Genomic DNA, 56,615 nt, shown 5'->3' with positions numbered 1-56,615 from the left:
GTCACCGGGTTCCTCGGCGGCATGGGCGGCTGCGCCATGATCGGCCAGACGATGATCAACGTGAAGGTGTCCGGTGCGCGGACCCGGCTGTCCACCTTCCTCGCCGGCTCGTTCCTGATGGTGCTGTGCATCGTCTTCGGCCCGGTGGTCTCCGACATTCCCATGGCGGCGCTGGTCGCCGTGATGGTGATGGTGTCGTTCACGACCTTCGACTGGCACTCCGTCGCGCCGAGGACCCTCCGGCGCATGCCCGCCGGGGAGATCACCGTCATGGTGGTCACCGTGGTGGTCGTGGTCGCCACGCACAACCTCGCCATCGGTGTCGTCACCGGTTCCGTCACCGCCATGGTCGTCTTCGCCCGGCGGGTCGCCCACCTGGCCGAGGTCACCTCCGTCACGGACCCCGACGGCACCACGGCGGTCTACCGGGTCACGGGCGAGCTGTTCTTCGCCTCCTCCAACGGCCTCGTCCACCGCTTCGACTACGCCGGCGACCCCGGCCGGATCGTCGTCGACCTGTCCGCCGCGCACGTCTGGGACGCCTCCTCGGTCGCCGCGCTGGACGCGATCACCACCAAGTACGCGCAGCGCGGCAAGACCGTCGAGATCACCGGGCTGAACGAGTCCAGCGCCCACCTCCACGGCAGGCTCAGCGGTGAACTCGCCGGCGGTCACTGACCGGCCGGCCCGACGCACCCCGGCCGCTCGCACCACCTGCCCGAATAGCCGGTAGCCCGCGCGGATTCACCGCCGCCGGTATTCCCTGGTGGAGGGGGACGGCACCGCCCGCGCGCCGCGGCGGTCCCGCCCGTCGACACCATCGAACGAGCCGAGCGAAGGGTCACCGCCCATGAGCCACCACCTGAAGGCGATCACGCGCGAGGAGCACCTGCGCTTCGTCGCGACCCGGCCTTCCGTGAGCCATCTGCAGCTCCCCTCGTGGGGAGAGGTGAAGCCGGACTGGCAGGCGGAGAGCCTGGGCTGGTTCGACGACGGCGGCGACATGGTGGGGGCCGCGCTGGTGCTGCTGCGCCCGCTGCCGAGGCTGCGGCGCTGCCTGGCCTACCTTCCCGAGGGCCCGGTGATCGACTGGAACGCGGCGGAGCTGGACCGGTGGCTGGAGCCGATGCTCGCCCATCTGAAGGAGCGGGGCGCCTTCTCCGTGAGGATGGGCCCGCCCGTGGTCGCCCGGCGCTGGAGCGCCGAGACGGTCAAGGCGGCGATCGCCGATCCGCGGGCCCGGCGGCTGCGGGACGTGGAGGCCACGGTGGAGGAGCCGGGCGCCCGCGAGATCGCCGAGCGGCTGCGCCGGTCGGGCTGGCGGCGGGCCGAGTCCGGGGGCGAGGACGGTTTCGCCGCCGGGCAGCCGCGCCACGTGTGCCAGGTGCCGCTCGCCGGGCGGTCGCTGGAACAGATCCAGAACGGCCTCAACCAGCAGTGGCGCCGCAACATCAAGAAGGCGGAGAAGGCCGGCGTCAAGGTCGTCCAGGGCGACTACGACGACCTGCGCGCCTTCCACGAGCTCTACGTCGAGACCGCCGAGCGGGACAGGTTCGTCCCGCGCCCGCTCGCCTACTTCCAGCGGATGTGGACCGCCCTGACGGCCGAGGACCCCGACCGGATGCGTCTCTACCTCGCCCACCACGACGGTGAGGTGCTCGCCGCGGCCACGATGCTGACGGTCGGCGACCACGTCTGGTACTCCTACGGCGCCTCCACCGCCCGCCGGCGCGAGGCCCAGCCCAGCACCGCCCTCCAGTGGCGCATGATGTGCGACGCCCACGAACGCGGGGCTCGGGTGTACGACTTCCGCGGCATCACCGACACCCTGGACGAGGACGACCACCTGCTGGGTCTGCTCCGGTTCAAGGTCGGTGCCGGCGGTGAGGCCGTCGAGTACCTCGGGGAGTGGGACCACCCGCTCAACAAGGTGCTGCACAAGGCGCTCCAGCTGTACCTGTCCCGGCGCTGACGGACCGGCCCGGGGCGGGCGGCCGGCTTCTCCCGGACCGGGACGTGCCGGCGGCTCTCACGGGTGAAGGGTGCCCGGCACCCGGGTCGTCGTGAAGGCGCCGACGGTGACCCCGACGGCCTCACCACCCGGCTCGGCGCGCAGCCGGGCGGTCGTGGCGCGGGACATGCCGATGCCGTGGACCGAATCGCCCGGCGGGCCGGCGGCAGGGCGATCCTGCCGGTGCCGACGTCCGGTTCGAGCGCGCTCCCCTCCCCCGCCGGCCCGGCCGGCAGGTCGACCGCGGGGCCGGCCGCGTCCGGCCGGAACACGTCCGCCGACGACTCCTCGTACCGTGCGGCGGCGTCCTCCCCGACGTACCCGTCCTCGTCCGGCACGCCGGGACCGTGCCTCCGGTCAGGCCGCGGGCGTCCGTGATCTTCCGCCGCGCGCCAGGAGGGCGTAGAGCAGTGCGGCGACGGCCATGCCGGCGGGAAGGGCGAGGTCGATGCCGCCGAGGGCTCGGGCGATCGGTCCGGTGTAGAGGGTGTTGACGCACAGGGCGGACACGGCGACGCCTCCCACCAGGGCCGAGGCACCCGCCGGACGCACTCCGGCGGTGTACCAGAAGGGACCGCCCGCCGACTCGTCCATCAGGGCGGGGCCGTCGTAGCGGTTGCGGCGCAGCAGGATGTCGGTGGCGTAGACGGCCATGGCGGGGCCGAGGAGGACGACGGTGAGCTGGAGGACGTTGCTGACGGTGTCGAGGAAGTCGGAGACCAACAGGCCGTACAGGGTGAGGGAGACGGCGGCCGTGCCGTCCGCGAGGACGCTGCGGGTGCGGGGGATGCGGAGGCCGACGGCCTGGAGGGCGAGGCCCGCGCTGTAGGCGGTCAGGGCGTTGATGGCGATGGTGCCGAGGACGAGGGCGAGCAGGAAGACCGGCTCGAACCAGCCGGGCAGGATGGTGCCGAGCCCGGCCTGCGGGTCGGTCATGTCGACGGCGGTCGCGGCGAAGGCGCCGAGGGAGCAGACGACGATGCTGGGCAGGATGCCGCCGAGTGCGGTCCAGCCGATGATCGAGCCGGCGGACGTCGTCCGGGGCAGGTAGCGGGAGAAGTCGGCGCTGGTGGTGTAGGAGAGCGGGCCGGAGCCGACGAGGGTGACCCCGGCGACGAGCACCGTCCACAGGTCCATGCCGGTGAGCGGCTCGGCCGGTACGTAGGAGAAGTCGGTGTCCCCGAACACGTAGAACGCGACGACGGCGAACACCGCGGTGAGCGCCAGCGTGATCGGGAGGTACAGCTTCATGATCATGGCGTGGCCGTAGACGCCGATGACCAGGGTGAGCGCGGCGATGACGACGATGACGGCGGCCTTGACGCCGGTGCCGGCCGTGACACCGGTCTTCTCCACGAGGGCGAAGGCGGCGGTCGCGGCGGCGGCCAGGTTGAGGGCGAAGTAGCAGACGGAGATCAGCCAGCCGACGACGGCGTTGTTCACGCGGTTGCCGCGCACGCCGTACATCGCCCTTGTGATCACCTCGCTCGGCGCGCCGGCGGCCGGGCCGGATATCGAGAGCAGGCCGGTGAAGAGCCAGAACAGGTTGCCCACCACGATGACCGCGAGGGCCTGCCACAGGGTCAGGCCCATGAGGATCAGGGCGCCGCCGATCACGAGGCTCAGGTAGTTGACGTTCGCTGCGGCCCAGACGGAGAACAACTGCCGCGGGTGGCCGTGGCGTTCGCTGTCGGGGATGTGGTCGATGCCGTGGGCCTCGACACGGACGGCCCGCTCCGACCCGGGCGCCCCCTCCTTCCGGCGCGGGGCGGGAGTGCCGGACTTCGGGTCGGGAATCGTGGACGCCATAGGGCTCCTCCGGGTGCTGGTAACCCACCTGCTTGATTGTTGGTCGCACACTCAATAGCATCGATTCCATGCCGTCAAGCGTCCCGAACAAGCGAATCCGCAAAACTCCTGCCGCCAGACGTGCGGAAATCGTTGCAGCAGCCGCCGATGTCGCTCTGACCGAAGGACTTGAGTGCATCACCCTGCGGCGGATCGCCGAGGAGCTCGACGTCCGCCCGGGACTGATCAGCCACTACTTCCCGGCGGTGGAGGATCTGGTGGCCGAGGCCTACGGCGACGCCGCCGGCGGCGAGCTCGACGCACTTCTCCCGGCCGACCGGGCCGGCGCCACACCGACGCGGCACCTGGCGCGCTTCTTCGCCCGGACGGACGGGGAGGCGTTCGACGACATCAGCCGGCTCTGGCTCAACGCCCGGCACCTCAGCCGCTACCGGCCCGCGCTGCGCGCCCGGGTCGCCGTCCAGGAGGCGGCCTGGCGGGACCGGCTCGAGGCGCTCATCCGCGACGGCGTCGAGCTGGGCGAGTTCCGCACCGAGGACCCCGCGGTGACCGCCGCCCAGATCCTGGTCGTCCTCGACGGCCTCGGCATGCTCGTCAACAGCGCCGACACCGGCGACGACCCGCCCGCGGTGCGGCGCATGCCCGTCACCACCGCTGAACGCGAACTCGGTCTTCCCACCGGCACGTTGGCACCCGCCGACGTCCACTGACCCGCCCCGACCAAGGAGCCTTCGTGCGCACCTCCCTCATCCTGCTCTCGGCCCGTCTGCTGGACCCGGTCACCGGCGGGTTCCTGCCGCAGACCGCGCTGGCCGCCGCCGGCGGGCGCATCACCGCCCTCGGTGACGACCGGGAGGTCCGCGCCCTCGCGGACGCCTCGACCACGGTGATCGACCTCAAGGGCGCCGTCGTCACACCGGGCCTGGTCGACGGGCACATCCACCCCGTCAGCGGCGCCGAGACGACCCACGGCCTCGACCTGTCCGGCTGCACCGACCTGGAGCAGGTGCGCGAGGCGCTGGCCGGCGCGGTGCGGGACCTCGCCCCCGGCGCGTGGCTCCAGGGCTGGGGGCTCGACCCCAACGTCTTCGCGGAGCACCCGGTCGACACGGCTCCCTTCGACGCCGTGCTCGACGGTGTGCCCGCGTTCCTGCTGCTGTTCGACGCGCACTCCGCGCTGGCCAGCCGGCGCGCGCTGGAGCTCGCCGGGGTGGACGGACCGCGCGGCTTCGCGCAGGCCACCGCCGAGGTGGTGTGCGACGCGGACGGCAGGCCCACCGGGCTGCTCCTGGAGGACGCCGCCTGCGAGCTCGTGGAGCGCCTGCTGCCCCGGCCCACGCGCGAGGAGCGTCGCGACCGGCTCGCCGCCGCCCTGCGCGCCATGGCCGCCACCGGCCTGACCGGCGGCCACGTCATGGACGCCAACGGCGACAGCCTCGCGCTCTTCGCCGAGCTCGACGCGGCCGGGCACCTGCCGGTGCGGCTGCGGGTGGCGCCCTGGTGCCAGCCCGGCACCGACGCCGACGGGGTGCGCGCGCTCGTCGAGGGACAGGGCGCGGGCGGCAGGCTCTGGCGGACCGCGGGCGTCAAGATCTTCATGGACGGCACCGTGGACAACGGCACCGCCTGGCTGGAGCAGCCGGACTGCCACGGCGAGTCCCGGCACGCGTTCTGGCCGGACCCGCAGGAGTACACCCGCGTCGTCGGCGAGCTGCACCGGGCCGGGGTGCCCACGGCCACCCACGCCATCGGTGACGCGGCCGTGCGCCATGTCCTCGACGCCGTCGAGAAGGCCCGGGCGGGCGGCGGGCACGGGGTACGGCACCGGGTCGAGCACATCGAGACCGTCCCCGACGACACCGTGCGCCGGTTCGCCGAGCTCGGTGTGGTCGCCTCCATGCAGCCCACCCACTGCTGCGACTTCACCCGGGCCGACCACACCGACAACTGGTCGCGCCGCCTGGGCGAGGAGCGGGCCTCGCGCGCGTGGCGCTGCCGGGACCTGCACGACGCCGGCGCCGTCGTCGTCCTCGGCTCCGACTGGCCCATCGCCCCCTACCCGCCGCTGGGTGTGATGGCGGGCGCCCGCCACCGCCGGCCCACCCGCGACCTGACCGGGGCGCCGCACAATCCCGAGCAGGCGCTCACCGCGCTGGAGGCGCTGCGGGGCATGACCGTCAACGCGGCCTACGCGGCGGGCGAGGAGCACGAGGCCGGGGGGATCGCCGTCGGCCACCGCGCCGACCTGACCGTCCTGGCCGCCGATCCGCTGACCGTCGCGGCCACCGAACTGGCCGACGTGCCGGTGCTGCTGACCGTCCTCGACGGCCACCCGACCCACCGCGCCGCGATTCTGTGACGCCGTCCGGGGTTGGGCCCCGGCGCGGTGCGGGCAGGGGTTCGTCGTCCGGGTGGGGTGAACAGGAGGTGGGCGGTTGTCACGGCTGCTGGTGGTGCAGAACGCCCGGAGCGGCGGGCCGGGCCGGTTCGGTGACTGGCTGACCGCGGAGGGGCTGGCTCTGGACGTGGTGCACGCGTACGCCGGGGCACCGCTCCCCCGGCGTCCGGAGCACTCGGGTGTCGTGGTCCTGGGCGGCGGTCTCCTGCCCGACGACGACCTGCGCGCCCCCTGGCTGGCGTCCACGCGCGCGCTGGTCGCCGAGGCACTGGAGCGGAACGTCCCCGTGTTCGGGATCTGTCTCGGCGGGCAGCTGCTCGCGCACGTCGCGGGCGGCACGGTGCGGGGGCACCACGGCGAGCCGGAGTTCGGCAGCACGGCGCTGCGTCTGCGCCCCGAGGCCGGGGGCGATCCGCTGTTCCGCGGGCTGCCGGACCGGGTGAGCGCGATCGAGCACCATGTGGACGCCGTCACCGCCCTGCCGCCGGGGGCGTCCTGGCTGATGGAGAGCGAGCGGTGCCCGTACCAGGCGTTCCGGGTCGGCGACCGGGCGTGGGGAGTGCAGTTCCACCCGGAGGCGGACGCGGACCGGGTGCGGTCGTGGGACCCGGAGCGGATCCGGGCCCTGGGTCTGGACCCCGCGGACCTGTACCGCCGGGCCGGACACGACGAACCGGCGGCCACGACGGTCTGGCACGAGGTCGCCCGGCGCTTCGCCGCGGTCGTCGGGGAGTGAGACGGGGCCCTCGGGCACGGGACGCGGCGAAGAACCCCCGCAGCACGGTCGCCGACGCCGGTGCCCCCGTTCCGGGCGCAGCACACGCGTCACGCCCCCGCGTCCCGCTCCGGAGCCCCACCCGCGAGGGCCACGAGCGCGACGGCCTCCGGGAGGAACGCGAGCGCTCCGTCGGCGGCGCACCAGCCCCGCACGGCGGCCGCGGAGCAGCAACTGCGGGAGAAACAGCGGGAGTCGAAGCGGACCTGGCGGGAACGGCGCGGGGGCCGGCCGACTGCCCGCGCCGGTGGTCCGGCCGCACCGCCCGGGGCCGGGGTGCGGGGCGCCGGGTGTCTGCGTTCCGAACACCCGCGCGACGTACCGGTGTCGGACCAGGCGTCCCGCGAGCCACTGAAGGAGTCGATGTGCCGATGACGCGTATCACGGTGCCCGTCCGACGTGGTATACCGGCCCGGCAGCAAACAGGCGAACAACAGGCGCCGTCGTCCGTACCATTTGGGTGTCGACGCAGCCGTCAGCATCACCGGGCACCCCGCTGCCCGGAGCCGAACGGACATGGGCCCCCATGTCCCACGACTGATGTCCCGTAGTCCTCCCGTGCCTTCACGGCCGCGAATCGAGGAGAGTCAACACCATGTCCGAAAACACACCGCAGACCGCCACCGAACTCGCGTCGCAGTACAGCGTTCAGGTGACGAGCGACCTGGAGCGCAACGTCAAGGAGCAGGAGCGCATCAGCGGGGAGATCGCCGACCTCCAGCAGCAGCTCGCCGCACTGCAGCACGACCACGCGCTGCTGCTGAACGTGCAGCAGGCGCTCGGCATCACCACGCCACCGGCCCGGCCGGCCACCGACACGGCGCCGGTGCCCGCTCCCCGTGACAGTTCCGCCACCGAGACGGCCGCCGCGGGCAAGCGCGCGGGGAGCGGGAAGGCCGCCGCGCCCAAGCGCGCGGCCACGAGGCCCGCCACCAAGTCGGCCTCCAAGCCGGCCTCGAAGTCACCCGCGAAGGCGGGCACCAAGTCGCCCGCGAAGGCGGCCAGGAAGCCGGTGGCGAAGAAGTCGCCGGACCGGGCCGCCCCGTCCCCGGCCGCCACCTCGTCCGGGTCGCCCTCCGCGCCTTCGAAGCCCGCCCAGCCCACCCTGGTCGAGCTGGTCCGCAAGCACCTGAGCGAGCAGAAGGAGCCGCGCTCCGCCGCCGAGGTCACCACGGCGCTCGGCCAGGCCCACTCCGACCGCACCTTCAAGACCACGGTCGTGCGCACCACGCTCGAGGGGCTGGTCGCCAAGAACCAGGCCCAGCGCACCAAGCAGGGCACCTCCGTCTACTACACCGTCTCCGACGCGCCGGGGCCGGAGCAGGGTGACGCCGGGGCGCAGCCGCGGTCCGACCGGGCCGGCGACTGACCCGGTTCCCGGGCGCCGCGGCCGCGCCGGAGCGCCGTTCCTCCCGGGCGGGCCGGGCACCCCCGGCGCCCGCTCCGGCGGTGCCGCGGCGCGCGGCCGGGGCGAAACGGGGCGAGGATCGGTGGATGGGTGTTGTCCTGCCGGTGCTCTTCGCACTCGTCGCCGCGTTCAGCAACGCGCTGGCCACCGTGTTGCAACGGCGGGCCGCGCTGAGCGTGCCGCAGTCCCAGGGGTTCCGTCCGAGCCTCGTCGTCGACCTGTTGCGGCGGCCGGTGTGGCTCGGCGGCATGCTGGCCGTCGTCGTCGCCGGTGTGGGGCAGGCGGCCGCCCTGGCGACCGGGCCGATGTCGCTCGTCCAGCCGTTGTTCGTGCTGGAACTCCCGCTGGCGCTGCTGCTGGCCTCGCTGCTCACCCGCCACCGCCTGCCCGGCGTCCTGTGGCTCGCCGTGGGCGGCGTGGTCGTCGGCCTGGGGCTGGCGCTGGCGTCGGCAGCGCCGGGCGGCGGCAGCGACGACGTCTCCATGGATCGCTGGGCGCCCGCGCTGGGGGCCTGCGCCGGTGCGGCCCTCCTGCTGGCCGCGGCCGGGCTCAGGCGGCCCGTCGGCAAGGCCCGCGCCGGCTGCCTCGGCGCGGCCACCGCGGTCTGCTACGCCCTGACCGCCGGGCTGATGAAGGACTCCATGCGCGTCCTGGGCACGGACGGCGTGGCCGGTTTCCTGACCGTGTGGCAGACGTACGCGTTCGCCGCGGCCGGTGTGTGCGCCGTGCTCCTGCTGGAGCACGCCATGCAGGGCGGCCCCCTGGTCGCCTCCCAGCCGGCCCTCACCCTGGGGGACGCGACGGTGAGCCTTCTGCTCGGCGTCGTCCTGTACCGGGAGGACGTGCGCACCGGCTGGTGGGTGCTGCCCCAGCTGGCCGGCGTCGCCCTGATCGTCGCCGGCGTCCTCGTCCTGGCCCGGCGCGGGGTGGACCTGCGGACCGGGCGGTGAGTCACGGCCCGGCGCCGGCGGCCTCGGATCACCGGCAGAACCCGTAGGGCCGTTCCAGCCGGCGGCACAATACCACGTGCACGCTGCCGGGGAGCTCGCTGAGCCGTTCGACGGCCGCCCGGTCACCGGCGGAGGGCGCGATGCCCGCCGCGGTCAGGAGGGCGAGCAGGTCCGGGCGGCGGAGGTCGACGGGGTCGATGCGGCAGGGGACGCGTTCGGCGGGGCCGGGCGGCTAGGGCAGGAAGTCGCCCCCGGTCTCGCGGGAGCGTGTCAGGCCGGCGGCAGTCGGGGCGGTCGTCGTGTGCATGCCGTGATCCTCCACTCGACGGGGCGCCGTTCCCGACGGCATGAGACCCCCCGGGCGGCGACGTCGGTCGCGGGCCGCCGCGACGACCGCACGGTGGATGCGACCGGCCTCTCGTCGCACGAACCGGCCCGCCGGGGCTCGCCGGCCGCCGGGCGCTGCTCCGTACGAGTGGTGCGTTCGCGGACGCGGTCGTACGGTCGGTACGGGGAAGGCGGAGGCAAGCGACCCCCCGAGACGGCCGGGAGCAGACATGGGCAGGAACCCGACGAGGGCAGCGGTCACGCTCTGTGCCGCCGCCGCGCTCGCAGTACCCCTGGGCGCCGCTTCGGCCGCCCCGCCGGCGGAGCAGGCCGTGAAGCGGCAGGCCCAGGACCCCGTGCTGGTCGACTGCTCGATGCGGGGCGACGTGCGGCCCGCGGCGTTCGTGCTGGCCTGCGGGGACGGCAACAGCCGTCTGACGTCGCTGCACTGGGCCCGCTGGGGCGCGGCCTCGGCGGCCGGGCGGGGGTACAACGCGGTCAACGACTGCAAGCCCTACTGCGCGGTCGGCACGTTCCGCTCGTATCCGGTGACCGTGCGGCTCGACCGGCCGCAGGCCCGGGAGCAGGACTCGGGTGAGCAGCACTACACCCGGATCACCCTGACCTACACCGACGGCAGGCCGGACGGGTTCCCGCGCGTGGTGACCTACCCCCTGCCGGGCTGACGGGAGGAGTCAGTCCGGGAGCACGAGCCGGCAGGTGTCGCCCGGCCGGAGCTGAAGGGTCCGGTCCGGCAGCCGGACGTCGATCGGCTGCCGGTCGGAGTCCGGGACGGCGATCTCCAGGTGGCCGTGCTCCAGCCGGAGCCGTACGCCCCAGTGGCCCTGGTAGCGGATGGAGAATCCGTACGACGACAGCTCCGGCAGGGGTACCGGGTCCAGCCAGAGGGCGCCGTCGCGGGTCTCCAGTCCGGTCAGGCAGCGCTGGACCAGGTCGAGGGTGCCCGCCATGGCACCGAGGTGGATTCCCTCGCCGGTGGTGCCGCCCTGCAGGTCGGCGACATCGCCCTTGAGCGCCTCCTGGCAGAAGGCCCACGCCTCGGCGCGGCGGGCGCGGGCCAGGATCCAGCCGTGGACGAGTCCGCTGAGGGTGGAGCCGTGGCTGGTGCGGGCCAGGTAGTGGTCGACGGTGCGCCGCCAGGTGTCGTCCTCCAGGCCGTAGCCCAGCCGGTCGAAGAGCGCGTGGAGCTCGGCCGGGGAGAAGAGGTAGCCGAGCATCAGGACGTCGGCCTGTTTCGACGCCCGGTAGTTGTTGACGCTGTCGTCCTCGGCCTCCAGGATGCGGTCCAGCCGCCGGATGTCGTCGTAGCGCTCGCGGTAGCCCGCCCAGTCGAGTTCGGCGAGTTCGCCGTAGCCCTCGAACTGGCTGACGACCCCCTCGTGGAAGGGCACGTGGAGGGTGCGGGAGACGTCCTCCCACCGGTCGAGTTCGCCGCCCTCCAGGCCGGTGCGCTCCACGAGTTCGCGCCGGCGGGGCTCGGGCAGGGAGCGCACCGTCTCCAGGGCGCGGGCGAGCACCCAGGAGGCGGTGACGTTGGTGTAGGTGTTGTCGTCGAGGCCCGGTTCCACGGCGCCGGGGTAGGCGTCGTGGTATTCGTCGGGGCCGACGACGCCCCGGATGCGGTGCCGCCCCAGGTGGTCGTCCCAGGTGGCGGAGTCCGCCCAGAAGCGCGCGATCTGCAGCAGCATCTCGGCGCCCTCGGTGTGCAGGAACTCGGCGTCGCCGGTGGCCTCGCAGTACCGCCACACGTTGTACGCGATCGCCGAGCCCACGTGGTGCTGGAGGTGCGAGTGGTCCGGCAGCCAGCGGCCCGAGCGGGGGTTGAGGTGCAGTCGCTGGGTCTCCTCGCGGCCGTCGCTGCCGCTCTGCCACGGGTAGAGGGCGCCGCGCCTGCCGATGGCGCGGGCCGCCGTGCGGGCGCGCTCCAGACGGCGGTGCCGGTACTGCAGCAGAGCGCGGGACACCTCGGGGAAGTGCAGGTCGAGGTAGGGCAGGATGAACAGCTCGTCCCAGAAGACGTGCCCCCGGTAGGCCTCCCCGTGCAGCCCGCGGGCGGGTACGCCCACGTCGAGGCCGGCGGTGTGCGGGGAGAGGGTCTGCAGTACGTGGAAGAGGTGCAGCCGCAGGATGGCGCCCGCCTCGCCGGGGACCTCGAGCTGGGCGCGGCGCCACAGCCGGCCCCAGGCCGTGCGGTGGCCGGCCAGCAGCTCGTCGAAGCCGGGGGCGTCGGCCACCCGGTCCACGGCGGCCCGCACGGGGTCGCTGATTGCGGGGTCGCGCGAGGTGTGCAGGGCCACGACCTTGTCGACGGTGGCGGTGCGGCCCGGCTCCAGGCGCAGGGTGGTGCGCTGGGTGACCCGCAGGTGCTCCCGGCCCGGGGTGACCGGCGTGCCGGCCGACGTCCGGGCGGCCATGCCGATCCGGATGTCCGAGGTCCGGGTACGGCAGCGCAGCCACACGGTGCCGTCGTCGGCGCCGCCGGTGTGGACGTGGGTCAGGTGACGGCCGTCGAGGTCCCGGTAGCGCGGGACGCCCGAGTTGGTGACGTCGCCGTCGAGGGCCGATTCCACGTCGAGGTCCGTGCCGGCGCCCTCCACCGTGAACTCCGTGCGCAGGGCGGCGAGGTGGGGGTCGGCCATGTGCACCAGACGCAGCTGGCGCACGGTCAGCACGCGTCCGTCGCCGAGTGCGAAGCGGGTGCGGCGCTCCAGCACCCCGGAGTCCAGGTGCACGGTCTGCCGGTGGTCCTGCACCGGGGCGGTGTCCGGCGTGAGCCAGCCCCCTCCGGCGGCCCGGAAGGACAGGGGCAGCCAGTTGGGGAGGTTGACCATGTCCTCGTTCTCCACCGTGCGTCCGGCGACGGTGGAGGTGAGCCGGTTGTAGCAGCCGGCCGCGTAGGTGCCCGGATAGTGCACGTCGTCCGCGGCGCACTCGGGCAGGGCGCCGCGGGTGGCGAAGTAGCCGTTGCCCAGCGTGCACAGGGACTCCCGCAGCCGTTCCTCGGCAGGGTCGTAGTGGACGTAGTCCCAGGTGGAGGCGGTCGCGGTCACGGGTTTCCCTTCGCTGGGCGGTGCGGTGCGGCGGGTCAGCCGTCCCAGGACCAGTCGGCGACCTCGGGCAGGTCGACGCCGTGTTCCCGGATCCAGTCGTGGTGGCGCAGCCGGGTGTCCTCCATGTGCTGCCGCACGGCCGCCGCGCGCACGGCGAGGCCGGGGACCCGGTCGATGACGTCCATGACCAGGCGGTAGCGGTCCATGTCGTTGCCGAGGACCATGTCGAAGGGCGTGGTGGTGGTGCCGATCTCCTTGTAGCCGCGCACGTGCAGGTGCGCGTGGCCGGTGCGGCGGTAGGCGAGGCGGTGGATGAGCCAGGGGTACCCGTGGTACGCGAAGATCACGGGCTTGTCGGCGGTGAACAGGCCGTCGTACTCGAAGTCGCTCATGCCGTGCGGGTGTTCCTCGCTCGGCAGCAGTCGGGCGATGTCGACGACGTTGACCACGCGCACCGCGAGGTCGGGCAGATGGCGGCGGATGAGCTGGGCGGCGGCCAGGACCTCCTGGGTGGGCACGTCGCCGGCGCAGGCGAGCACCACGTCCGGTTCGCGGGTGCCGTCCTCGGTGCCGGCCCAGTCCCAGATGCCGGCGCCGCGCGCGCAGTGGACGCGGGCCTGGTCCATGGTCAGCCAGTCGAAGCAGGGCTGTTTGCCGGCGACGACGACGTTGACGTAGTCCCTGCTGCGCAGGGCGTGGTCGGCGACGGACAGCAGGGTGTTGGCGTCCGGCGGCAGGTAGACCCGTACGGCTTCGGGGCTCTTGTTGAGGATGTGGTCGACGAAGCCGGGGTCCTGGTGGGAGAAGCCGTTGTGGTCCTGGCGCCACACGTGGGAGGTGAGCAGGTAGTTGAGGGAGGCGATGGGGGCGCGCCAGGGCAGGCGGCGGGTGACGCGCAGCCATTTGACGTGCTGGTTGACCATCGAGTCGACGATGTGGACGAACGCCTCGTAGCAGGAGAACAGTCCGTGCCGGCCGGTGAGGAGGTAGCCCTCCAGCCAGCCCTGGCAGGTGTGTTCGGACAGGATCTCCATCACCCGGCCGTGCCGGTCGAGGTCCTCGTCGACGGGCAGGGTCCGTTCCTGCCATGCCTTGCCGCTGGCGGTGTAGACGGCCTGGAGGCGGTTGGAGGCGGTCTCGTCGGGGCCGACGAGGCGGAAGTCGCGCCGGTCGGCGGTGGCGGCCATGACGTCCGCGAGCAGGTCGCCGAGGACCCGGGTCGGCTCGTGCATGCTCGCGCCGGGCTTGTCGACGGCGACGGCGTACGTCTCCAGGGGCGGCAGGGGCAGGTCGCGCAGCAGCAGTCCGCCGTTGGCGTAGGGCGTGGCGCCCAGGCGGCGCGGGCCCTCGGGGACGGCGGCCAGGACGGCGGGGCGCGGGGCCCCGTGCTCGTCGAACAGTTCCTCGGGCCGGTAGGAGCGCAGCCACCGCTCCAGTTGGCGCAGGTGCTCCGGGTCCGTGCGGACGGCGGACAGCGGGACCTGGTGGGCGCGCCAGGTGTTCTCCACGGGCAGGCCGTCGACCTCGGCGGGGCCGGTCCAGCCCTTGGGGGTGCGCAGGACGATCACCGGCCAGCGGGGGCGGCCGCCGGCGCCGTCCTCGCGGGCGGCGCGCTGGATCGCGGCGATGCGGTCGAGGCAGGTGTCCATGGCGTGGGCCATCGCCCGGTGGACGGCGGCGGGGTCGTCGCCGGTGACGTGGACGGGGTCGTGACCGTAGCCGCGCAGGAGTTCGTCGAGTTCGGCCTCGGGGAGGCGGGCCAGGACCGTCGGATTGGCGATCTTGTAGCCGTTGAGGTGGAGGATCGGCAGGACGGCGCCGTCGTTCACCGGGTCGAGGAACTTGTTGGAGTGCCAGGACGTCGCCAGCGGTCCCGTCTCCGCCTCGCCGTCGCCGATGACGCAGGCGACCACCAGGCCGGGGTGGTCGAAGGCGGCGCCGTAGGCGTGTGCGAGCGAGTAGCCGAGCTCGCCGCCCTCGTGGATGGAGCCCGGGGTCTCGGGGGCGACGTGGCTCGGCACACCGCCGGGGAACGAGAACTGCTTGAAGAGCCGGGCCATGCCGTCCGCGTCCCGGGTGACGTCCGGATAGGTCTCGGTGTACGACCCCTCCAGCCAGGAGTTGGCGAGGACCGCGGGTCCGCCGTGGCCGGGTCCCCAGACGCACAGGGCGTCCAGACCGCGGGCCTTGATCACCCGGTTGAGGTGGGTGTGGACGAGGTTGAGGCCCGGTGAGGTGCCCCAGTGGCCGAGCAGGCGCGGCTTGACGTGCTCCGGGCGCAGCGGCTCGGTCAGCAACGGGTTCGCCATCAAGTAGATCTGACCGACGGTGAGGTAGTTCGCGGCGCGCCAGTGGGCGTCCAGGGCGGCGAGTTCCTCGTCCGGGAGCGTGGGGGGCGCCTGCTGCGTGTCGGCGGACATCTGGGGTCCTTTCCGTGTCGGGACAGCGGTCGGGCCGGGGCGGGTGCGGTTCCGGGCGGCGCGGTGGTGTCCTGCAATCCCAACCCCGTGCGGACCGGGTGGGTACCCGACAGGGCCGTTCGGGTCACATCGGGTTCCCGAACGGGGGCGGACGGCACGAGGGGCGCGGGGACCGGCGCGGGTGGCGCCGGCCGACTGCGGTGGGGCACCGCGCCCGGGTCCCCGGCACGCGGACGCCCGGTGAACGCAGGGCGCGGCGCGTGGCGCGCACAGCGCGGCCGCCACCGGCGCCGACTCCGGTGGCGGCCGCGCTTCCGCGTCGTTTACCCCGGCTTCACGCCCGCACGCCGGGGGTGTGCGCGGGGGCTCCGGGAGCTGAGGGCGGGCGCGGAGCACCGGGGAGGCGCGCGACCGCTCACCCCCGGCGTGAATTTTGCATGCCGTGCATCTTTGCATACCATGCAACTTATGTCGGAGAAGGGTGCCGCGAGGGGCGGTCTGCGGGAGCGGAAGAAGCGGGCCACGCGCGCCGCCCTCGCCGAGGCCGCGGTACGGCTCGCCGCCGAGCACGGGGCGGACAAGGTCACCGTCGAGGCGATCAGCGCGGCGGCCGGCGTGTCCGTGCGGACCTTCTTCAACTACTTCGACACGCGCGAGGACGCCTTCGTCGTCATCGACGCGGACGCGGGCGCGCGGATGCGGCGCGCCGTCCTCGACGCACCGGCCGGCCTCTCCCCGCTGGAGGCCCTGCGCGAGGCCATGGCCGCGGAACTGGCCGAGGCCGAGCAACAGCACGAACTGTGGCGGCTGCACGCCGAAGTGCTGCACGCCTCGCCGCACCTCCTGGCGCGCGGCGTCGGGGCGCACATGGCGGCGGAGGCCGATCTGGCCGATGCCATCGCCGCACGCCTGCGCGGCGCCCCGGGCGAGGGGGAACGGCCCGCGGATCCCGGCCTCTACCCGCGGCTGCTGGCCGCGGTGGCGACCGCCGCGGTGCGGACCAGCGTGGACCACTGGTCGGCCCACCAGCAGGAGGCCGCCTTCCTGGACGTGTTCCACGAGGTGTTCACCCTCCTCGCCGCCGGCCTCCCGGCGCCTCCCGCGTGACCACCGCGCAGGACGATCGCGACACCCACCCCATCCTCACTTGAAAGAGTTGCCGTGACCGCACCTCAGGCGCCCGACGACGCGCCTCCCCCATCCATGACCCACCGGCAGACACTCCAGGCCATGTCCGGTCTGATGGCCGGCATGTTCGTCGCGATCCTGGCCGGCACCGTCGTCTCGAACGCGCTGCCCACGATCATCGCCGACCTGGGCGCCAGCCAGTCCTCCTACACCTGGGTCGTCACGGCGGAACTGCTGGCCATGACGGCGACGGTCCCGCTGTGGGGCAAGCTGTCCGACCTCTTCAACAAGAAGCTGCTGCTCCAGCTCTCACTGTCCATGTTCGTCGTCGGCTCGCTGCTGGCCGGCTTCTCCCACGGCGTCGGTCTGCTGATCTTCAGCCGGGTCGTGCAGGGCATCGGCGCGGGCGGTCTGACGGCCCTCGCACAGGTCGTGATGGCCTCCGTCATCCCGCCCCGCCAGCTGGGCAAGTACGCCGGCGTCTTCGGCGCCGTCTTCGCCGTGGGCACCGTGGCCGGGCCGCTGGTCGGCGGTGTGCTGGTCGACACCTCGTGGCTGGGCTGGCGCTGGTGCTTCTTCATCGGCGTGCCGTTCGCGCTGCTGGCCATCGCGCTGCTGCAGCGCACGCTGCGGCTGCCGACCACGCGGCGCGAGGTGCGGATCGACTGGCTCGGCGCCTTCCTGATCGTCGCCGGTGTCTGCGCGCTGCTCATCTGGGTGTCGCTGGCCGGCAACGAGTTCGACTGGGCCTCGTGGCAGACCGGCGCCCTCACGGGCGGCGGTGTGCTGCTGCTGATCGCCGCGGTCTTCGTCGAGGCGCGTACCGCCGAACCGGTCATCCCGCTCGACATCTTCCGCAACCGCACGGTGACGCTGACGACCGTCGCCAGCCTCCTGGTCGGTGTCGCCATGTTCGGCGGGACCGTCTTCCTCTCCCAGTACTTCCAGGTCTCCCTGGGCAAGTCGCCGACCGTCGCCGGTCTGATGAGCCTGCCCATGATCCTCGGCCTGCTGGTGTCGTCCACCGTCGCCGGCCAGGTGATCAGCCGGACCGGCAGGTGGAAGCGGTACCTGGTGGCGGGCGCGGTCGTCATGGCCGTCGGCCTGGCGCTGCTGTCCACGATCGACGCCAGGACGAACTTCGCTCTGCTCAGCCTCTACATGGCGATCCTGGGCGTCGGCGTCGGCATGCTGATGCAGAACCTGGTGCTGGCCGCGCAGAACGACGTGCCGGCCACCGAGCTGGGCGCCGCGACCTCCGTGCTGTCCTTCTTCCGCAGCATGGGCGGCACCATCGGCGTCAGCGTCCTCGGCGCGATCCTCGCCAACAAGGTCACCAGCGAGATGACCAAGGGCCTCGAGGACGCGGGCATCGCCGTGCCGGCCGGTGAGAGCTCCGGCGAGAGCAGCGTCCCGGACATGGCCACGCTGCCCGCCCCGATGCGGTCGGTCGTCGAGCACGCCTACGGTGTCGCCACCGCGGACCTGTTCCTCATCGCCACGCCGTTCGCCGTGCTCGCGCTGGTCGCCGTCGTGTTCCTGAAGGAGAAGCCGCTGAAGACCACCAGCGGCATGGAACGCCTCGCCGAGGAGTCCGGCGAGGCCGCCGCGGCGCCGGCCGGCAAGGGACCGGCGGCGCCGGTCGCCTGAGCCGCCGACGCCACCGCCTCGCGGAGCCGCTAGCCCCTTCGGGCGGGCGGCTCCGTCGCGCGCGGAAGCGGACGTCGGCCCGGCCACGGACCGGCGCAGGCACAGCGACGGCCCGGCGCAGGCCTGGCACGCGCAGCAGCGCGGCGGCGGGCTCGGGGCCGGCGACGACGACCGCGCCGGCGTGCAGGACCCGGTCGCCGGCGACGATCCGCCGGCCCTCCTTGCCGGTGCGGCACAGCTCGGTGACGGGTGTCCCGGTGAGCGCGAGTGGCCTCGGGTCCCGCCGGGCCCCGCGCCCGGTCGCGGGCGGCTGCTACGCTGGAGACGACGTTGATCGCGTATCGAGAGGTCCCGGACATGGTGGGTGACGACGACATCTGCGGGTGATACCCCGCACCGATCGGCCACAGCGGGCGCGCAGGAGCGCCATGGCGGTGGCCGCCTTCGTCGTTCCCCTTCCCCTGTCTGTCCCGGGCGGGCGTGTCCCTTCCCCCGCCCCTCTCCTCAGCGAGGTCGTCCATGTCCGACGCCGCCATCCTCTGCTCGAACCTCTCCTTCGCCTGGCCCGACGACACCCCCGTCTTCCAGGACCTGTCGTTCACCGTGGGCCCGGGCCGTACGGGCCTGGTGGCCCCCAACGGCTCCGGCAAGAGCACCCTGCTCAAGCTGATCGCCGGTGAGCTGCGCCCCGTCGCGGGTTCCGTGTCCGCCACCGGCACCGTCGGCTACCTGCCGCAGACCCTGCCCCTGACCGGTGATCTCACCGTGGCGGAGGTGCTGGAGGTCGCCGCCGTCATCCGGGCCATCGACGCCGTCGAGTCCGGGGACGTGGCCGAGGAGCACTTCACGACCATCGGCGACGACTGGGACATCGAGGAACGCACCCGTGCCCAGCTCGACCGTCTCGGCCTCGGCGACCTCGCCCTGGACCGGAGCCTCGGCACGCTCAGCGGCGGTCAGATCGTCTCCCTCGGCCTCGCCGCACAACTGCTGAAGCGGCCCGACGTACTGCTGCTCGACGAGCCCACCAACAACCTCGACCTGGACGCCCGGCACAAGCTCTACGACGTCCTGTCGGACTACAAGGGCTGTCTGCTGCTGGTCAGTCACGACCGGGCCCTGCTCGACCGCATGGAGCGCATCGCCGAACTCGACCGGGGCGACCTGCGCTTCTACGGCGGCGACTTCTCCGCGTACGAGGAGGCGGTGCGGGCCGAGCAGGAGGTCGCCGAGAAGAACGTCCGCAACGCCGAGCAGGAACTCAAGCGCGAGAAGCGGGAGATGCAGCAGGCCCGCGAACGCGCCGAGCGCCGGGCGAGCAACGCCGCCCGCAACCTCAAGAACGCCGGGCTGCCGCGCATCTTCGCGGGCACCATGAAGCGCGGCGCGCAGGAGTCCGCGGGCCGGGCGGGGCAGACGCACGCCGACCGGGTCGGCGACGCGAAGGCCCGGCTGGACGAGGCGGGGCGCGCGCTCCGCGACGACCAGCGCGTCGTCCTCGACCTGCCGGACACCGACGTGCCCGCCGGGCGCACCCTCTTCCTCGGGGAACGGCTGCGGGTCCGGCTCGGCGACCGCGAGGTGTTCGCCGGCGAGGGTGTCGACCTGACCGTCCGGGGCCCCGAGCGCATCGCGCTGACCGGTCCCAACGGCGCCGGCAAGAGCACGCTGCTGCGTCTGCTGAGCGGCGACCTGGAACCGGAGAGCGGCACGGTCAGGCGGGCCGACGGGCGCGTCGCCCACCTGTCGCAGCGGCTCGACCTGCTGGACGCGGACCGCACGGTCGCCGAGAACTTCGCCGCGTACGCTCCTCGGCGGCCCGAGGCCGAGCGGATGAACCTGCTCGCCCGCTTCCTGTTCCGGGGCGCCCGCGCCCACCTGCCCGTCGGCGTGCTGTCCGGCGGCGAGCGGCTGCGGGCCACCCTGGCGTGCGTCCTGTGCGCCGAGCCCGCCCCGCACCTGCTGCTCCTGGACGAGCCGACCAACAACCTCGATCTGGTCAGCGCGGAGCAGTTGCGGGGCGCGCTGAACTCCTACCGGGGAGCCTTCGTGGTGGTCAGCCACGACGAGAGGTTCCTGAGCGAGATCGGCGTCGGCCGGTGGCTGCGGCTGGCCGACGGCGCGCTGACGGAGACGGCGGCGCCCGAGGTGTGATCCGCGGCGACGGCTGTTGCGCCCGCCGGGTGCCGGACGGCAGGCTTCGGGGTGTGGCCACTTTGCTGATCGTGCATCACACCCCGTCGCCGAACTGCCAGGCGATGCTCGAAGCCGTCGTCTCCGGGGCGACCGCGCCGGAGATCGAGGGCGTCCGGGTCGTCCGGCGGGCGGCACTGGCGGCCACGGCCGTCGACGTGCTGGAGGCGGACGGGTACCTGCTGGGCACCCCGGCCAACCTCGGCTACATGTCCGGCGCCCTGAAGCACTTCTTCGACCAGGTCTACTACCCGTGCCTAGACGGGACGCGGGGCCGGCCCTTCGGCTACTACGTGCACGGCGGCGGCGACACCACGGGCGCGGTGCGCGGCATCGAGTCGGTGACGACCGGCCTCGGCTGGCAGCTCGCCGCCCCGGCGGTGACGGTGGCCGGCGAGCCCGCCAAGGCGGACCTGGAGTCCTGCTGGGAACTGGGGGCCGCGCTCGCCGCCGGGCTGACGGCCTGACCGGCCGGAGAACACCGCGGGCACCGTTCCCCCACCGGTCACCTCCCCGTCACCGGCAGGGCCCCGTGGCGACCGGAACCACGATCAAGATCATCAGGTGTATCCCGTCGTCATGTCTTCGACTTGAGGAGCACCCGCATGACCAGGCACCCCCTCGGCCGGCCGGCCGCCTGCGCCCTCGCCGCGGCCGTCACCTTCCTGTCGGCGGTTCCGGCCGCGGCGCACGGTGACGACGCGCTGCCGACCGTACGGCCGCGGGCCGAGACGGCTCCGCTGTACGACGACGAGGCCGGCGGGAACGCCGACGCGGACGACCCGGCCATCTGGCGCAACCCGGCCGACCCCGACCGCAGCCTCGTCGTCGCGACGGCGAAGGAGGGCGGACTGCGCGTCTACGACCTGGACGCCCGTCTCGTGCAGTCGGTGGCGGCACCCCCCGCCCCCGGCCCCGACGACGCGCCCGGCCGCTTCAACAACGTCGACCTGGTGCACGGCGTGCGCCTCGGCGCCGGGCGGGCGGACCTCGCGGTCACCACCGACCGCGGCAGCGACCGCCTGCGGGTCTACCGCATCGACCCGTCCTCCCCCGGACGTCCCCTGACGGACGTCACCGACCCGGCCGCCGAGCCGGTGTTCTCCACCGGTCAGGCCGAGATCAACGACCAGCGCACCGCGTACGGCCTGGCCACCTGGACCGACAAGGCCACCCAGCGCTCCTACGCGCTGGTCAGCCAACGCGAACGCACCCGGCTCGCCCTGCTGGAACTCACCCCGACGGCGTCCGGACGCGTCGGCTACCGTCCGGTGCGCACCCTGGACCTGCCCGCGTCCTTCCGCCTGCCGAACGGCAGGAACTGGTCGCCCTGCTCCGAACCCGGTGAACTGCCCCAGGTGGAGGGCATGGTCGTCGACCCGGCCGACGGCACGCTGTACGCCGGGCAGGAGGACGTCGGCATCTGGCGCCTGCGCGCCGACCTCACCGGCACGCCCCGGCTGGTGGACAAGGTGAGTGAGTACGGGGTCCCGGCCACGTACGACGAGGCCGCCGACGAGTGCGTCGCCGGCACCGACCCCGGGTACGGCGGCAGCCGGCTGGCCGCGGACGTGGAGGGACTGACGCTCCTGGAGGAGTCCGACGGCGACGGGTACCTGCTGGCCTCCAGCCAGGGCGACAACACCTTCGCCGCGTACGACCGCGAACAGGAGGACCACAACGAGTACGAGGGCGGGTTCCGCGTCGGCGCCGCCTCGGCCCTGCTGGACGGCTCCGAGGAGTGCGACGGAGCGGCGGTGCTGAACCAGCCGCTGGGCAGCCGCTACCCCGACGGCCTGCTCGTCGTGCAGGACGGCCACGACACTCCTGGTGACGGCGACCGTGACGCCACCGGCTTCAAGTTCGTCGACCTGGGCGACGTCAAGGACGCGCTCGACGACTGACCGGTGCCGTTCGGTCCCGGCCGGCGTCGGGACCGAACGGCACCGGCGCGGGGGCGTCACCGGGCACGCCGCCCGGTGCGGAGCAGCGGCAGGCACCCGGCGGCGAAGAGGACGCCTCCGGCCGCCGCGGGCCGGAGCCCGAGGCTCGAGCCCGTCTCGGCGAGCCCTCCCCGGGTACCCTGCGGCTCGCCCTCGGAACCGGCGGCCCGCGCGGCGCCGACCGCGTCCGTCCCCCGCGTCCTGCCGGGCGCGGCCGCGGCGCCGCCCGCGTCATCCGGCGCCCCGGCGGGCGTGGTGGCGGCCCCGGGCTCGGCGGTGCGGGAGGCGGCGGGCCGGCCCTGGTCCGCGGGCCGGTTCGCGGGACCGGACGCCCTCCCGTCCTGGCCGTCGTCCGCGGGTGCCGGTGCGGCGCCGGTCCGCCCGGCCGGGGTCCGGTGGTCCGCCCGCCGCCGTCGCCGCCCGGCCGTGCCGGGATCTCCCGGCCGTCTCCGTCGTCCGGGGCCCCTGATGCCCCGGGGGTCCCGGGGTTCTCCGGGGTCCCGGGCGGCTGCTCCTGCGGGGCCGCGCTCCCGCCGGGTTCCGGGGCGGGGGTGTGTCCGGGCCGCAGGACCGGCCGCTGTTGACGCAGTCGACCGTCTCCCGCATCAGGTCCTCGTCGAAGACGTTGACGAAGTCGCTGTGGTCCCGCCGCCGTCGACGGCGGCGACGATGCGCGCGATCGTCTCCGTCCGCCGCTTCTCCAACGGGCCGAGGATCGCGCCCTCGTCCACGTCACCGTCGTCGGTGGTGCGTGCCGCTTCCCGGAGTTGCCGGTGGGCCGTGGCGATCCGCTCGTCCAGGCGGGCGAGTTCGCCGTCGACGTCCGGCCTGGCCCGTTCGGGGACCGTCGTCAGCCGCTCGCTCGGGTCGGGGCGGTCGATCGTGGCCGCGACGCCGGAACCGCCCAGGGGAACGGCGGGGGCCCTCCCGGCCCCGGTGGCGAAGGCGAACACGCCGGCGGCGGCCGGACCACCGCCGCCCCGCATCAGCGCGTCCGCGGAGAAGGTCGCGCGCCGTGCCCCGGTCGGGCGTCTGCGCCCGTTGTGTTCCACGGCGTACTCCTGCGTCATGCGGTGCGGCGGTCCCGGGCGTGAAGCGCCCCCGGCTCCCTACGGGGCCGGGGGCACCGGCGTTCAACCGCCTCGCGGATTCCCGGGAGTCCCTCACCTCACGGGCGCAGGATCAGCCGGATCGGGTCGCCCTCCTTCCTCTCCAGCCGGGCGACCGCCTCGGCGGCCTCGGCCAGGGGCAGGACCCCGCTGACGGACCCGGAGAAGTCCAGCCGTCCGCCCTGGATCAGCCGCAGCAGCTGGGGCAGGGCCACCGGCATGTCGGAACCGTAGTGGCCGAGGATCCGCTGCTGGAGGTAGCTGAAACGGGTGCCGTCCGTGACGCTGAGCGGCTTGTCGGTCAGGCCCACCAGCACCAGCCGGCCCTTGGGCGCGAGGACGGAGAGCGCCTGTTCGCGCACGGCCGGCACACCCGCGAAGTCGAAGGCGGCGGCGAGCCCCGCCCCGCCGGTCACCGCCCCGACGGCCTCGCGCAGGCCCGGGTCGGCGGAGTCCAGGGCGAGGTCGGCCCCGGCGGCCAGCGCACGCTCGCGCGCCACCGGGTTCGGGTCGACGGCGACGACCGGGCAGGCACCGACGGCACGCAGCAGCCGCACGGCGTGCACGCCGAGCCCGCCGGCGCCCCACACGCCGACCGCCTCGGCGGGGCGGACTTCACCGGTCCCGGTGATCGCGCCCCACGGGGTGGACACGGCGTCGGGGATGATCGCGCCCTGGTCGAAGGGGATGGCGTCGGGCAGCGGGGTCAGGGCGGTCGCGGCGGACAGCGCGTACTCGGCCCAGCCGCCGTCGTAGTCGACGCCCCGGGTGTAGGTGACGCCGTCGCGGACCTCGCCGGCGTGCAGCACGACCCGCTGCCCCGGCGCCCAGGCGGTGACGCCCTCACCGACCTCGTCGATCGTGCCGGCCACCTCGTGGCCGAGGGTGACGGTGTCGCCCCGGAGGAGCATCGGTGTGAGCGTGCCGTCGATGAGGTGGACGTCGGAGAGGCACACTCCGGCGGCCTCGACCTTGACGAGGACCTCGCCCGGTCCGGGCTGCGGCCGGGGCACCTCCTCCAGCCGCAGGGTGCGGCTCGGGACGTGCAGGCGGGCGGCGAGCATCTGCGCCATGACATGACCTCCTCGGTGCGGCGGCGGCCCCGGACGGCCCCATCGGCTCATCGCAGGTCGCCTTGCGTTAACCGTACATCCAACGCAAGTCGAATTGCTTTAGGGTGGTGCCATGACCTCTCCGGAACCCGCCGCCCCGCCGCTGCGCCGCCGCGGGGAGCGGATGCGGCAGGCCGTGCTCGCCGCCACGGTGGAACTGCTGTCCAGCCAGGGTCTGGCGGGGGCGACCGTCGGTGCCGTCGCCCGCGCGGCCGGGGTGCACGAGACCTCGGTCTACCGCCGCTGGGGCACCCGCGAGAACCTGGTCCTGGACGCGTTGACCACACAACTGGACTCCGCGCTGCCGGTCCCGGACACCGGGCGCGTACGCGACGACCTGCTCGCCTTCTTCTCGTCGCTGGCCGGGCTGCTCGGCACCGCCCAGGGCCATGCCCTGCTCCGGATCGGCGTCGAGCGCGACGACACCCTCGACGACCGTCGCGGGCCCTACTGGAGCGACCGCCTCGACCGCGCCGTCGTGATGGTCCGGCGCGGCGTCGAGCGGGGCGAGCTGGCGGCGGACATCGACCCGGGCCTGCTGATCGAGGCGGTGAGCGGCCCCCTGTTCGTCCGGGCCCTGCTCAGCGGGGCGCCGCTGGACGACGCGCTCGTACGGGGGCTGGTGGACCTGGCGCTGGACGGATCCCGGGCCCGTCCCGCGTGAGGGGCGTGCGCCGCGGGGTTCTGTTAGGCGGCCACGAGAGGGGAACCCGGGCCCCGTCGTGACCGTCGTGCGCCACCGCGCCCGTACCGAGGGAGTCGCCGGTATGCAGTCACTGATCAAGGGCCTGGTCGCCGGCGCGGCGGGGACCGTCGCGCTGAACCTCACCACGTACGGCGACATGCTGCTGCGCGGCCGGGGATCCAGCGACATGCCGGCCGAGGTCGCGGACCGGGTCGCCGACCGGGTCGGGCTGGTGCTCGGCGACGAGGAGACGAAGCCCCACCGCGAACAGGCCGTCGGTGCCCTGCTCGGCTACGCCACCGGTCTCGGGGTCGGCGCGGCCTACGGGGTGCTGCGCCGCCGGCGCGGACCGCTGCCGGACTGGGTGGCCGGGCCGGTGCTCGGCGCCGCGGCCATGGTCGGCAGCGACGTGCCGGCCGCCGCGCTCGGCGTGACCGACCCGAAGCAGTGGGACCGGACCTCGTGGGTGTCGGACATCGTGCCGCACGTCGTGTACGGCTTCACGACGGCGTCGGTGTACCAGGCCCTGCACTGAGGGAACGACCGGTGGACCCGGCAGACCCCGTGGGCGTGGACAGCGGCGGGCCGCCCGCCCCCGTCACCGGGGCGTCCGGCGGCGGGCCGCGGCCGGCGGGGTCCTGCCGGACCGCGGCAGGCCCGTCGTGCACCGCGGACCGGCGGAACCGGGGACGACACCGGGCGACGGCTCCCGGCGGGACGCCCGGGGAACCCCTTGCCGGTGGCTCTCGCGCGGTGGAACGATGCTCCCGGCACCGGCTCACCCCATCGGAGGGACCCTCGTGACCGACGGACAGCAACGGCCTCCGGCCGCCGACGTGTTCGACGCGCTCGGCGCCGAGTACGAGAAGGCGTTCGCCGGGTCGCGGGCGCACCGCCGCTCGCTGGAGTGGCTGCTCGAGCGGCTCGCGCCGGGCAGCCGGGTGCTGGACGTGGGCAGCGGGACCGGGCGGCCCACGGCCGAGACCCTCGCGGGCGCCGGTCACCGGGTCGTGGGCATCGACGTCTCCCCCGTCATGGTGGACCTGGCGACCCGGCAGGTGCCGGCCGCCTCCTTCCGGTGCGCCGACATCCGCGACGTACCGCTCGCGGACGGTTCGTTCGACGCGGTCTGCGTGTACTTCGCGCTGCTCCAGCTGGACCGGCGGGAGCAGGCGGACGTCGTCCGGCGCCTCGCGCGGGCGCTGGCCCCGGCGGGGCACATGGTCCTGGCCACCGTTCCGCTGGACGTGGAGGGCGTCGACGCCACCTTCATGGGACAGCCCGTGCGCGTGACCAGCTTCACCGCGCCGGACCTCGTCGCCGTGGCCGAGGGGGCGGGGCTGGAGGTCCTGGAGCAGAAGGAGCTGCTGTTCACCCCGGCCCACCCGGACGCCGGACCCGAACCGCACCTCTTCCTGCACTGCCGGCGCCGGAACGCCGCGGCGCCCGGCGCCTGAGCCCCCGCCACCGGCGACTCCTCGCGCCACCCCGCGGTGGGCGCGGGCCCGCCCGTGCCCGGACGGGGTAACTGCGGGCGCGCGCGCCGGGACCCGCGGCCAGAGTGGACTGCATGACAGAACCTGGCGAGCGACGGCGCGGCACCACGTCCACCACCACGCGCGAGCGTGGCGTGCGGGGCGCCCGACAAGCCGCCCAGCGCGCCGCGGACGCCCTGTCCGAGCTGATCCGGCACCGTCTGGAGGGAGTCTCCGCGGTGTGCCGGAGCGAGGGCGGCGGCTGGATCGTCGACGTGGACGTGCTGGAGGTGGCACGGATCCCGGACACCACCAGTCTGCTCGCCACCTACGAGGTCGAGCTGGACGCGGCGGGCGAGCTGCTGCAGTACCGCCGGACCGCCCGCTACCGGCGCGGTGCCCAGGACCAGTGACCGGGCCGTCGGCCCCGCCCCCTCGGAAGGACCACCGCATGATCACCTATGACGACGAGGTCGTCTGCGCGCCCCGCGCCGGAACGCTCTACGACGTCCTGGAACTCATCCTCGACCGCGGCATGGTGATCGACGTCTTCGTGCGCGTCTCCCTGGTCGGCATCGAGATCCTCAAGGTGGACGCCCGCATCGTGGTCGCGAGCGTCGACACCTATCTGCGGTTCGCGGAGGCCTGCAACCGCCTGGACCTGGAGCACGACGTGCGGTCCAAGACCGTCCCCGAGCTGTTCGGCGGGCCGGTCGCCAAGACCGTCGGCAGGGCGGCGGCCAAGCGGGGCACGCGCTCCCTGACCGACAAGGTGCGGGACATCCTCACGCCCGAGGAACCCGGGCCGGCGGAGGAAGAGGAGGAGGGGCCCCTCCCCCGCCGCGCCGGTTCCTCCGGCCGCGAGCGCGAGACGCAGCGGCCCCGGAGCCGTCCGGCGGGGCACTCCCGCGGTGACGACGACCGCCCGCGCAGCCGCCCGCGCCGGCGCACGGGAGCGGAGGAGGAATGACCGTGTCCGCAACAGCCGCCACCACCCCCACCACCGTCACGGAGGCCGGGGCGGCCCTGTACGTCTACGGCATCGCCCCCGCAGGGGTCCGCACCCCCGGCGCCCTCGGGGTCGGCGGCGCGCCGGTACGGCTGCTCACCGAGTCCGGCCTGTGCGCGGCGGTCTCGGCCACGCCCGCGCGGCTGCGGCCCCGGCGCCGCGACCTGATGGCCCATCAGGCGGTGCTGGACGAACTGGCCGCGCAGGGACCCCTGTTGCCCATGCGGTTCGCGGTCCTCAGCCCCCGTCCGGACGTCCTGCTCTCCCAGCTGCGCTCCGACGCCGCCCACCTGACACGGCAGCTCGACGGCGTCCGGGGGTGCGTCGAGCTCAACGTCAAGGGAACGGTCGTACCCGGCTGCTTCGCCGATCTGGTGCGCCGGGACGAGAAACTGCGGGCCCTGGCGCTGCGGACGCGGCGCCGGCCGGACTACGAGGCCAACGTCCGGCTCGGCGAGGTGCTCGCCCGGGCCGTCCGCCGCGAGGCACGGCGCGCGGCCCAGGGGGTCCTCGACCGGCTGGCCCCGCTCGCCGTGCGCACGGTGGGAGGCCCGACCGACGACGAGCAGGTGCTGAGCGCGTCGTTCCTGCTGCGCTCCGCCGACGAGCGCCGGTTCCGGCAGGCGGTGGACGCGTGCGCCCGGGACCACGGGGACCGTCTGGCGCTCAGCGTGACCGGGCCCCTGCCCTGCTACAGCTTCGTCGACCCGTCTCCCGCGCCGGCCGGGCGGTGACGCGGTGGGCATCGTGAGCGGTCTCCTGCTGCTGCCCCTGGCCCCGGTGCGGGGCACGGCGTGGATCGCCGACCACCTGCTCCAGGAAGCCAGGCGCCAGGCCCACGACCCGCGCGCCGTCCAGGCCCGACTGGCCGCGCTCAACCGGGCCCTGGACGAGGGCGCCATCGACGAGGCGGCCTTCGAACGGGAGGAGGAGCGCCTGCTCACCCTCCTCGACCGCCCGGTCCGGCCCACCGGCCGCACCACCACGGATCCAGCGCACGGAAGGCACGTATGAGCGACAACAAGGCGGCCCTGGCGGCGGCCATGGCGGGCGGATACCTCCTCGGCCGCACGCGGAAGGCCAAACTGGCCTTCGCGGTCGGCTCCTACCTGGCGGGCCGGCGCCTCGGCCTCTCCCCCGGCCAGGTGCTGTCCCAGGGGCTGGGCGGGCTCCAGTTGGCACCGCAGTTCCAGCAGCTGTCCGAGCAGGTGCGCGGCGAGCTGCTGACCGCCGGACGCACGGCCGTCACCGCCGCGGCGAACCGCAGGCTCACCGGCCTCGCCGACACCCTCCGCGACCGCACCGACGCACTCACCGGCGTGGGCCGGCGGGACGACGGAGGCCAGGAACGGGACGACGGGTACGCCGGGAACGACGGGTACGACGACGCGGTGGACGAGGCCGACTACTTCGACGACGAGGAACGGGAAGAGGACCGCGAGCCCGCCCCCGCGCCACCGCGGAAGGCCGCCCCGCGCCCGGCCGCGTCCGGCGGGCGGGCGCCGGCGAAGAATGCGGCCACGAAGAAGACGGCCACGAAGAAGGCCACCGCCAAGAAGGCCGTACCGCCGGGGAGCCGGCGAGGAGGTGGCCGGAAATGAGCCCCACCGGACAGAGGAACGGCGCACCGTCCCCCCTGGGCGACGTGAAGGACGCTCTCGGCGGTTACCTCTCCGCCACCGGGCACAGCCTCGCGGGCAGGGCGAGTGAGCGGATCGGAGGTCTGACCGACCGCCTGACCGCCTCCGCGGGCGGGGGCTCGGGCTCGGGCTCGGGCTCGGGCGGGGCTCGGGCGGGCGGGGGCGCGGGTCCCGGGGCAGCGTCAAGGCGACGCACATCATGGAGACCGTCGACATCGGCGTCCCCCTGCGCACCGTCTACGACCAGTGGACCCGGATCCAGGACTTCAGCTCCTTCACCAAGGGCGTCCGCAGCGTCAGCCCCACCGACGAGGTCACCTCCGACTGGAACGTCAAGGTGGGCCCGTCGAGCCGCAGTTGGAAGGCGACCGTGCAGGAGCAGGTCCCCGACGAACGGATCGTGTGGACCTCCGAGGGAGCCAAGGGCAGTACACGCGGCGCGGTCAGCTTCCACGAGCTGGCGCCCCGGCTGACCCGTGTCGTCGTGGTCGTCGAGTACTACCCGGCGGGCTTCTTCGAGAAGACCGGCAACCTCTGGCGCGCCCAGGGACGCCGGCTGCGGCTGGACCTGAAGCACTTCGCGCGGCACGTGACCCTCATGGACGGCGAGGAGGCGGAGGGCTGGCGCGGTGAGATCCGCGACGGCGAGGTGGTCCGGAGCCACGAGGAAGCGCTGGAGGAGGAGAACGCCGACGGCGCCGAGGACGAGAACACGGACGAGGCGGCCGGGGACGACGAGTACGGGCCGGACGAGGAGGACGAGGGCGAGGAGGAGGACGAGGACGGCGAGGACGACGAGTACGAGGACGAACCCGATGAGGACGACGAACGAGCCCGTCCGCGTCGCTGACCGCTCGGGGAGTACGCAGTGACAGACGTCGACCACGGATACACGGGGCCGGACACGCAACCCTACGCCCCCGTCACCGGCAACCTCGCGGACCTGCTGGAGCGGGTCCTCGACAAGGGCATCGTCATCGCCGGTGACATCAAGATCGACCTGCTCGACATCGAGCTGCTCACCATCCGGCTGCGGCTGTTCATCGCCTCGGTGGACACCGCGAAGAAGGCGGGCATCGACTGGTGGGAGACCGACCCGGCGCTGTCGTCGCGGGCCGCGCGGGACGCGCTCGCCGAGGAGAACGCGCGGTTGCGGTCCCGGCTCGACGCGCTGGAGGAGGCCGTCGAGGAGACGGCGGGAGCCGTCCGGTGAGCGGGCGCCCGGCCGGATCCGCGGACCCCGGACTCGTCTGCGCGTTCGCCGTCACCCGCACCCCGCCGGACGCCGCCGAACTGGCCGCGTCGACCGGTCACGAGGAGGGTGGCCCGCTGCGCGTGCTGCGCACGGCCGGTCTGTGCCTGCTCGTCCAGGACGTTCCCGCGGCACTGTTCGACGACGGGGCACTGGCCGAGCGGCTGGGCCGGCCCGAGGACCTGGAACGGTGCGCCCGCGCCCACCACCGGGGCGTCGAGGCCGCGGGCGGGCGGGGCCGCTCCGTCGTTCCGCTGCCGATGGCGACCCTGTACCGGGGCGACCGGAGCGCGCGGGAGGCGATCGCCTCCCGCGCGGCGGCGCTGGGCGTGCTGCTCGACCGCCTCCAGGGCCGTACGGAATGGGCGGTGAAGGTGCACGCGGCCGAACCCGCGCCGCGGACCTCCCCCGGTACCGGCGACGGCGCGGGCGGACGCGCCTACCTGAGCCGGGCCAGCGCACGGCGGCGCGAGGGGCAGGACGCGCACGCGAAGGCCCTGGCCGAGGCGGAGGCCGTCGACGCGGAACTGCGGCGGTACGCCGTCGCGGCGACCCGGCACCGCCCGCAGAGCGAGCGGCTGACGGGCCGGCGCACCCCGCAACTGCTGAACTGCGCCTATCTCGTGGAGGAGGCGGAGGGCTCGGCCTTCACCCGGGCGCTGGCCGGGCTCGCCACGGACCGTCCCTACCCCGCCGTCGAGGTCAGCGCCTCGGGCCCGTGGATCCCTTACTCCTTCGCCCGCTGGGACGAGGAACCGGACCGGGCCGGGCGGGAGCGCGCGGAGCGGGGGGCCCGCCCGTGACCGCCGCGGACCCCCGTACGCCGGGCCCGGCGCCCGTGCCCTGGGACGGGCCCGAGCCGTACGCTCCGGTCGGGTTGCCCCTGGTCGACCTGCTGGACCGCGTGCTGGCGACCGGTGTCGTCGTCAGCGGGGACCTGGTCCTGGCCGTCGCCGACGTGCCGCTGGTGCGGATCTCCCTGCACGCCCTGCTGTCGTCGGTGAGCGAACGCGTGCCCGCACCGTGGCCGGACAGCGGACCACTGTGACCGCGCCCCGCACCCACGCCCTCGACCTGGATCCCGAGCGCGTCACGAACGACCTGGCCGCCCTGGTGCTCACCGTCGTCGAGCTGCTGCGGCAGCTCATGGAGCGCCAGGCCGTGCGCCGCTTCGACGAGGGCACGCTGAGCGCGGAGCAGGAGGACCGGCTCGGCACCGCGCTCATGCTGCTCGACCGGCGCATGGACGACCTGTGCGCGCAGCACGGCCTGAGCCGCGCCGACCTCAACCTCGACCTGGGGCCGCTGGGCCCGCTGCTCGCGGACCCCGAGCCGTAGCACCACGTACCCCGCGAGGCGCGTACACCCGCCACGATCGATCGTTATGATGTCGCCGAATCGATCAAACGAACATCTGTGGGTGGGGAGTCCTCATGCGGGAGCCGGTCGATGTCAGGCGCCAGCGGATCCTGGCGGCGGTGCAGGCGCGCGGCACCGCGCGGGTGCGCGACCTCGCCGACGAGTTGCAGGTCTCGGTGGTGACGGTCCGCCGGGACGTGGAGGAGCTGACCCGGGAGGGCAGGCTGCGCCGCGGACACGGCGTCGTCCGCTCGACGCTGCCCGCCCCCGAGGTGCCGGCCGGCGGCCTCGCCGACGGCGACCGGGTCGCCGTGGTCGTGCCGGAGCGGCACTCGTACCTGACCGAGACGCTGCACGGCGCCCGCACGGTGCTGGAGGAGGCCGGCGTACGCCTCGCGCTGCACATCGCACCCCAGGCCGCCGGCGCCGAACGCCCGCTGGCCGAACGGGCCCTGGAGGACGGCGCCCGGGGCCTGCTGCTCGCGCCCCGGTGGAGCAGCCTGGCCGCCGAGGAGGCCGACCACGGGTGGCTGGCCGCGCTGGAGGTGCCGACGGTGCTGATGGAGCGGCGGCCGCGGCGCGGCAGCGCGCCGCACGTGCTGGACTCGGTGTGCTCGGACCACTGGTACGGGGCGCACCTGGCCGTGGAGCACCTGGTGGGGCTCGGTCACCGGCGCATCGTGTTCGCGACCCGGGACGACAGTCCGACGGCGCGCACCCTGCGGGCGGCGTTCGCCGAGATCGCCGGGGCGCATCCGCTGGTGGAGCGGTGGGCGTGGGCGCTGAGCGCACCCGGGTCGGGGCAGGAGGGGCCCTACTCCGCGGACGAGACGGCCGAGCTGCCGGCGCTGCTGCGCGGGACGGGGGCGACCGCACTCGTGCTGCACGGCGACGTGGACGCGCTGATGATCGTGCAGCGGCTGGCGGACGAGGGGGTGCGGGTGCCGGAGGACTGCTCGGTCGTGGCGTACGACGACGTGGTCGCGGGTCTCGCCACGCCTCCGCTGACGGCCGTGTCGCCGCCCCGCGCGGAGGTCGGCCGGGTGGCCGCCGAGCTGCTGCTCGAGCGTCTGCGGGAGGCCGGGGGCCGGCCCGCGCGGCGCGTCGAGCTGCTGCCGCGGCTGATGGTGCGCGGCTCGACCCGGCGGGCGGACGCGGCGGACGGCGAGCCCGGATGAGCGTTTGAGCGTTTTATTTTCTTCTGATCGATCTATTGACCGTTTGCATCGGGCGGTTCAGGATTCCGGGTGTCCCGACCAGACGTGTCCGCGGGGCGGACACGCAGGAGCCGCGGGAGGCCCCATGCCCGGACGACCCAGCCGTCGTTCCGTGCTCGCCGCGATGACCGCCGTACCCCTGACAGGAGCCGTGAGCGCCTGCAGCGGGGGGAACGGGGCCTCGTCGGCCCGCACGAGCACCACCACGCGCATCACCTTCTGGTCCGCCCTGCGCGGCAGCCAGGAGGTGGTCGACGCCTTCAACCGCACGCACCGCACCGTCCAGGTGGAGTTCCAGCAGATTCCCTCCGGCGGGCAGGGCGGTTACGCCAAGCTGAGCAACGCCGCCCGGGCCGGCAACGCACCCGACGTCGCCACCATCGAGTACCCGCAGGTCCCGGGGTACGCCATCGACGGAGTCGCCCGCGACATCACCGACCTGGTGAGCGACCGCCTGCGCCGCAGGCTGCTGCCGCAGGCCCTCGGACTGACCACCTTCGAGGGCCGGGTGTTCAGCGTGCCGCTGGACGTCGAGCCCATGGTGATGCACTACCGCGCCGACCTGTTCGACCACTACGGGCTCCGGGCCGCCCGTACCTGGGACGAGTTCGCCGAGCAGGCCGCGACCGTGCGCCGCCAGGCGCCGGACCGGCGGCTCGTGCTGTTCCCGACCGACGGCATGACCCAGTTCGCCGCGTACGCCTGGCAGGCGGGCGCCCGGTGGTTCGACACCTCGAAGGGCGCCTGGAACGTCTCCCTCGCCGACGCGCCGTCCCGGCGGGTCGCGGCCTACTGGCAGCGGCTGATCGACCGGGACGACGTCTTCGTGAACGCCGTCGAGAGCAGGCAGGCCGACGCGCAGCTCGGCAACGGACTGGTGCTCACCCGCCTCACCGGCGCCTGGGACGCCGGCGCGCAGATGAACGCGCGGCCGGGGCAGAAGGGCCAGTGGCGGATCGCGCCGCTGCCGCAGTGGGACACCGGCAGCCCTTCCGTCGGCACGCACGGCGGCTCGACCTTCGCGATCACCAAGGACAGCCGCCGTCCCGAGGCCGCCATGGAGTTCATCGAGTGGCAGGTCTCCCACCCCGACGCCCTGCGCGCCCGCCTGTCCAGCGGCACCAGCAGCCAGTACCCGGCCGCACCCGGCCTGGTCGCCGTGGGCCGCGAGGCGTTCGACCGGTCGTACTACGGCGGGCAGGACATCTACGGCCTGTTCCGGCAGGAGGCCGAGCGGATCGGCGAGAACTGGCTGTGGGGTCCGCGGATGAGCGCCACCCAGAAGGTCATGCAGGACTCCTTCGCCCGCGTCGGCGCCGGTCAGGGCTCCCTGGTCGAGTCCCTGCGCACGGCACAGGAGGGCACCATGCCCGACCTCAAGGCCCTCGGCCTGTCCACCACCCAGCACAGCACCTGAGCCGACGAGAGGCAGGTGACACCCCATGACCACGACCACCACGCCACGGGTGCCGGCCGGCACCGCGCGCGCCGGCGGCCCGGCGCCCTCCGCCGCCGCCGCCGGCGCGCGGGCCCGCAGAGCGGCGAAGCGCCGGCGACTGGCCGCCTGCGGCGTCCTCATGACACCGTTCTTCGCCCTGCTGATCACCGTCTTCCTGATCCCCGTCGGCACGGCCGTCTACCTCAGCTTCTTCAGCGACGACCAGCCCGGCCTCGGTTTCGGCCCCGAGCGCACCGTCTTCGTCGGGCTGCGCTCCTACGCGGCCGTGCTCACCGACCCGACCTTCCTCGGCGGGCTCGCCACCGTCGCGCTGTACTGCCTGGTCTACATCCCGCTCATGGTCGTCGGCGCGCTCGCCCTCGCCCTGCTGCTGGACTCGGGCGTGGTGCGGCTGCGCGCCTTCGCCCAGATGGGCCTGTTCCTGCCGCACGCCGTGCCCGGCATCATCGCCGCCCTGATCTGGCTGTACCTGTACACGCCGGGCATCAGCCCGGTGATCGAGCTGTTCGCCCGGGCCGACGTCACCATCGACTTCCTCGGCATCCACACGGTGATCCCGTCCATCGTGAACATCGCCCTGTGGAGCAACCTCGGCTACAACACGGTGGTCTTCTACGCCGCCCTGCAGGCCGTGCCGCGCGAGGTGATCGAGGCGTCGGTGGTCGACGGCGCCGGGCCCGTGCGCACCGCGCTCCAGGTCAAGACGCCGCTGGTGCGGGCCTCGATCGTCATGGTCGCGATCTTCACCCTGATCTGGGCGCTGCAGCTGTTCACCGAGCCGATGCTGCTCAGCCAGTCCTCCCCGATGATCAGCTCCCGGTTCTCGCCGAGCATGTACATCTACGACGCGGCCTTCACCCGCAACAACTACGGCCTCGCGGCGGCCGCCTCGGTCGTCCTGCTCGTCTGCACCATCGCCCTGTCCTACGGCGTCACCCGCTTCACCAGCCGCGCCGACGCCGCCGAGGAGACCCGATGAGCGCCACCGACAGCTCCCTGCTCCGCCCGGGAGTGCTGGGCCGGGCGACGGCCAACGTGGTCGTCGCGGTCTCCGTCCTCTACACGCTGCTGCCCGTGGCCTGGCTGGTGCTGGCCTCCGCCAAGAACCGGGACGCGCTGTTCCGCAGCGACCTGCTGTCCCTGGGCGACTTCTCCTTCGGGCGCAACCTCGGCGACCTGTTCACCATGGACGGCGGGCTGTACGGCCGCTGGTACGCCAACAGCCTGCTGTACGCGGTGCTCGGCGCGGCCCTCGGCGCGCTGCTGAGCGTCGCCTGCGGCTACGCCTTCGACAAGTACCGCTTCCGGCACAAGGAGAAGCTGTTCGGTCTGGTGCTGGCGGCGGTCATGGTGCCGCAGACGGTCCTCGCGCTGCCGCTGTACCTGATGGCCTCCGAGGTGGGCCTGGTCAACACCTTCTGGGCGGTGTTCGTCCCGGTGCTGTTCAACCCCTTCGGCGTCTACCTCGGCCGCGTCTTCAGCCGGGGCTACGTGCCCGACGAGGTGCTGGAGGCGGCACGGGTGGACGGCGCGGGCGAGCTGACCACGTATGTGCGCGTGGCGCTCAGGATGCTCGGCCCCGGGCTGGTCACCGTGTTCCTCTTCCAGCTCACCGCGATCTGGAACAACTTCTTCCTGCCCATGGTGATGCTGTCCGACCAGGACCTGTATCCCGTCAGCCTCGGCCTCTACCAGTGGAACAGCTCGGCGTCCGTCTCACCGGAGTACTACCCGGTGGTCATCATGGGATCGCTGCTCGCCGTGCTGCCGCTCGTCCTCGCCTTCGTGCTGCTCCAGCGTTTCTGGCGCAGCGGCCTGACCGCCGGAGCCGTCAAGTGACCCACCCGCACGCCCCCGACGCCCCCGGTCCCGGGTTCCGGCCCCGTGCCGTCGTGGCCATGTCCCGGGACGCCGCCGCGGCCGTCCTCGACCCCCACTCGCTCGGTGCCTTCCGCGAGGTCTGCGACCTGGCCCCGCTGCCCGCGCTGGACGACCTGTCCACGCCGCGCGCCAAGTCGCTGCTGGCCGACGCGGACCTGCTGATCACCGGCTGGGGCTGCCCGCCGCTGGACGCCGGGGTGCTGCGGGCCGCACCGCGGCTGCGGGCCGTGGTGCACACCGCGGGCACCGTCCGCGGGCACGTCACGGACGCGTGCTGGGAACGCGGCATCGAGGTCTCCTCGGCCGCCGCCGCCAACGCCCTGCCCGTGGCCGAGTACACCCTCGGCATGATCCTGCTCACCGGCAAACGGGTCCTGGAGCGGGCCCGCGACTACCGGCTGACCCGCTCACGCGGCAACTGGCTGCGCACCCCGCGTTCCGTCGGCAACTACCGGCGCACGGTCGGCATCCTGTCGGCTTCGCTGATCGGCCGCCGGGTCGTCGAGCTGCTGCGCCCGCACGACATCGACGTCCTGCTGCACGACCCCTACGTCAGCGACGCGGACGCCGCGGAACTCGGTGTCGAACGGGTCGGCCCGGCGGAGCTGTTCGCACGCTCGGACACCGTCAGCGTGCACACGCCGCTGCTGCCCGAGACCCGTGGCCTGGTCAGCCGCGCCCTCATCGACTCCATGCCGGCCGGAGCCGTGCTGATCAACACCGCGCGCGGCGCGGTCGTCGACCAGGACGCGCTGACGGACGCCGTCCTCGCGGGCCGGATCCGGGCCGTGCTGGACGTCACCGACCCCGAGGTGCTGGCGCCGGACCACCCGCTGTGGGACTGCGAGAACGCGCTGATCACCCCGCACCTCGCCGGTTCCGAGGGCAACGAGTGGCGCCGCCTGGCCGACCTCGCCCTCGCCGAGACGGCCCGCTGGGCGTCCGGCGCCGGTTTCCTCCACCCCGTACGACGCGAAAGGCTGGCGTTCCTGGCATGAGCATCCCGTTCGAACTGCCCACCGAGGACCGTGCGCTGAGTCCGTACACCGGTTACACCCGCGCCCACTGGGAGGCCGTCGCGGACGGGCTGCTGTGGGCCGCGTGGCGTTGGAGCACGCCGGGCTGCGCGCTGCTCGACCTGCCGGGCAGGCCGTCGGGCTCCGGGGTGCGCTCGGACGGCCTGGAGGGCTTCGCGCGGACGTTCCTCGCCGCCGCCTTCCGGGTCGCGGGCGCCGACGGCGACGATCCGCACGGCTGGCTGGAGCGCTACGCGCGCGGCCTGGCCTCGGGCACCCTGACGCCCGGCCGCGAGGACACCGAGTCCTGGCCGCTGATCCTCGACCACGACGTGCAGGGCCAGCCGATGGTCGAGTCGGCGTCGGTGGCGCTCGGCCTCAGGCTGACCGCGCCGTGGCTGTGGAAGGACCTCGACGCCGGGGTGCAGGACCGGGTCGAGGAGTGGCTGCGCGGGGCGCTGCGGCACGTCCCTGCGCCGAACAACTGGTACCTGTTCCCCTACACGGTCGCCGGGTTCCTGGAGTCGGTCGGCCGCGGCGACGCGGAGACGGCGGCGGCCCGGCAGCGGGCCCTGGAGCTGCTGGAGGGCTGGTACCGGGGCGAGGGCTGGTACGCCGACGGCGACGGCCGCGCCTTCGACCACTACAACGGCTGGGCGCTGCACCTGTACCCGGTGCTCGACGCCCACCTCGGCGGCGACGGCGGCCTCACCGCGCGGTACGGCGAGCGGCTGCGCGCGCACCTGGAGGGTCTCGGGCTGATGTTCGGCGCGGACGGGGCGCCGCTGCACTACGGCCGCTCGCTGGCGTACCGCTTCGCCGCCTCCTCCGCCGTGGGCCTCGGCGCGCTGACCGGGCACACGCCGCTGTCGCCGGGCGCCTCGCGGCGGCTGGCCAGCGGCAGCCTGCGGTACTTCCTGGACCGCGGGGCGCTGACCGACGACGGGCTGCTCGGCCTGGGCTGGCACGGTCCGCACGAGGCGACGCTGCAGCACTACTCGGGCCCGGCCTCCCCGTACTGGGCGTCCAAGGCGTTCGTGTCGCTCCTCGCGCCCGCCGGCCACCCGCTGTGGACGGCCACCGAGGAGGCCGCGCCGGTGGAGGAGGCCGACCGGGTGCTGGCCCTGTCCGCGCCCGGGCTGCTGCTGCAGGCGACGCGCGAGGACGGGATCGTCCGGCTGCACAATCACGGCAGCGACCACGTCCGGCCGCACGAGGGCGAGTCGGCCGCCGAGGACGACCCGCACTACGGCCGGCAGGCGTACTCGACGCGGACCGGTCCGACGGCGCCCGGCAACGTCGCGGACAACCACCTGTCGGTGGAGGTGAACGGCCGGCGCAGTGTGCGCCGCCGGATCCGTCCCCTCGGCGCGGGGCACGGCGAGGGCTGGGGGTGGGCGGCGTCCTGGCACCGGCCCGTCTTCGCCGGCGGTCCGCCGATGGTGCCCGGGCTGCGGGTGGAGAGCGTGACCGTGGCCCGGGGGCCGTACGAGCTGCGGGTGCACCGGGTGGTCGGCGCCCCGGCGGGGACGCGGCTGACGCACACGGGGTGGGCCGTCGGCCCCGACGAGCCGCTGGTATCCGTGCTGCACGGCCTGCACGGCTGGGGCGCCGAGCCGGAGACGGTCCGCGCGCCGCAGGGCACGGCCTACGCGCCGTGGGCGCGGATGCCCCGGCTGTCCGGCGAGGCGGGCGGCACCTCGCTGCACGTCTGCCTGGCCGCGCTCACCGGTGAACCCGGCCCCGGGTCACCGGCGGACGCGGTCACGGAGGTCGTGGCCGACGGCGGCGGTGTCGAGGTGGTCTGGAGGGACGGCGGTGCGCGTACCCGGGTCTCGTTCGAGCCCCTGCGGGTCACGCACGGGTGAGTCACGGCATCCGGGAGGCCCCCGGCCGGCGTTCCGCCGGCCGGGGGCCTCCCTCGTGCGCCCGCCTCCGGTGGCGCGCGGCCGCGGGGGTGGGGACGCTGGTACGGCCACCGACGAGAAGGAGTCCTCCGTGCGCGAGGTGCCCCGCGTCGTGCACGGGCCGCCCGGCCGTGTCCGTGCCGTGCGCCGCCCCGGCGGGGCCCGCCGGAGCCCGCGACGCGCACCGTCCGGACGGGGCGGCGGCCGGGCGCACCGAGGGCGGCGGAGCGGTCGTCGCGTCCCGGCGGGCGGGGCTCCGGCGTCCTGCCGTCATCACGCATGTCTTGAGTCCCGGTGATCGGGTACGCGGTCACGGCCCACCACGGCAGTCGGTACTCGAAGACGACCGGCCGCGTGCAGCGGCCCGCCCAGAACGGAGACAAGGCTGATGAGCGAGGCCAACCCCATCAAGCGGGTAGCCCACAAGGTCACCGACACCCTGCGGGGAGAGGGCGGCGGACCGGCGGACGGGGTGCCCGGCAAGCCCGGCCCCGAGTCGCCGCCGGTCGCCGAACCCACCGCCCCCCGCGACCCGCTGCCCCCGAAGCCGGACCAGAGCGGTCCGGACACGGTGTCGCCGACCGGGCAGCCGACCGGTGCCGACCAGGCCCGGGTCGCCCAGTCCGGGAGCTACCTGACGAACGCGCAGGGCACACGGCTGTACGACACGGACCACTCGCTGAAGGCCGGGCCGCGCGGGCCGGTGCTGCTGCAGGACCACCACCTGCGCGAGAAGGTCATGCACTTCGACCACGAGCGCATCCCGGAGCGCGTGGTCCACGCCCGGGGCGCGGGCGCGCACGGCGTGTTCCAGAGCTACGGCACCGCGGCCTCGGTGACCAAGGCGGGCTTCCTCGCGGCGGACGTGGAGACGCCGGTGTTCACCCGCTTCTCCACGGTGGTCGGCTCGCGCGGCTCCGCGGACACCGTGCGGGACACGCGCGGTTTCGCGACGAAGTTCTACACCAGCGAGGGCGTCTTCGACCTGGTCGGCAACAACATCCCGGTCTTCTTCATCCAGGACGCCATCAAGTTCCCGGACGTCGTGCACGCCGCGAAGCCGCACCCGGACCGGGAGATCCCGCAGGCGCAGAGCGCGCACGACACGTTCTGGGACTTCGTGTCGCTGCACACCGAGGCGACCCACCACACCATCTTCTTCATGGGCGACCGCGGCATCCCGCGGTCCTACCGGATGATGGAGGGCTTCGGCGTCCACACCTTCCGGCTGGTCAACGCGGCCGGTGAGACGACGCTGGCGAAGTTCCACTGGAAGCCCAAGCTGGGTGTGCACTCCCTGGTGTGGGACGAGGCGCAGATCATCAACGGCGTCGACCCGGACTTCCACCGCCGGGACCTGGCCGACGCGATCGAGGCGGGCGCGTACCCGCAGTGGGAGCTGGGCATCCAGACGTTCCCGGACACCCCGGAGCAGACCTTCGAGGGCATCGACCTGTTGGACCCGACGAACCTCGTGCCCGAGGAGCTGGCGCCGGTGCAGCCGGTCGGCCTGCTGACGCTGAACCGCAACCCGTCCAACTTCTTCGCGGAAACGGAGCAGGTCGCCTTCCACGTCGGTCACCTGGTGCCGGGCATCGACGTCACCGACGACCCGCTGCTGGCCGGACGGCTGTTCTCCTACCTGGACACGCAGATCACGCGCCTGGGCGGCCCCAACTTCCCGCAGCTGCCGATCAACCGGCCGCACGCGCCGGTCAACGACATGCTGCGGGACGGGATGCACCAGACGGCGGTGCACCGGGGTGTCGCGCCCTACCGGCCCAACTCCCTCGACGGCGGCTGTCCGTTCACCGCCGGAGCGGACATGGGCGCGTACGTCGAGGCGCCGGTCACGATCCCGCAGGCCTCGAAGGTCCGGGAGGCGCCGGAGACCTTCGCGGACCACTTCAGCCAGCCGCGCCGGTTCTGGCTGAGCATGAGCCCGGTGGAGCGCGAACACATCATCGGCGCGTACACCTTCGAACTGGGCAAGTGCTACGAGCAGTCCATCAGGGAGCGGACGCTGCAGGTGCTGGCCAACATCGACCCCGAGCTGTGCGCGGGCGTCGCCGAGGGCCTCGGCCTGCCCGCCCCCGCGCCCACCGTGCCGCTGGCCGACGTCGAGCCGAGCCCGGCGCTGTCCCAGGTCGGCAGGACCTGGCCGGTCGAGGGCCGCGTCGTCGGCATCGTGACCAGCGGCGCCGACCTGGAGGGCGTGACGGCCGTGCGGGAGGCGGTGCTGAACGCCGGGATGGTGCCGCTCGTGGTGGCGCCGACCGGCGGCACCCTCGGCTCGGGCGACGGGGCGGTGACGGTGCAGCGCAGCTACGTCACCGCGCGCTCCGTGGAGTTCGACGCCGTCCTGGTGGCGGGGACGCCCGCGATGGGCGGCGACGCGTACACGCCGCGGGACTACAAGGCGGCTCCGGCGCCCACCGGGCCGGGGACGATCGACCCGCGGGTGAGCCTGCTGCTGTCGGAGGCGTTCCGGCACGGCAAGGCGATCGGGGTCTGGGCGGGCGGCGAGGCCGCGCTCGACGCGTCGGGTGTGCCCGCCGACGCCCCCGGCGTGGTCGTCGCCGACTCCGGCACGGCGGCGCTGGAGCAGGTGACGCGGCTGCTGGGCTCGCACCGGGTGTGGGAACGCTTCACCACGCCCCGGGGCTGATCCGTACGGGCGCGGGGCCGGTCGCCGGTGTCGGCGGCCGGCCCCGCGGCACGTTCAGCACAGGACGCGCAGCGCCCCGGGAAGCACCCTGGCCGTCACGGGGACGACGGCCTCCACCTCGCCGTCGGCGCCGTAGGGTACGGCCCGGTCGGCCTCGACCCGGACCTCCTTCCCGCGCAGGACGTGCACCTGGGGGCGGTGGACGTGGGCGCCGGTGGCGAGTTCGTTCATCAGGGCGAAGAACAGCCGCCGGGGCGCGTGGTGGATCATCACGACCTCCAGCAGGCCGTCGTCGACCCGGGCGGCTGGGGCGATGAGGCGGTTGGAGCCGTAGTAGCCGGAGTTGGCGGCCACCACCGTGTAACCGGTGAAGGCGTGCTCCCGTCCGTCGACGGTGACCCGGTAGCGGGTGGGCCGCCAGGTGGTGATGGCGCGCAGGGCTCCCACGTAGTAGGAGGCGGTGCCGCGCAGCAGGCGCGCGTGGTTGGCGTGGCGGTTGGCGAGCGCGTCGACCCCCGCGTAGAGGCTGCCGAGCACGACGGTGCGGTCGTGGACGGCGGAGGTGACCTCGATGGTGTCGACGGGGCGCGGCTCGCCGCGCAGCAGCAGCTCGGCGAGGGCCTCGGGCTCGGCGGGCAGGCCCAGGGCACGGGCGAAGTCGTTGCCGCGGCCGGCCGGGACGAGGCCGAGGACCGTCCCGGTGCCGCTGAGGGCGCCGCCGATGCCGCCGGCCATGCCGTCCCCGCCGACGGCGAGCACCACCCGGCCCCGCCGTCCGGCCTGCCGGGCGACGTCCCGGGCGTGCGCGAGGCTGCGGCTGTACTCGGTCTCCAGTCCGGCGCCCGCCTCCCGCAGCAGCCGGGCCACCCCGAGCAGCGCGGCGGCGGAGGTGGCGCCGCCGGCGGTGGGGTTGACGACGGCGGTGAACTGTCGCATCGATGTGCCTCCGGGCTGACGGGTGGTGCCGGACTGTTGTCTCACGGGGCGCGTCCCACGGGCCGTGCGGGCCCGGCCCGTGGGAGCGGTGGGCGGGCGGGCCCGGCCGGCCGGGCTCAGTCGGCGGGCAGCAGGACGCCCGGGTTGAGCAGTCCGGCCGGGTCCAGACGCCGTTTGACGGCGCGCAGGGCCTCGATGCCGAGGGGACCGGCCTCCCGGAGGTACCAGTCGCGGTGGTCGGTGCCGACCGCGTGGTGGTGGGTGATGGTGCCGCCGGCGGCGAGGATCGCCTCGTTGGCGGCGTGCTTGGCCCGGGTCCAGTGCGCCACGGCGTCGTCGCCCCGGGCGCAGACGACGGTGAAGTACAGGGAGGCGCCGTTCTCGTAGACGTGCGAGATGTGGCACATGACCAGCGGCGGGGTGCCGGCCTCGGTGAGCGTCGTGGTGAGCGCGTCGCGGACGGCCGCGTACAGCCCGGGGATCCGGGACCAGTAGGCCGCCGTCTCCAGGGTCTCGGCGAGCGCCCCGGCGTCCAGCAGGGAGTCGCGCAGGTAGGGCGCGGAGTACCGGCCGTGCGCCCACCGCTCCCCCGGTTCGTCGCCGGCGAACACGCCGCCGCACTCGGCGAGCACGGCCGCCGCCGCCTCGCGGCGGTGCGCGGTGTCCTGCTCGGTGCCCTCGAAACCGACGATCGCGAGGCATCCGGCGTCCGGCTCGGCGAGGGAGGCGCCGATGGCGTCGGGCTGGGCCAGGCCGATCAGGGTCTCGGTCTCGTCGGACAGCCGCAGCACCGTCGGGCGCGGGCCGTCCTGGGCGAGCCGGCGCAGGGCGGCGGCGCCCCCGTCGAAGGAGGCGAAGCGCCAGCCCTCGTAGCGGCGGACGTCCGGCACCGGCCGGACGCGCACGGTCACGGAGGTGATGACGCCGAACGCGCCTTCCGAGCCCAGCACGAGCTGGCGCAGGTCGGGGCCGGCCGCCGAGCGGGGGGCGCGGCCCGTGTCCAGGGTGCCCTCGGGGGTGGCGAGGGTCAGGCCCAGCACCATGTCGTCGAAGCGTCCGTACCCGGCGGAGGCCTGGCCGCTGGAGCGGGTCGCGGCGAAGCCGCCGACGGTCGCCCACTCGTAGGACTGGGGGAAGTGGCCGAGGGTGTAGCCGTGTTCCGCGAGGAGGGCCTCGGCCTCGGGGGCGCGCAGGCCGGGTTGCAGCGTGGCGGTGCGGGAGACCGGGTCGAGGTCGAGCAGGCGGTTCATGTGCCGCAGGTCCAGGGCGACGAAGGGGCCCGGCCGGGCGGGGGCGAGGCCGCCGACCACGGAGGTGCCGCCGCCGAACGGGACGAGCGCCAGGCCGTGTTCGGCGCAGGCCCGCAGGACCGCGAGCACCTCGTCGTGGCTGCCGGGCAGGACGACGGCGGCCGGGGTGTCGCGGACGTCGCCCCGCCGCATGCGCAGCAGGTCGGGCGTGGACTTGCCGCGGGTGTGCCGGACGCGCGACACGGTGTCCGTGCGCACGCGGTCCGCGCGGTCGCCGACGGCGGCGAGCAGCGCGTGGCGGGCCGGGCCGTCCAGTGCGGCGGGGAGGCCGATCTCCTCCAGGCGGACGGGGGCGGTGCCGTTCCCCTCGACGCCGAGCAGATCGCGCAGCAGCCCGGTCACGGTGTCGGGCAGCGGCGTCGCCCGGGCCGGGTCGCCCCAGCCGTTCCACAGCATGTCCATTGCCTGTCGTCCTCACCGGTCGTTGCGGGATGCCGCCCGCGCGGCCCCACTGGCGTTACACTGTTACACATGGCGCCCAATCGTCACAACCACGCGAGCCGGCCGAACTCCTCGGACAACGACACGGTGCTCGACGCCGTACGCGACTGCGTCCTGGCCGTCGGCGTCCGCCGCACGACCATGACCGACGTGGCCCGCCGCGCCGGTGTCTCCCGGATGACGCTCTACCGGCGGTGGCCGGACGTGCGGTCCCTGGTCGGCGACCTGATGACCCGGGAGTGGATCGCCGTCGCCACGGGGGCCGTCCCCGAGCCCCGGCCCGGGCTGGACACGCGCTCGCGCCTCGTCGAGGGGCTGGTCACGGGGGTGGAGGCGTTCCGCGACCATCCGCTCTTCCGCAAGATCGTCGACGTCGATCCCGAGCTGCTGCTGCCCTACGTGCTGGACCGTCGCGGGGCGAGCCAGGAGGCCCTGCTGGAGCTGCTGGCCGCCGCGCTGCGGGAGGGGCACGCCGACGGCTCGGTGCGCGCGGCGCACCCCGAGCGGCAGGCGCGGTCCGTGCTGCTGGTCGTGCAGTCCTACGCCCTGTCCCTGCGGACCATGACCGACGAGGACGACCCCGACCTGACCGGCGCGGCCTTCCTCGCGGAGCTGCGGACCATCCTCGAGAGGACCCTCACCCCATGAACCCCACCAGCGGTCCCGCCGCCGGCGCCTCCCTGTCCGCCGCCCGGCGCTCGCGGGAACTGGCCGAGGCCGTCGGCGGCCCGGTCGTCGACGTCCTGGTCGTCGGACTCGGCGCGACCGGCGCCGGCGCGGCCCTGGACGCCGCGGCCCGGGGCCTGGGCGTCGTCGCCGTGGACGCCCACGACCTGGCCTTCGGCACCTCCCGGTGGAGCTCGAAGCTCATCCACGGCGGCCTGCGCTACCTCGCCTCCGCCCAGCTCGACGTCGCCCACGAGAGCGCGGTGGAGCGCGGCGTGCTGATGGAGCGCACCGCCCCGCACCTGGTGCGGGCCCAGCCGTTCGTGCTGCCGCTGACGCCCCTGGTCCCCCGTTCCCGGGCCACGCTGGCCTGGGCGGGGTTCCGGGCCGGCGACACCCTGCGACTGGCGGCGCGCACGGCCCGGGCCACGCTCCCCGCGCCGCGCCGGCTGTCCGCCGTGGAGACCCGCCACCTCGCCCCGGCGCTGCGCCCCGCCGGGCTGCGCGGCGGCCTGCTGTCCTGGGACGGGCGGCTCACCGACGACGCCCGGCTGGTGACCGCCCTGGCCCGCACCGCCGCCGCGCACGGTGCCCGGATCCTGACCCGGGTGCGGGCGCTGGAGCTCACGGCGTCCGGCGCCCGGGTACGGGACGAGCTCACCGGCGAGACGGGGGAGATCCGCGCCCGCGCGGTGGTCAACGCCTCCGGGGTGTGGGCCGGCGGCCTCGTGGACGGCATCCGGGTCCGGCCCTCCCGCGGCACCCACCTGGTGCTGCGTTCGGAGACCCTCGGCCCGCTGCCCGCGGGACTGCACGTCCCGATCCCCGGGGAGACCAACCGCTTCGTCCTCGTCCTGCCCCAGGGCGACGGCCGGGTCTACGTCGGGCTGACCGACGAGCCCGTGGACGGCCCGGTCCCGGACGTCCCCGAGGTGCCGGAGACCGACGTCGGCTTCCTGCTCGACGTGCTCGGCTCGGTCCTGGACGTGCCCGTGCACCGCGAGGACGTGGTCGGCGCCTTCGCGGGTCTGCGCCCCCTGCTGGACACCACCCCGCAGGACCGTCCCGGCGCCGGGGCCCGGACCGCGGACGTCTCCCGCCGGCACGCCGTGCTCACCTCGCCGGAGGGCGTGATCACCGTCGTCGGCGGCAAGCTCACCACGTACCGGCGCATGGCCGAGGACGCCGTGGACGCCGCCGTCACCGCCCGGCGCCTCGCCGCCGGGCCCTCCACCACGGCCGCGCTGCCGCTGGTCGGCGCCGCCGCGCCGCACGTCCTCGCCGCGCTGCGGGCACCGCGCCGCCTGGTGCGTCTCTACGGCACGGAGGCACCGGCCGTGCAGGCCCTGGCCGACCTGGACCCCCGGCTCGGCGAGCGCGTGCTGCCCGGCCACCCCGTCACCGGGGCGGAGCTGGTGTGGGCCCTGCGGCACGAAGGAGCCCTCGACGAGGCCGATCTGCTCGACCGGCGCACCCGCATCGGCCTGGTGCCCGCGGACCGGGCCGCGGCGCTGGCCGCCGTACGCGACCTCGTCGGCGGGACCGCGATCCGGCGGGACTGAGCGGGCCGCGGCTCCGCGGGCGCGCCCCGGCCCGGACCCGTGCCCCGTCCCCGGCCCGGGTCCGGGCCCGGGCCGGGGCCCGGGCGCGGAACAGGCGGCCACGGGGCGCGTGGCCGCCTGTGCCCGTGACGAGGCGGGCGACAAGCCGCGTCAGGTCCCCGGCCGCCCGTCCTGGACGGCCTCGCGGACCTCGGCCTCGAGCTTGTTCCGGGACTGTCCCTCCTCCTTGACGTACTCCGTCATCGCGGTCTGCGCGTCCCGGTCCAGGTCGCGCCATGCCCGTACGGCGGTCTCGTACGTGTGCGACTGCCGTCGGGTCCACTGTTGCTGCGTAGGAGGCCCGTACGAGTCGCGCAGCTCCTCGACCCGGTGGTGTGCCTGGTCGGCCGCGCGGCGCTTCTGCACGAGCTCCTCGAATGTGTGAGCCACCACATCTCGACGGTAGTCAGAGGACGGCCATCGCGCGCGTCGAGCCGCCGGGACCGGCCCGAACCCCTTCTCCGGTCTGCGCAAGTGGCCCCCACGGGCCCCGAAGAGCCTTAACATCGAGGCCACCGACGACGGCCGGGCATATGCGGGAAGTGAGGGAAGCGTGGCGGACATCGAGGGAGCGGCAGTACCCGAGCGGCTGCTGATCACCCGTACCACCACGGGCGGTGACGTCAGCGTCGTCAGCCTCGCCGGAGAGGTCGACCTCGACGGCAGCGACCAGCTCCGCGACGTCCTGCTGTCCTGCGTGCAGACGGCGCCGGGCACCGTGGTCGACCTCTCGGAGGTCGCCTTCCTGGACTCCAGCGGCATCAACGTGCTGATATCCGCCCACCAGGCCGCCGAGGCCCGCGGCGTCTTCTTCCGGCTCGCCGCGCCCCGGCAGGCCGTCCTGCGCGTCCTGCAGCTCGTCGGGGTCGACACGCTCATCGCCTGTCACCCCACCGTCGAGCAGGCCCTGGCCGGCTGAGGGCCGCGCGCCCGGGCCTCGGCGCGGGCGGGTCACCGCAGGGGCAGACGCGCGAAGACGGTCTTGCCGGTCGCGTGCGGCCTGGTGATGACCTCGTCGCACAGGCGCGTCACGATCTCCAGGCCGTGGCGGCCGACGCGCAGGGGATCGCCCGGCAGGAACGTGGGGAAGCCCTCCCCCGTGTCCCGCACCGCGATCTCCACGCCGTCCCCCACCAGTGTCAGCGCCAGCCGGCACGGGCCGGGCGCGTGCCGGACCGCGTTCGTCACCAGTTCGCTGACGACCAGGCGGGCGGCGTCCAGGAAGGTGTCGGCCGTCTTCACACCGGCCTCGCCGAGCCGCGCGACGAAGCCCTGGACGACATCGCGGGCGGCGGGGATCATCGCCGATCCGCCCCTGAACTCCGCCACGGCGGACACGGCAGGGGCGTCTGCGGCATCGGGTCCGTGCGCCGGAGTCATAGGGAGCCTCACCGTCCGGTCCGGGGCCCAGGAGGGGAAGCGAAGGCCCGCGCTGATTCACGATACGCACCGAACCGGTGCCGCCCCCTCCTTTGCCCCAACTTCCTCCGGACACACCCTTTTTCCGGGCGGGCCGCGGTCCGTGGCGGGACACGAACGGCGTTGCCCCGGACCGCGAGGGGAAGCAGCGTTGGCCGCGTGACTGCCGGGTCGGCCATGGGCCGTGCACAGGTCAGGGTCCCGGCACCTGCGTGAGCGCGCGGCGGGCCCGAGGCCCGCCCCCTTCTCCGCGTCCTCGTTCCAGGTGTCCGCACACCGGGCGCCGCGCCGCCGAACCCGAGACCCGGGGACCTTCCCCCGTGCCTGACGACCAGTGGCACCCGCGCTCCCCCGAGCCGTCGGCCACGACCGTGCAGCCGGCCCCACCGCCGTCCTCCCCCGTGACCGGCGGCTGTCCGCCGGGTTCCTCGCCGCGGCCCTCGGGCTGGAGGTCGGCGCCCCGTTCCGCCCCTTCCTGCCCCTCGACCCCGACAACGGCGTGACCCTCGACCACTACGAGACGCGGGACGAGCCGATCCAGCCGCAGCACTACGCGTTCCTCGTGCCCGAGGAACGGTTCGACGGCACGACCGACCGCCCGGACGCGGTCGGCGTCACGTGCTACGCGGATCCCGGCACACCGAACCCGGCCGGATCGACCGGCTGTTCGGCGGCAGGGCACGTACTTCGACGATCCGGCCGGCCACAACCTGGAGATCATGACCCGGCCGTACGCCCGGCCCCGACGGTTCCGCGCCGGGCGCCGGCCGCCGATCGTGCGCCACCCGCACGGGCGCACCCGGGTACCGGACCTTCCCGGTGGGGTGTGCCGGACGGGGCCGGTCCGGTCCGGCACCGACGACGGCATCGCCCCGCCGCCCGTCTCCCGCCCGGCCGGCCGCAGGAGTTCCGGCGGGGCGGGGCCCGCCCCGCCGGGCGCCCCTCGCCTCCGGCGGCCCGGCAGTGTAGACATGGGCACATGGTCCGACTGATGGGGCGATCGGGAGAGCGGTCACCCCGTCGTCCCATCGGTTCGCTCGCCCGGCAGCGAGACGCGGACCGGTCGCGGCGGGCAGCGGCGGCGGGGCGGCGGGGCCGGTCCGCGGCGCTGCGGGCGGCGCTGTCCGGGCGCAGTGTCGCCGGACAGGTCTTCGTCCTGAACGTGGTCATCGTGCTGCTGCTCGTGGTGGTGGCGGCGGTCTCGCTGGTGCTCCAGGTGCAGCACGACAGCACGGTGGAGGCGCGTAACCGGTCGGTCGCCGTGGCCGCGACGTTCGCGAACTCCCCCGGCATGGTCGAGGCGCTGCGCAGCCCCCACCCCACGGCGGTGCTCCAGCCCCGGGCCGAGGCCGTGCGCAAGGAGACGGGCGTGGACTTCGTCGTCGTCCTGAACACCGACGGGGTCCGCTACACCCATCCCGTGCCCGACCGCATCGGCAAGCGGTTCGTGGGGAACATCGCCCCCGCGCTGGCCGGGCGGACCGTGGTCGAGGAGATCGACGGCACCATAGGCCGGCTGGTCCAGGCCGTGGTGCCGGTCGAGGAACCGGGCGGGAAGGTCGTCGGCCTGGTCTCGGCCGGCATCACGACGGAGAACGCGGGCGGCGTCGCCGACCGGCAGCTGCCGATGGTGCTGATCGCCGCGGGCGTGGGACTCGCCCTGGCGACGGCGGGCACGGCGCTGGTCAGCCGGCGGCTGCTGCGGCAGACGCACGGCCTGGGCCCGCACGAGATGACCCGGATGTACGAACACCACGACGCGGTCCTGCACTCCGTCCGGGAGGGCGTGCTCATCGTCGGCGGGGAGGGCCGGCTGCTGCTCGCGAACGACGAGGCGCACCGCCTGCTCGACCTGCCCGCGGACGCCGAGGGCCGGCACGTCCTGGACCTCGGCCTGCCCGCCGACACGGCACGGCTGCTGGACTCCGGACGGGCCGCCACGGACGAGGTGCACCTGGTCAAGGACCGGCTGCTGGCGATCAACCTGCGGCCCACGGACGAGCGGGGCGGCCCGCCCGGCAGCGTCGCCACCCTGCGCGACTCCACGGAGCTGCGGGCCCTGTCCGGCCGTGCCGAGACCGCCCGGGAACGGCTGGACCTGCTGTACGACGCCGGGGTGGGCATCGGCACCGGCCTGGACGTCACCCGGACCGCGGAGGAGCTGACGGAGCTGGCCGCTCCCCGGTTCGCGGACTACGCCACCGTGGACCTGTTCGACGCGGTGCTGAGCGGCGGCCGGCCGGAGGCGGTGACCCCGCTGCGCCGCACCGCGCTCAGCGGCGCCGGCGAGGACGTGCCGCTCTACCCGGTGGGACGGCAGATCCGCTTCGTGGCCTCCTCCCCGCAGGGCCGGGCCCTGGCCACCGGCCGCCCGGTCCTGGAACCGGACCTCCGTCACGCCGAGGGGTGGCACGCGCAGGACCCCGAACGCACCGCCCGGGTGCTGGAGTACGGCATCCACTCGCTGATCACCGTGCCCCTGCGCGCGGGCGCCCTGGTGCTCGGACTGGTCAGCTTCTGGCGCTGCCGGCGGCCCGCGCCGTTCGACGGGGACGACCTGGCTCTCGCCGAGGAACTGGTCGCGCGCGCCGCGGTCTCCATCGACAACGCGCGCCGCTACACGCGCGAGCACGGCATGGCGGTGACGCTCCAGCGGAGTCTGCTGCCCCGCAGGATGCCCGAGCAGAACGCCCTGGACGTCGCCCACCGTTACCTGCCCGCGCAGGCGGGGGTGGGCGGGGACTGGTTCGACGTGCTGCCGCTCTCCGGGGCCCGGGTCGCGCTCGTGGTGGGCGACGTCGTCGGCCACGGACTGCACGCCGCGGCCACCATGGGCCGGCTGCGGACGGCGGTGCACAACTTCTCCACGCTGGATCTGCCGCCCGACGAGCTGCTCACCCTCCTCGACGAGCTGGTCGCCCGCATCGACCAGGACGAGGCCGCCGAGGACGACAGCGCCCCGGTCACCGGCGCGACCTGCCTCTACGCGGTCTACGACCCGGTCGCCGGCACCTGTGTGATCGCCCGGGCCGGTCATCCGCCGCCCGCCCTGGTGCGCCCGGACGGCGGCGTGGAGTTCCCCGAGGTGCCCGCCGGTCCCCCGCTGGGCCTGGGCGGTCTGCCGTTCGAGACCACCGAGCTGCACCTGGCGGAGGGCAGCCGGATCGTGCTGTACACCGACGGGCTCGTGGAGGACCGGGAGCACGACATCGACGTCGGTCTCGAACAGCTGCGCAGGGCGCTGGAGGCCGCGGGCGAGTCGCCGGAGGACACCTGCCGGACCGTCCTCGACGCCCGGCTCCCGGACCGGCCGGGCGACGACATCGCCCTGCTCGTGGCAAGGACCCGCGTGCTGGGTCCGGACCGGGTCGCCGAGTGGCGGGTGCCGAACGACCCGGCCGCGGTCGGCGAGGTGCGTGCGCAGGTCACGCGGCGGCTGGCGGAGTGGGGGCTGGACGAGCTGGCGTTCACGACGGAGCTGATCCTGAGCGAGCTGGTCACCAACGCGATCCGGTACGGCGGTGAGACCGTCCACGTGCGGGTGCTGCGCGACCGCAGCCTGATCTGCGAGGTGTTCGACAGCAGCAGCACCTCGCCGCACCTGCGCTACGCGGCGATGACCGACGAGGGCGGGCGCGGTCTGTTCCTCGTGGCGCAGCTCGCCGAGCGGTGGGGCACCCGCTACACGCCGGACGGCAAGATCATCTGGGCGGAGCAGCCGGTGCCCTGACGGGGCCGGCGCCGTCCGTCGTTCCGAACACCAGGAGAACCCGTGAACCACCCGTCCCCCGATCCGGCGCGCCCCCGGGGTGTGCTGCGTCGCGCCCTGCTCGCCCTGACCTCCGCGTCGCCGGCGACGGCGTCGCCCCCGCTGCGACCGTCGCGCGGGGCGCCCGGGCGCCCCGCGGGGCTCGGCGACCCGGCGAAGAAGGAGATCGCCATGCGCCTGGTGTCGAGCGCCGAGAACTCCTCGCTCGACTGGAGGGCCCAGTACGCGTACATCGAGGACATCGGTGACGGCCGCGGTTACACCGCGGGCATCATCGGCTTCTGCTCCGGCACCGGCGACATGCTCGACCTGGTGGAGCTCTACACCGACCGCAGACCGGGCAACGCTCTCGCCCGGTACCTGCCCGCGCTGCGCGCGGTCGACGGCACCGACTCGCACGCGGGTCTGGACCCGGACTTCCCCGAGGACTGGCGCCGGGCGGCCCGCGACCGGGAGTTCTGCCGGGCGCAGGACGACGAACGCGACCGCGTGTACTTCGGCCCGGCCGTCCGGCGGGCCACGGAGGACGGGCTCCGGACGCTCGGGCAGTTCGCGTACTACGACGCGATCGTGATGCACGGCGGCGGCGACGACCGCGCCGGCTTCCCCGCGATCCGCGAGCGGGCCCTGCGCCACGCCCGGCCCCCGGCCCTCGGCGGCGACGAGGTGACCTACCTGCACGCCTTCCTCGACGCGCGGGCGTGGGCGATGAGGCAGGAGGCGGCGCACAGCGACACCAGCCGGGTCGACACGGCACAGCGTGTCTTCCTGCGCGCGGGCAACCTGGACCTCGATCCGCCGCTGCACTGGCGGGTGTACGGCGACGGCTACCGCATCGACTGATCCCGCCGGGCACCGCGACGGGCCGCGGAAGAGGGCCTCGCGCCCTCTTCCGCGGCCCGCGTGATGCCGCTTCGCCGCCGCCGGCGTCAGTGCCGGAACACGTCCTTGCCCTTCTCCTTGGCCTGGCGTGCGTCGCCCTTCGACTGCTCGGCGCGGCCCTCGGCCGTCATCCTCTCGTTGCCGACGGCACGCCCCGCCGCCTCCTTCGCCTTCCCCTTGGCCTGTTCCATCTTGGCCTTGGACTTCTGGTTGCCGGCCACGACTGTTCTCCTCACGGCGTTGGGTTGCGATGTCCTGTCCTGCGGGTCGCCCGTCCCGGCGGTGTCAAACATGGCGGTTCGGAGCCGGGACGGCTCCCCGGGGTGATCGGGGGGCCGCCGGGTACAAGGACGGCGACAGGCAACGACACGGCAGAACCGTCGACCCGGAGGACGTCATGGCCGGAATGCTGGACCGGATCAAGCAGTTCGCACGCAGCCCGCAGGGCCGCAGGGCGGCGGAGCAGGTGCGCCGCGCGGCCTCGGACCCCCGCCGCCGCGCGCAGGCGCAGGAGATGCTGCGGAAGGTCGGCAAGCGCCGCTGAGGCCGCTTCCTCAGCCCCGCCCCGCGTGGGCGTGCCGGTGGGACGCCCGGGGCCGACGGCGGCCGCGGCCGTCGCGGTCCCGGCGCCGGTCGAGGACGGCGACGGTCAGCGCGCCCAGCATGGCGGCGACGCCGGAGCCGACCGACAGGGCCATGGCCTCGTGGTAGTCGCGGTGGGTGGCGTCGAGCGTCAGGTAGAACAGCCCCGGCAGCACGGCGGTGCCCACGGCGGCGCCGAGACGCTGCCCCGTCTGCAGGGCGCCGCCGGCGGCGCCCGCCATCCGCACCGGCACGTCCCGCAGCGTCATCGTGATGTTCGGGGAGATCACGCAGCCGCTGCCGAGCCCGCCCACCAGCAGCGCCGGGGCCGCGAACCAGGCGGCGTGGCCGGAGGGCGCGAGCCACAGCACCAGCGCGGTCGTGCCGAGCCCCGCCATGACGGCGACGAGGCCCCAGACGGTCAGCAGCCGGCCCAGCCGCTCCACCAGCCGGCCCGCGACGGCCGCCGCGGCGGCGGAGCCCACGGCGAACGGGGTCACCGCCAGACCGGACATGAGGGGGGAGAAACCCAGTCCGTTCTGGAAGAAGAGCGCGAACACGAGCCACACTCCGCTGAACCCGACGAAGTACAGGGCTCCCAGGCCCGCGCCGGTGGCGTAGCCGCGGGTCCCGGTGAGCAGCCCCGGGTCCAGCAGCGGCGCCCCGCCCCGGCGGGCGAGGCGGCGTTCCCACCGTGCGAACGCGAGCAGGACCAGCAGCCCCACCGGGAACAGCCACCACGTACGGCGCACCCCGCCCGCTTCGGCGAGCACCAGCGGCAGCATCACGGCGAGGATCCCGGCGCCCAGGAGCACGACGCCCGCCGGGTCCAGGCGTCCCCGGCCGCCGGGAGCGACCCGCGGCAGCAGGCGCAGGCCGAGCAGGAACGCGAGCACGCCGACGGGGACGTTGACGTAGAAGATCCACCGCCAGCCCTGCGGGCCTGCCAGGGCGAGGATCGCACCGCCGACGACCGGTCCCACCGCGCTGGAGACACCCACCGTGGCGCCGAAGAGGCCGAACGCGCGTCCGCGCTCCGCGCCCCGGAAGAGCTGCTGGATCAGCGCCGAGTTCTGCGGCGCGAGGCTGCCCGCGGCGACTCCCTGGGCGAGCCGGGCGGCCACCAGCAGTCCGATGCCGGGTGCGGCCCCCGCCGCGGCGCTGAACACCGTGAAGGCGGCGAGGGCGGCGAGGAAGACGCGGCGCCTGCCGAACGCGTCGCCGATCCGGCCGGCCGTGACCAGGCTCAGGGCGAACGTGAGGGCGTATCCGGACACGACCCACTGCACGGACGCCGCGGAGGCGTGCAGTTCCCGCTGCATGGACGGCAGGGCGACGGCGACGATCGTCACGTCCAGCAGGCTCATGAAACCGGCGACCAGTGTCACCCACAGGGCCCGCCACCGGTTCGGTTCCGGGCGGTCGTCCGGACGGTGCACGCGGGCTCCCCTCACGCGGTGGACGAGGAACGCGTTCGCCGCGCCCCACGCCTGCGTCACCCGTGACCGCGGATCCAAACCCGGGACGCAAAGCCGGACCATGAGATCCCATAAGCCGTCCTTATGGCCTCATAGACCGGACCCGCGTACCGACTTAGGCTTGCCTCAGCTTAGGCTTCCCCGAGAGTCGATCTGTCACCGCTCGAAGGGAACCTGAACATGCCCCGCCCTCTGCGGGTAGCCATCGTCGGATCCGGCCCGGCCGGGATCTACGCCGCCGACGCCCTGCTCAAGTCCGAGGTGGCCGCCGAACCCGGCGTGTCCATCGACATCTTCGAGCGCATGCCCGCCCCGTTCGGGCTCATCCGCTACGGCGTCGCCCCCGACCACCCGCGGATCAAGGGCATCATCACCGCCCTGCACCAGGTGCTCGACAAGCCGCAGATCCGCCTCTTCGGCAATGTGGACTACCCCACCGACATCAGCCTGGACGACCTGCGCACGTTCTACGACGGCGTGATATTCGCCACGGGCGCCACGGCCGACCGGGCGCTGCCCGTACCCGGCATCGACCTCGACGGCTCCTACGGCGCCGCCGACTTCGTGTCCTGGTACGACGGCCACCCGGACGTGCCGCGCACCTGGCCCCTGGAGGCGGAGAAGGTCGCCGTCCTCGGCGTCGGCAACGTGGCCCTCGACGTGGCCCGCATCCTCGCCAAGACGGCCGACGAGCTGCTGCCGACCGAGATCCCGCCGAACGTCTACGAGGGCCTGAAGGCCAACAAGGCCCTGGAGATCCACGTCTTCGGCCGCCGTGGCCCGGCGCAGGCGAAGTTCAGCCCGATGGAGCTGCGGGAGCTGGACCACTCCCCGAACATCGAGGTCATCGTCGACCCCGAGGACATCGACTACGACGACGGCTCGATCGCGACCCGGCGTGGCAACAAGCAGGCCGACATGGTCGCCAAGACCCTGGAGAACTGGGCGATCCGCGACGTCGGCGACCGGCCGCACAAGCTGTTCCTGCACTTCTTCGAGTCGCCCACCGAGATCCTCGGCGAGGACGGCAAGGTCGTCGGCCTGCGCACCGAGCGCACCGCGCTGGACGGCACCGGCAACGTCAAGGGCACCGGCGAGTTCAAGGACTGGGACGTCCAGGCGGTCTACCGGGCCGTCGGCTACCTGTCCGACCAGCTCCCCAAGCTGCCCTGGGACCTCGACTCGGGCACGGTCCCGGACGAGGGCGGGCGCGTCGTCCAGGAGTCCGGCGAGCACCTGCAGTCGACGTACGTCACCGGCTGGATCCGGCGCGGCCCGGTCGGCCTGATCGGCCACACCAAGGGCGACGCCAACGAGACGGTGTCCAACCTGCTGGACGACTACGCGAACGGCCGGCTGCACACGCCCGCCGCGCCCGGCCCGGAGGCCGTGGACGCCTTCCTCGCCGAGCGGAACGTCCGCTTCACCACGTGGGACGGCTGGTACCGGCTCGACGCCGCGGAGAAGGCGCTGGGCGAGCCGCAGGGCCGTGAGCGCGTGAAGCTCGTCGAGCGCGAGGACATGCTCAGGGAGAGCGGCGCCTGAGCCCCGGACGGCCCGGGCGCGGGGGGGGGGGGGGGGGGGGGGGGGGGGGGGGGGGGGGGGGGGGGGGGGGGGGGGGGGGGGGGGGGGGGGGGGAGGGGGGGGTGGTAGTCTGGT

51 protein-coding genes and 1 pseudogene (1 of these 52 running past the window's edge) are annotated in these 56,615 nt (G+C 74.4%); 41 read left to right on the top strand and 11 right to left on the bottom strand.

Annotation, left to right across the window (positions count from 1 at the left end; translation table 11 throughout):
* Positions 1–678 carry the 3' end of a SulP family inorganic anion transporter gene (locus ACZ4V6_RS33980; protein WP_467834774.1) on the top strand. The gene continues 828 nt to the left of window position 1, outside the view, so 678 of the gene's 1,506 nt are visible here — the last part of the coding sequence; its start codon lies off the left edge, out of view; the stop codon is at positions 676–678.
* A gap of 172 nt (positions 679–850) precedes the next feature.
* Positions 851–1,972 carry a lipid II:glycine glycyltransferase FemX gene (locus ACZ4V6_RS33975; RefSeq protein WP_467834773.1) on the top strand — a complete coding sequence of 374 codons (1,122 nt, stop codon included), beginning with the start codon at positions 851–853 and terminating at the stop codon, positions 1,970–1,972.
* Positions 1,973–2,368: 396 nt separating this feature from the next.
* Here the strand turns inward: ACZ4V6_RS33975 and ACZ4V6_RS33970 are convergent, their stop codons facing one another.
* Positions 2,369–3,820 (bottom strand): purine-cytosine permease family protein, encoded by a 1,452-nt coding sequence (locus tag ACZ4V6_RS33970; protein WP_467834772.1) that lies wholly within the window; start codon positions 3,818–3,820, stop codon positions 2,369–2,371.
* 68 nt (positions 3,821–3,888) lie between these two features.
* Here ACZ4V6_RS33970 and ACZ4V6_RS33965 point away from each other — a divergent pair, with 68 nt between their 5' ends.
* The 6 genes from ACZ4V6_RS33965 to ACZ4V6_RS33940 all read left to right on the top strand — a co-directional run bounded on the left by ACZ4V6_RS33965 (position 3,889) and on the right by ACZ4V6_RS33940 (position 10,364).
* On the top strand, positions 3,889–4,530 hold the full coding sequence (locus ACZ4V6_RS33965) for a TetR/AcrR family transcriptional regulator (RefSeq protein WP_467834770.1): 642 nt from the start codon (positions 3,889–3,891) through the stop codon (positions 4,528–4,530).
* A gap of 23 nt (positions 4,531–4,553) precedes the next feature.
* Positions 4,554–6,179 (top strand): amidohydrolase, encoded by a 1,626-nt coding sequence (locus ACZ4V6_RS33960; protein ID WP_467834768.1) that lies wholly within the window; start codon positions 4,554–4,556, stop codon positions 6,177–6,179.
* A gap of 76 nt (positions 6,180–6,255) precedes the next feature.
* Positions 6,256–6,954: a type 1 glutamine amidotransferase gene (locus ACZ4V6_RS33955; protein ID WP_467834766.1), complete on the top strand. Its 699-nt coding sequence runs from the start codon at positions 6,256–6,258 to the stop codon at positions 6,952–6,954.
* 634 nt (positions 6,955–7,588) lie between these two features.
* On the top strand, positions 7,589–8,362 hold the full coding sequence (locus ACZ4V6_RS33950) for a hypothetical protein (RefSeq protein ID WP_467834765.1): 774 nt from the start codon (positions 7,589–7,591) through the stop codon (positions 8,360–8,362).
* Between the two features lie 125 nt (positions 8,363–8,487).
* Positions 8,488–9,351, top strand: a complete 864-nt coding sequence (locus ACZ4V6_RS33945; protein ID WP_467834763.1) for a DMT family transporter — start codon at positions 8,488–8,490, stop codon at positions 9,349–9,351.
* A gap of 557 nt (positions 9,352–9,908) precedes the next feature.
* Entirely contained in the window at positions 9,909–10,364 is a 456-nt protein-coding gene (locus ACZ4V6_RS33940; RefSeq protein ID WP_467834762.1) for a hypothetical protein, read from the top strand.
* 9 nt (positions 10,365–10,373) lie between these two features.
* Here ACZ4V6_RS33940 and ACZ4V6_RS33935 read toward each other — a convergent pair whose 3' ends face one another.
* Positions 10,374–12,749 carry a glycoside hydrolase family 65 protein gene (locus ACZ4V6_RS33935; protein ID WP_467834761.1) on the bottom strand — a complete coding sequence of 792 codons (2,376 nt, stop codon included), beginning with the start codon at positions 12,747–12,749 and terminating at the stop codon, positions 10,374–10,376.
* A 35-nt stretch (positions 12,750–12,784) separates the two neighbouring features.
* Positions 12,785–15,169 (bottom strand): phosphoketolase family protein, encoded by a 2,385-nt coding sequence (locus ACZ4V6_RS33930; protein ID WP_467834759.1) that lies wholly within the window; start codon positions 15,167–15,169, stop codon positions 12,785–12,787.
* Positions 15,170–15,628: 459 nt separating this feature from the next.
* Here ACZ4V6_RS33930 and ACZ4V6_RS33925 point away from each other — a divergent pair, with 459 nt between their 5' ends.
* From ACZ4V6_RS33925 to ACZ4V6_RS33905, 5 genes are all read left to right on the top strand, one after another.
* Positions 15,629–16,276, top strand: coding sequence for a TetR/AcrR family transcriptional regulator (locus ACZ4V6_RS33925; protein WP_467834757.1), 648 nt, complete (start codon positions 15,629–15,631; stop codon positions 16,274–16,276).
* Between the two features lie 96 nt (positions 16,277–16,372).
* Positions 16,373–17,947 (top strand): MDR family MFS transporter, encoded by a 1,575-nt coding sequence (locus tag ACZ4V6_RS33920; RefSeq protein WP_467834780.1) that lies wholly within the window; start codon positions 16,373–16,375, stop codon positions 17,945–17,947.
* Positions 17,948–18,466: 519 nt separating this feature from the next.
* Positions 18,467–20,101, top strand: a complete 1,635-nt coding sequence (gene abc-f, locus ACZ4V6_RS33915; protein ID WP_467834755.1) for a ribosomal protection-like ABC-F family protein — start codon at positions 18,467–18,469, stop codon at positions 20,099–20,101.
* Between the two features lie 53 nt (positions 20,102–20,154).
* A complete protein-coding gene (locus tag ACZ4V6_RS33910; RefSeq protein WP_467834754.1) occupies positions 20,155–20,607 on the top strand; it encodes a flavodoxin family protein in 453 nt (150 codons plus the stop codon).
* Positions 20,608–20,745: 138 nt separating this feature from the next.
* Positions 20,746–22,044 carry a phytase gene (locus tag ACZ4V6_RS33905; protein WP_467834753.1) on the top strand — a complete coding sequence of 433 codons (1,299 nt, stop codon included), beginning with the start codon at positions 20,746–20,748 and terminating at the stop codon, positions 22,042–22,044.
* 644 nt (positions 22,045–22,688) lie between these two features.
* Here ACZ4V6_RS33905 and ACZ4V6_RS33900 read toward each other — a convergent pair.
* Both ACZ4V6_RS33900 and ACZ4V6_RS33895 read right to left on the bottom strand, forming a co-directional pair.
* Complete coding sequence (locus tag ACZ4V6_RS33900) at positions 22,689–23,135, bottom strand: hypothetical protein (protein WP_467834752.1); 447 nt, start codon at positions 23,133–23,135, stop codon at positions 22,689–22,691.
* A 116-nt stretch (positions 23,136–23,251) separates the two neighbouring features.
* On the bottom strand, positions 23,252–24,265 hold the full coding sequence (locus tag ACZ4V6_RS33895) for a zinc-binding dehydrogenase (protein WP_467834751.1): 1,014 nt from the start codon (positions 24,263–24,265) through the stop codon (positions 23,252–23,254).
* 112 nt (positions 24,266–24,377) lie between these two features.
* Between ACZ4V6_RS33895 and ACZ4V6_RS33890 the strand changes: the two genes are divergently transcribed.
* From ACZ4V6_RS33890 to ACZ4V6_RS33795, 20 genes are all read left to right on the top strand, one after another.
* On the top strand, positions 24,378–24,968 hold the full coding sequence (locus tag ACZ4V6_RS33890; RefSeq protein ID WP_467834750.1) for a TetR/AcrR family transcriptional regulator: 591 nt from the start codon (positions 24,378–24,380) through the stop codon (positions 24,966–24,968).
* A 103-nt stretch (positions 24,969–25,071) separates the two neighbouring features.
* On the top strand, positions 25,072–25,524 hold the full coding sequence (locus tag ACZ4V6_RS33885; protein ID WP_077797276.1) for a hypothetical protein: 453 nt from the start codon (positions 25,072–25,074) through the stop codon (positions 25,522–25,524).
* Between the two features lie 265 nt (positions 25,525–25,789).
* Positions 25,790–26,446, top strand: coding sequence for a class I SAM-dependent methyltransferase (locus ACZ4V6_RS33880; RefSeq protein WP_467834749.1), 657 nt, complete (start codon positions 25,790–25,792; stop codon positions 26,444–26,446).
* A 113-nt stretch (positions 26,447–26,559) separates the two neighbouring features.
* Entirely contained in the window at positions 26,560–26,877 is a 318-nt protein-coding gene (locus ACZ4V6_RS33875) for a gas vesicle protein GvpO (protein WP_467834748.1), read from the top strand.
* Positions 26,878–26,915: 38 nt separating this feature from the next.
* Entirely contained in the window at positions 26,916–27,434 is a 519-nt protein-coding gene (locus ACZ4V6_RS33870; RefSeq protein WP_467834746.1) for a gas vesicle structural protein GvpA, read from the top strand.
* A complete protein-coding gene (locus ACZ4V6_RS33865; protein WP_467834745.1) occupies positions 27,431–28,207 on the top strand; it encodes a GvpL/GvpF family gas vesicle protein in 777 nt (258 codons plus the stop codon). Before ACZ4V6_RS33870 ends, ACZ4V6_RS33865 begins: the two co-directional genes overlap by 4 nt.
* 4 nt (positions 28,208–28,211) lie before the next feature.
* Positions 28,212–28,487, top strand: coding sequence for a gas vesicle protein GvpG (locus tag ACZ4V6_RS33860; RefSeq protein ID WP_467834743.1), 276 nt, complete (start codon positions 28,212–28,214; stop codon positions 28,485–28,487).
* Positions 28,484–29,074, top strand: a complete 591-nt coding sequence (locus tag ACZ4V6_RS33855; protein WP_467834741.1) for a hypothetical protein — start codon at positions 28,484–28,486, stop codon at positions 29,072–29,074. Before ACZ4V6_RS33860 ends, ACZ4V6_RS33855 begins: the two co-directional genes overlap by 4 nt.
* Positions 29,075–29,312: 238 nt before the next feature.
* Positions 29,313–29,963 carry an SRPBCC family protein gene (locus ACZ4V6_RS33850; RefSeq protein ID WP_467834740.1) on the top strand — a complete coding sequence of 217 codons (651 nt, stop codon included), beginning with the start codon at positions 29,313–29,315 and terminating at the stop codon, positions 29,961–29,963.
* Between the two features lie 18 nt (positions 29,964–29,981).
* Positions 29,982–30,326, top strand: a complete 345-nt coding sequence (locus tag ACZ4V6_RS33845) for a gas vesicle protein (RefSeq protein ID WP_467834738.1) — start codon at positions 29,982–29,984, stop codon at positions 30,324–30,326.
* Complete coding sequence (locus tag ACZ4V6_RS33840) at positions 30,323–31,168, top strand: GvpL/GvpF family gas vesicle protein (protein ID WP_467834737.1); 846 nt, start codon at positions 30,323–30,325, stop codon at positions 31,166–31,168. Before ACZ4V6_RS33845 ends, ACZ4V6_RS33840 begins: the two co-directional genes overlap by 4 nt.
* A gap of 35 nt (positions 31,169–31,203) precedes the next feature.
* On the top strand, positions 31,204–31,413 hold the full coding sequence (locus ACZ4V6_RS33835) for a gas vesicle protein (protein ID WP_467834779.1): 210 nt from the start codon (positions 31,204–31,206) through the stop codon (positions 31,411–31,413).
* Positions 31,410–31,703, top strand: a complete 294-nt coding sequence (locus tag ACZ4V6_RS33830) for a gas vesicle protein K (protein WP_467834735.1) — start codon at positions 31,410–31,412, stop codon at positions 31,701–31,703. Before ACZ4V6_RS33835 ends, ACZ4V6_RS33830 begins: the two co-directional genes overlap by 4 nt.
* Before the next feature lie 95 nt (positions 31,704–31,798).
* Positions 31,799–32,902: a substrate-binding domain-containing protein gene (locus ACZ4V6_RS33825; protein WP_467834733.1), complete on the top strand. Its 1,104-nt coding sequence runs from the start codon at positions 31,799–31,801 to the stop codon at positions 32,900–32,902.
* Between the two features lie 124 nt (positions 32,903–33,026).
* On the top strand, positions 33,027–34,358 hold the full coding sequence (locus tag ACZ4V6_RS33820) for an ABC transporter substrate-binding protein (RefSeq protein WP_467834732.1): 1,332 nt from the start codon (positions 33,027–33,029) through the stop codon (positions 34,356–34,358).
* A 25-nt stretch (positions 34,359–34,383) separates the two neighbouring features.
* Positions 34,384–35,379: a carbohydrate ABC transporter permease gene (locus tag ACZ4V6_RS33815; RefSeq protein ID WP_467834730.1), complete on the top strand. Its 996-nt coding sequence runs from the start codon at positions 34,384–34,386 to the stop codon at positions 35,377–35,379.
* Complete coding sequence (locus ACZ4V6_RS33810; RefSeq protein WP_467834729.1) at positions 35,376–36,239, top strand: carbohydrate ABC transporter permease; 864 nt, start codon at positions 35,376–35,378, stop codon at positions 36,237–36,239. Before ACZ4V6_RS33815 ends, ACZ4V6_RS33810 begins: the two co-directional genes overlap by 4 nt.
* Positions 36,240–36,298: 59 nt before the next feature.
* Positions 36,299–37,279, top strand: a complete 981-nt coding sequence (locus ACZ4V6_RS33805; RefSeq protein WP_467834778.1) for a hydroxyacid dehydrogenase — start codon at positions 36,299–36,301, stop codon at positions 37,277–37,279.
* Complete coding sequence (locus ACZ4V6_RS33800) at positions 37,276–39,165, top strand: DUF2264 domain-containing protein (RefSeq protein WP_467834727.1); 1,890 nt, start codon at positions 37,276–37,278, stop codon at positions 39,163–39,165. Before ACZ4V6_RS33805 ends, ACZ4V6_RS33800 begins: the two co-directional genes overlap by 4 nt.
* 427 nt (positions 39,166–39,592) lie before the next feature.
* Positions 39,593–41,872: a catalase gene (locus tag ACZ4V6_RS33795; RefSeq protein ID WP_467834725.1), complete on the top strand. Its 2,280-nt coding sequence runs from the start codon at positions 39,593–39,595 to the stop codon at positions 41,870–41,872.
* Positions 41,873–41,926: 54 nt separating this feature from the next.
* On the opposite strand, the gene ACZ4V6_RS33790 is transcribed toward ACZ4V6_RS33795, so the two are convergent.
* On the bottom strand, positions 41,927–42,808 hold the full coding sequence (locus ACZ4V6_RS33790; protein ID WP_467834724.1) for a YegS/Rv2252/BmrU family lipid kinase: 882 nt from the start codon (positions 42,806–42,808) through the stop codon (positions 41,927–41,929).
* Between the two features lie 116 nt (positions 42,809–42,924).
* The gene (locus tag ACZ4V6_RS33785) at positions 42,925–44,520 is read right to left on the bottom strand and encodes an FAD-binding oxidoreductase (RefSeq protein WP_467834722.1); all 1,596 of its coding nucleotides are present in this window, start codon (positions 44,518–44,520) and stop codon (positions 42,925–42,927) included.
* Between the two features lie 69 nt (positions 44,521–44,589).
* On the opposite strand from ACZ4V6_RS33785, the gene ACZ4V6_RS33780 reads away from it, so the two are divergent.
* Both ACZ4V6_RS33780 and ACZ4V6_RS33775 read left to right on the top strand, forming a co-directional pair.
* On the top strand, positions 44,590–45,207 hold the full coding sequence (locus tag ACZ4V6_RS33780; RefSeq protein ID WP_467834720.1) for a TetR/AcrR family transcriptional regulator: 618 nt from the start codon (positions 44,590–44,592) through the stop codon (positions 45,205–45,207).
* Positions 45,204–46,787: a glycerol-3-phosphate dehydrogenase/oxidase gene (locus tag ACZ4V6_RS33775; RefSeq protein WP_467834719.1), complete on the top strand. Its 1,584-nt coding sequence runs from the start codon at positions 45,204–45,206 to the stop codon at positions 46,785–46,787. The genes ACZ4V6_RS33780 and ACZ4V6_RS33775 overlap by 4 nt, the downstream gene beginning before the upstream one ends.
* 150 nt (positions 46,788–46,937) lie before the next feature.
* Here ACZ4V6_RS33775 and ACZ4V6_RS33770 read toward each other — a convergent pair whose 3' ends face one another.
* Positions 46,938–47,216, bottom strand: a complete 279-nt coding sequence (locus ACZ4V6_RS33770; protein WP_467834776.1) for a hypothetical protein — start codon at positions 47,214–47,216, stop codon at positions 46,938–46,940.
* A gap of 163 nt (positions 47,217–47,379) precedes the next feature.
* Here ACZ4V6_RS33770 and ACZ4V6_RS33765 point away from each other — a divergent pair, with 163 nt between their 5' ends.
* Entirely contained in the window at positions 47,380–47,745 is a 366-nt protein-coding gene (locus ACZ4V6_RS33765; protein ID WP_467834718.1) for an STAS domain-containing protein, read from the top strand.
* Positions 47,746–47,777: 32 nt separating this feature from the next.
* Here ACZ4V6_RS33765 and ACZ4V6_RS33760 read toward each other — a convergent pair whose 3' ends face one another.
* Positions 47,778–48,155, bottom strand: a complete 378-nt coding sequence (locus ACZ4V6_RS33760) for an ATP-binding protein (RefSeq protein WP_467834717.1) — start codon at positions 48,153–48,155, stop codon at positions 47,778–47,780.
* A gap of 461 nt (positions 48,156–48,616) precedes the next feature.
* On the opposite strand from ACZ4V6_RS33760, the pseudogene ACZ4V6_RS33755 reads away from it, so the two are divergent.
* The 3 genes and pseudogenes from ACZ4V6_RS33755 to ACZ4V6_RS33745 form a co-directional block, all read left to right on the top strand.
* A pseudogene (locus ACZ4V6_RS33755) lies at positions 48,617–48,988 on the top strand (VOC family protein); the annotation flags it as partial.
* Between the two features lie 236 nt (positions 48,989–49,224).
* Entirely contained in the window at positions 49,225–51,975 is a 2,751-nt protein-coding gene (locus ACZ4V6_RS33750; protein WP_467834715.1) for a SpoIIE family protein phosphatase, read from the top strand.
* Positions 51,976–52,017: 42 nt separating this feature from the next.
* Complete coding sequence (locus ACZ4V6_RS33745) at positions 52,018–52,857, top strand: chitosanase (protein WP_467834713.1); 840 nt, start codon at positions 52,018–52,020, stop codon at positions 52,855–52,857.
* Positions 52,858–52,943: 86 nt separating this feature from the next.
* Here ACZ4V6_RS33745 and ACZ4V6_RS33740 read toward each other — a convergent pair whose 3' ends face one another.
* A complete protein-coding gene (locus ACZ4V6_RS33740) occupies positions 52,944–53,117 on the bottom strand; it encodes a CsbD family protein (protein ID WP_189232717.1) in 174 nt (57 codons plus the stop codon).
* Positions 53,118–53,293: 176 nt separating this feature from the next.
* On the opposite strand from ACZ4V6_RS33740, the gene ACZ4V6_RS33735 reads away from it, so the two are divergent.
* The gene (locus ACZ4V6_RS33735; RefSeq protein WP_467834711.1) at positions 53,294–53,440 is read left to right on the top strand and encodes a hypothetical protein; all 147 of its coding nucleotides are present in this window, start codon (positions 53,294–53,296) and stop codon (positions 53,438–53,440) included.
* 10 nt (positions 53,441–53,450) lie between these two features.
* On the opposite strand, the gene ACZ4V6_RS33730 is transcribed toward ACZ4V6_RS33735, so the two are convergent.
* Positions 53,451–54,917 (bottom strand): MFS transporter, encoded by a 1,467-nt coding sequence (locus tag ACZ4V6_RS33730; protein ID WP_467834709.1) that lies wholly within the window; start codon positions 54,915–54,917, stop codon positions 53,451–53,453.
* Positions 54,918–55,136: 219 nt separating this feature from the next.
* On the opposite strand from ACZ4V6_RS33730, the gene ACZ4V6_RS33725 reads away from it, so the two are divergent.
* Positions 55,137–56,501 carry an FAD-dependent oxidoreductase gene (locus ACZ4V6_RS33725; RefSeq protein ID WP_467834707.1) on the top strand — a complete coding sequence of 455 codons (1,365 nt, stop codon included), beginning with the start codon at positions 55,137–55,139 and terminating at the stop codon, positions 56,499–56,501.
* Positions 56,502–56,615: the final 114 nt, after the last annotated feature.

This window comes from Streptomyces sp. NPDC029152, assembly GCF_055564355.1.
Note: the sequence above shows the minus strand (reverse complement) of the source record. Positions and strands in the feature narration are given on the sequence as shown.

Bases quoted from the DNA above. Each gene is read 5' to 3' on its own strand.
- ACZ4V6_RS33975 (WP_467834773.1), top strand. From the start codon at position 851: ATGAGCCACCACCTGAAGGCGATCACGCGCGAGGAGCACCTGCGCTTC.
- ACZ4V6_RS33970 (WP_467834772.1), bottom strand. From the start codon at position 3,820: ATGGCGTCCACGATTCCCGACCCGAAGTCCGGCACTCCCGCCCCGCGC.
- ACZ4V6_RS33965 (WP_467834770.1), top strand. From the start codon at position 3,889: ATGCCGTCAAGCGTCCCGAACAAGCGAATCCGCAAAACTCCTGCCGCC.
- ACZ4V6_RS33950 (WP_467834765.1), top strand. From the start codon at position 7,589: ATGTCCGAAAACACACCGCAGACCGCCACCGAACTCGCGTCGCAGTAC.
- ACZ4V6_RS33945 (WP_467834763.1), top strand. From the start codon at position 8,488: ATGGGTGTTGTCCTGCCGGTGCTCTTCGCACTCGTCGCCGCGTTCAGC.
- ACZ4V6_RS33940 (WP_467834762.1), top strand. From the start codon at position 9,909: ATGGGCAGGAACCCGACGAGGGCAGCGGTCACGCTCTGTGCCGCCGCC.
- ACZ4V6_RS33930 (WP_467834759.1), bottom strand. From the start codon at position 15,169: ATGTCCGCCGACACGCAGCAGGCGCCCCCCACGCTCCCGGACGAGGAA.
- ACZ4V6_RS33925 (WP_467834757.1), top strand. From the start codon at position 15,629: ATGCAACTTATGTCGGAGAAGGGTGCCGCGAGGGGCGGTCTGCGGGAG.
- ACZ4V6_RS33920 (WP_467834780.1), top strand. From the start codon at position 16,373: ATGACCCACCGGCAGACACTCCAGGCCATGTCCGGTCTGATGGCCGGC.
- abc-f (WP_467834755.1), top strand. From the start codon at position 18,467: ATGTCCGACGCCGCCATCCTCTGCTCGAACCTCTCCTTCGCCTGGCCC.
- ACZ4V6_RS33905 (WP_467834753.1), top strand. From the start codon at position 20,746: ATGACCAGGCACCCCCTCGGCCGGCCGGCCGCCTGCGCCCTCGCCGCG.
- ACZ4V6_RS33895 (WP_467834751.1), bottom strand. From the start codon at position 24,265: ATGGCGCAGATGCTCGCCGCCCGCCTGCACGTCCCGAGCCGCACCCTG.
- ACZ4V6_RS33890 (WP_467834750.1), top strand. From the start codon at position 24,378: ATGACCTCTCCGGAACCCGCCGCCCCGCCGCTGCGCCGCCGCGGGGAG.
- ACZ4V6_RS33885 (WP_077797276.1), top strand. From the start codon at position 25,072: ATGCAGTCACTGATCAAGGGCCTGGTCGCCGGCGCGGCGGGGACCGTC.
- ACZ4V6_RS33875 (WP_467834748.1), top strand. From the start codon at position 26,560: ATGACAGAACCTGGCGAGCGACGGCGCGGCACCACGTCCACCACCACG.
- ACZ4V6_RS33870 (WP_467834746.1), top strand. From the start codon at position 26,916: ATGATCACCTATGACGACGAGGTCGTCTGCGCGCCCCGCGCCGGAACG.
- ACZ4V6_RS33865 (WP_467834745.1), top strand. From the start codon at position 27,431: ATGACCGTGTCCGCAACAGCCGCCACCACCCCCACCACCGTCACGGAG.
- ACZ4V6_RS33855 (WP_467834741.1), top strand. From the start codon at position 28,484: ATGAGCGACAACAAGGCGGCCCTGGCGGCGGCCATGGCGGGCGGATAC.
- ACZ4V6_RS33850 (WP_467834740.1), top strand. From the start codon at position 29,313: ATGGAGACCGTCGACATCGGCGTCCCCCTGCGCACCGTCTACGACCAG.
- ACZ4V6_RS33825 (WP_467834733.1), top strand. From the start codon at position 31,799: ATGCGGGAGCCGGTCGATGTCAGGCGCCAGCGGATCCTGGCGGCGGTG.
- ACZ4V6_RS33820 (WP_467834732.1), top strand. From the start codon at position 33,027: ATGCCCGGACGACCCAGCCGTCGTTCCGTGCTCGCCGCGATGACCGCC.
- ACZ4V6_RS33815 (WP_467834730.1), top strand. From the start codon at position 34,384: ATGACCACGACCACCACGCCACGGGTGCCGGCCGGCACCGCGCGCGCC.
- ACZ4V6_RS33810 (WP_467834729.1), top strand. From the start codon at position 35,376: ATGAGCGCCACCGACAGCTCCCTGCTCCGCCCGGGAGTGCTGGGCCGG.
- ACZ4V6_RS33805 (WP_467834778.1), top strand. From the start codon at position 36,299: ATGTCCCGGGACGCCGCCGCGGCCGTCCTCGACCCCCACTCGCTCGGT.
- ACZ4V6_RS33800 (WP_467834727.1), top strand. From the start codon at position 37,276: ATGAGCATCCCGTTCGAACTGCCCACCGAGGACCGTGCGCTGAGTCCG.
- ACZ4V6_RS33795 (WP_467834725.1), top strand. From the start codon at position 39,593: ATGAGCGAGGCCAACCCCATCAAGCGGGTAGCCCACAAGGTCACCGAC.
- ACZ4V6_RS33790 (WP_467834724.1), bottom strand. From the start codon at position 42,808: ATGCGACAGTTCACCGCCGTCGTCAACCCCACCGCCGGCGGCGCCACC.
- ACZ4V6_RS33785 (WP_467834722.1), bottom strand. From the start codon at position 44,520: ATGGACATGCTGTGGAACGGCTGGGGCGACCCGGCCCGGGCGACGCCG.
- ACZ4V6_RS33780 (WP_467834720.1), top strand. From the start codon at position 44,590: ATGGCGCCCAATCGTCACAACCACGCGAGCCGGCCGAACTCCTCGGAC.
- ACZ4V6_RS33775 (WP_467834719.1), top strand. From the start codon at position 45,204: ATGAACCCCACCAGCGGTCCCGCCGCCGGCGCCTCCCTGTCCGCCGCC.
- ACZ4V6_RS33750 (WP_467834715.1), top strand. From the start codon at position 49,225: ATGGTCCGACTGATGGGGCGATCGGGAGAGCGGTCACCCCGTCGTCCC.
- ACZ4V6_RS33735 (WP_467834711.1), top strand. From the start codon at position 53,294: ATGGCCGGAATGCTGGACCGGATCAAGCAGTTCGCACGCAGCCCGCAG.
- ACZ4V6_RS33725 (WP_467834707.1), top strand. From the start codon at position 55,137: ATGCCCCGCCCTCTGCGGGTAGCCATCGTCGGATCCGGCCCGGCCGGG.